The sequence below is a fragment of the Rodentibacter trehalosifermentans genome, from assembly GCF_002000545.1.
GTDB lineage: Bacteria > Pseudomonadota > Gammaproteobacteria > Enterobacterales > Pasteurellaceae > Rodentibacter > Rodentibacter trehalosifermentans.
In genome coordinates, this window is sequence record NZ_MLHL01000007.1 from 1 (window position 1) to 50780 (window position 50780).

Sequence of the window (50780 nt, forward strand, 5' to 3'; positions counted from 1 at the left end):
TAAATCTGTGGCTGTGGACACCACTGCCCCTGATGCAACCACAACAACGGTGACGGTAGAGACTGTTGCTGGTGATGATAATAAAGTTGATACAACAGAAGCTAAAGCTCCGAACCAAACCGTAACAGGTAAAGTAACCGGTGAATTTACAGCGGGTGATGCGGTTGTAGTTAAAGTCGGTACTGAGGAGATTGGCAACGGCACTGTTGATGCGAATGGTAACTTCAGTATTGTGGTTCCAACGGCGAAATTGGTGAATGCAGCCGATAAGAAAGTGACGGCAACGATCACTGCGACAGATGAAGCAGGTAATACCGGTGAAGTGGTGTCTGCTGAGAAACCATATACGGTTGATGTGGAACGCACCGCCCCAACCGTCACCATCGGTACGCAAGTAGATAAACCTTATGGCGAGGATGTGGAATACATCACGAAAGCGGAGATTACAACTTCTGGAAGCGGTGAAAGTGCGGTCGAAAAAGTGAGTGTTTCTGTGTCGATCCCTAATGATGCGAAAGCAGGGGATACTCTGACATTGACGACAAACACCGATGCGGCTCCGATTACTTATACGGTTCAATCCGGGGATATTGGGAAGACCATTACACAATCCGTGACAGCACCGGCAGATGGTGCGGAACTCACAGTGTCGGCAACCATTACAGCGGTAGATGATACAACTGCGGTGAGTGCGCCAGGAGAGGCGAAAGCAACCCGTGATACATCGGCGAACATTGAAGTGACAATCGGTGGACCGGATTACTTTGAAGAACATCCGGATAGTGAAGAACATGGCTCTTACGTCCAAGTTATTGTTTCCCCAGATAAGAAAACGATGACTGCTCATGACGGTGAGGTTATTCAGGATATGGAGACAACGCTTTATTCGGGAGAAGTGAATAAGGATGGAAACGTTCGCGTTACCTTTAAATTACCTTCTGATGCTAAAGCGGGTGATACTCTAACCTATAAAGTAGAATCAGGTGGAGAACGGGATGCTGAATATACTGACGATGGACTTGTTCTTCGTGACATTACTTCTCCGCATACTTATACGCCGCCAGCGGTGGTGAGAGAATTGACTGACACGGATATTCAGGCAGGAAAAGTGGAGGTGTATGTTCCGGCTCCGACTAAGGAAAAACAAATCATTGATGTAACGGCGAGTTTAACGGATAAACTTGGTAACAAAGGTGAAGATATTCAATCTTCCTATAGAATCCGTACTCCGATAAATGGTGGTAATGCTGAACTTGAAGGAGATCCGGCAATACTTGAATTAAGTGTTAATGCGAACACTAAAACAGAGGTCAATGGCAAAGAACTTGCCACGGCTTATGAAGGTGTGGCGGATAGTAAGCTCACTTATACCGTGAATTTAAATAAAGCGGCACAGAAAGATTATAAAGTCGCGATTAAGCTCTCAGGAGATGGCATTACGACAGATGAATATGCTGTGGACGGTACAAATGCTCAATGGTATCCAAACGGTATAACGACAACAAATGGTGCTGATATCAACCAGGATGGTTCAATTGTTGTCGTGACAATACCAAAAGGCGAAAGCTCTGCAAGTTTCATATTAACGCCAAAAGAAGATGGTGCGACAGAAGGCACTGAGGTTGTTAAGGCTGAAGTTGTATCCGCATTTAACTTTGGTGCCGCGGAAGGAAAAACCGGTGGAAACGGTAATTTCTATACGCTGGGTGATAAAGTCGTAGCAGAAGGTGCAATTGCGGAAGTCGACAATACACCGCCGACGGTGAGTATTGCTGTTGAAGGTAATATCACGGAAGACGTGCTTTATCCGGCAACGGAAGAAGACATCAACCCGAATACCGTATTAACTTACACAGTGAGCATCGCAAAAGCGAGATCGGTCGATACCGTAGTGAAAGTAGCCTTAACCGGTAAAGCGACGGCGGAGGATTATACTGTTCGTGTCTATGGTCAAGAAGTGACCGGTACTGATTACACCACTACAGTGGATGGAGAAACCATCAGCGGTAAACAAATCGAAGTTACGATTCCGGCAGGACAAACTTCAGCGAACTTTACCGTCGATCCGATTCGTGAAGAAAGTGGAGCGGATTATAACTTTGAAGGACCGGAAACCGTTGTCGGCACCGTTTTAGCAGATGATGCTAGTTACGCGATAGCCTCTCAAGGTAATAACCAAGGCAGTTACTCGGTTGGCTTGATTTTAGATTCCAACCCGGTTGCTTTACCACACTTAAATGGTGATATGTCATTGGCTTACGGTATCTCTTCTTCTTGGTTTATTCAAAACCCAACGGCAAATCTTGCGAAAACAGTGAGTACCGAAGCGGGTAAAGTGGCAAGAAGTGGGATAGCCACCGCGGATACCGGTGATGCGATCATCATGACGGACAGAGTTGATAAACTTTATATTGGCTACCATTCAAATGGCGCTGCCTCAACTTCAGAGGGCAATTTTGCGATTTCTCAGGATTCAGGTGCCGCAAGAGCTCAAACAGACGGTAGTAATGGTTATATAGCAACTATTGATATGGGCAAAGGCGATGACATACTTCAAATTCGTGGTAGACAACATGGTATTGGAGGAGTTGGTAACACTAGAATTTACTTGGGAGAAGGAAATGATCTACTAATTATCGGTGATAGATCGGGTGGAAACTCGTCAGTAGAAGATAACGGACGTATTTTTGCAGAAGCCGGTGATGACACCATCAATATTGGTTCGCATTTATATAATCATCTTTATGCCGGAAGTGGTGGTGACACTATTACTATTGGAGGGCATGCAACAGGCTTGATTGACCTAGGTAGTGGTCGAAATATGCCGGCAGAGTATTTGAGTACTTATCAAGATGGTTCAGGACGTAGCCTTGGTAATGACAATAATACTGACTTAGCAACGGATGTTAATAAATTAATCATCAAAGGGGCTGGTTTGGCAAATGGATCTGGTCATGGCTCTAAGATTTACGGTGGTGAAGGTCGCGATGAAGTGACTTTCGAAAGTGGTTCGTATGTAGGAGATATGGATCTCGGCAATGGTGATAACATTGTTACCATCAAAAATGGATATAGTCTGGGTATTGCACTTGATGGCGGTACAATTACTACAGGAACAGGCAATGATCAGATCACTATTGATGGTAATGTTGTTGGTAACAGTAAAATTGAAACCGGTGGAGGCAACGACAGCGTAACAGTTGGCGGAAACTTTAATGGTACATTCAATGGTGGGGCTGGCGATGATACTCTCAATGTGCGTGGAAACTTCAGTGGTACTTATGATGGTGGTGCCGACAGCGATACCCTTGAGGTAAATGGCAACTTCACCGGCACATTCAATGGCGGAGCCGGAACGGATACCTTAGATGTAGGTAACAACTTCAGCGGTACATTTAATGGAGAAGCCGGAAATGACACCCTTAATGTGCGTGGCAACTTCACCGGAACCTTTAACGGCGGAGAAGGCGATGACCTCATTAAGGTAGAAGGCACAACCATTAACGGCACAATTGACGGTGGAGCAGGTAAGGATACCATCCTGGTGACTGGAGCGGGAGCGACCCTAAACTTCAGTAACATCATGAATGTAGAGACTATCGACCTCAGTGGAGAGGGTGCGCAAACCTTATCAGAAGTTTGGGCAGAACAAGTGGCGAAATCGCCGGCAGCCTCTATCTACGTGAAAGGAACTGATGCGGATACCGTTAACCTTGGTATGCAAAGCGGTGATACGGACCTACGTGATAAGTTAATTTGGGGTAGCCGTACACCGTGGACGAAAGGAGATACTGTTGAACATGAAGGTGCCAACTATGTGACCTACTCATATTCACGCGGAGATGTGAGTGCGACTATGTATATCCAAGAAAATGTAAATGTTATCTAGTTTTTATTAGGTAATTTTAAATTGGTCAAAATCCCCCTTAATGAAAATTCGGGGGGATTTTTTAGTGCGGTCAATTTTATCGGTATTTTGCAAACATTATGTCGCCGTTGCTACCGGTAAATAAAAATCCGATTTGTGCATTTACTATTCAATACACGAATGTAATTCATATTTTCTTTACAAATAAAAAATAAATTCTATGAAATGTTTTTAGTTTGTAAATTTTTGTAAATATGCTTGTTATGTTGTGAATTTTTATTAAAATTCTAACCCGAATTGAGTAGGTGTGCTGACCGGTTTTTGCAGGTTTTGACCTGTGATGAAATAATGAATGACGATGAAAGAATGAGAGCCTAGTGTCTTGATATTGCACGTAATTTGTTTTCTGTCTTCTTGATAGGTGCGAATTGGTTTATTACGAATAAATGTTGCAAAAATGTTGGATTAATAGGTGCTTATTTAGCATAGTCTTTATTTTTATGTCGTTTTGATTCGTGGGAATAGTGACGGATTAAAATGATATCGTTAGTAATGTTAAATGGTAGGTTTGCCGGAAATTCAAGTTTTTTGCTACTCGTTGGTAAAAAAGTGCGGTGAAAAATTTGAATGTTTTTAACCTGTCTTACCTGTTTGAATTTAGCACATTATTTTAATTTCTTTTTAAGGATTTTTTATGACAATTATCTATTCAAGTGATGTGGTTGATCCCTCACAAATTGCCCGAGTGACGTTAACGATTGAGAAGAACGTTATTCCCGGTACTCGATTAATTATTCATCCGTATTATGGTGGGACGGGTGCAGGTGATTTAGGCAATGAAGGTACGCCTATTAACTATCGAGTGAAAAAAGAAGATTTAGGCAACAAACTGGTGTTTGGTGTGCCGGCACCGGTTCCCGGAGAGAAAATCTCAATCACTTATGATGTGAGCACTCCGCTAGGTTATAAGCAGGATGGGATTTACATTGATACGATTGCCCGAGCGGATAAAACGAAACAGCCGGGTTCAATTGTAATTGGTAACGGTGATAATCTTTTAACACCTGAAGAAATTGATGCGGAAGGTAAAGTGACTGTAACGGTGACTTTGCCTAAAGGGCTTTCAACCAGAGATTCATTAGTTGTTGAAAGCAATCAGGGTGAAGGTAAAGCGATACGGTTACCGAAAGAAGCGCTTGAAAAAGGTCAAATTGAAATCAAAGTAGATGCGCCGGAAGGTGGTGAAAATAGTGAATTGTTGGTTTCTGCCTATATTGTGGACAGATACGGTAATGGTTCTGAAGTGAAAGAGAGCGTTTATCTGTTAGATGTCAGAGATCCGGAAGCGACCGTAGAATTAAATAATATTACTGCGGACAATGTGATTAATGCACAAGAAGCACAAGATAAAATTACGATTAGCGGTAAAGTAAAAGGGGATTTCAAAGAAGGCGATCAAGTGCGTATTTTCTTTGATGAAAACACTTATGCCACCCGCTATGTGGATGCCGAGGGGAATTTCTCTGCGGATGTTGATGCTCACTATTTCCTTAATGATGCGGATAAAACCATTAAAGCGGTACTTACTACCCATAAAAATGATAAAGCCTTTACCTTTGAAGGTGAAAAAGTGTATGCGGTGGATACCACTGCACCAAATGCAGATAGCACACAATTGACATTAGACAACATCACTGCCGATAACATTATCAATGCGCAAGAAGCGCAAGGTACGATTAAGATTTCCGGTCAAGTGCGTGGTGAGTTTAACCTCTATGATCAAGTGCGCATTTTCATTGATGAAAACACTTATTACACCCGTTATGTGGATGAAAATGGTCGTTTCTCAGCGGATGTGCCGGCACATCAGTTAGTGAATGATGCTGATAAAACCATTTATGCGGTATTAACCACGACCGATGCGGCAGGTAACACCGGAACCATCCGTGCAGAGAAACAATATGCGGTGGATACCACGGCACCAAGTGCGGATAGCGCGAAAGTCACTTTCGACAATATCACTGCCGATAATATCATCAATGGCGTGGAAGCAAAACAAGCAACCATCACTGTTTCAGGACAAGTAAGCGGTGAATTTAACGCAGGTGATCAAGTGCGTATTTTTGTTGATGAAAATACTTACTACACCCGTTATGTGGATGAAAATGGTCGTTTCTCAGTGGATGTTAAAGCATCTGAATTAGTCAATGATGCGGATAAAACCCTTTATGCCGTGTTAACCACAACTGATGCGGCAGGCAATACCGGTACCATTCGTGGTGAAAAACAATATGGTGTTGATACCACCGTTGATGCGCAAGTACATATTAATCCGATTGACAATGTGAATCGATACGGTAACTATACGATTTCAGGTAAAGTAACCGGGGAATTTAATCCGGGCGATCAAGTTCGTATTTTCTTAGATGAGAATACTTACTATACCCGCCAAGTGGATGTAGAAGGGAAATTTAGCGTAGCTGTTCCGGGTAGCCTGTTAGTTAAAGATGCAGATAAAATTGTGTCAGCCGTATTAACGACAACGGATGCGGTAGGCAACAGTGCAGAAATTTCAAATGCGGTGAAATTTACTGTGGCAACCGTAAAACCGGGTTATTTCCATAGCCGAATTGATGGATCCTCTTCATCATTGAATCTTCTTGATCTTGCTAAAAAAGGTAAAACAGGTCCATCAAATCTAACAAAAGAAGAGGCGGAGAAATTTGTTTATAACAAACCAATTGATACCGTAAAACCGGTTGAACCAACAAAACCAGTTGAGCCAGTAAAACCAGTTGAGCCAGTAAAACCGGTTGAACCAGTAAAACCAGTTGAGCCGGTAAAACCTGTAGAACCAACAAAACCGGTTGAGCCAACAAAACCGGTTGAGCCGATTAAACCGGTTGCACCTCAAGGTGAAACGATTGAATTACGTGCATTAAATGGTGATTTAGGTCTTTACTATGGTGTGAGCAAATCAGGTTCTAAGAATGGTTCTGCCGATGTGAGCTTTACCGTACCGAAAGGCGTTGATGCTTACACAACAACAGATGGTGATGATAAAGTCTTTATCGGCTATCGTGCGAACGGTCAAGAATTCTTACCGGGACAAGCCGGAAGTTTCTCTAACTGGGCGGATAGTAATACCGCATATGGCACGAAGACGGATGGTAATAAGAGCATTTCTACTTTAGATACCGGTGCAGGTGATGACTATGTTCGCATCCGTGGCGATGAAAACCAACAAACCCGTGTTTATCTCGGTGAAGGTAACGACCAACTTGATATTCGCTTAAAAGTGACTTCTGCGGTGAGTACAGCCGGGGCATCAAGAGATAAAAACCAAGCCATCTCTGCGATCTTTGGTGAGGCTGGTGATGATGTGATCAATATTGGTGGTAGTATCCATAATTCTATCATTTCCGGTGGTAGCGGAAGCGATAAGATCAATATTGGCTTTGGTGAGTTGGGTGGCGGTAGCTTGGTTGGTAGCACTATTATTGATTTAGGTAGCGGTAAACCAATGCCGGCAATTTATTTGAATACTTACCAAGATGGCACCGGTCGTAGCCTTGGCAACGATAATAATGTGGATAGCGCATCAGATGTGAACCATTTACGTATTGCGGTGAATGTGGATCCGGGTGCTCAAATTTACGGTGGTAACGGTAAAGATATCGTTGAAATTGGCGGTCGCTTTAACGGTAAGATGGAATTGGGTGCAGGTGATGACTCTGTGACCTATGTTGCAGGTACCGGTAAAATCAACGGTGGTGCAGGTCACGATACCGTGAAGATCACAGGTAATAATGTTGTCTTAAAATTAAGCGACTTTACTGAGGTAGAAACGATTGATATTTCAGGTTCAGGTCGCAATACGTTACGTGTCGATTCAGAGGCTGCACGCAAAGACGGTACAACCGTATTTATTAAAGGTGACTTTAACGACAAAGTTGACTTTGGTAACATCAGTAACAACCGTAATTTGAGAGAAGGTAGCAAAGGCCGTTGGTTTAAAGTCGGCTCTACAGTAAAAGATGGTGTTCAATATGACGGTTATGAATTTAACGGTCAAGACGATACCCTCGTTTACGTTCAAGCAAATATTCAAGTTGTATAATGAATACGGCTTCTTAATGTAAAGAATCCCCTATCTTGTATGAGGTAGGGGATTAAACATTATTGATAAGGCTTGTTTTCAATTGAAAAAAAGCAAGAAAAGAGTAAGATGTGGCTCTTTTATTTTAAGAATAAACGGATGTAAATTTGCCCTCGTTTTCTATCGTGTTATATTCAACGGGCAGGAATTTAAAATCCGCTGAAATTGAGTAACTTGAACGAAAAATCTGAAAGGAATGTTATGAAATATTTACCTTTTTCTAAATATTCATTGGCACTTGCCGGTGCGTTCGTTTTATTTTCGCCAAACTTATTCGCGAAAACAACGCTAAACGATATTTTGCAATATGCCTTTGTGGCGGATCCGACTTTAGATGAGGCAAAAGCGAATATTGCCATGGCGGCAAGTCAAACCAAAGTTTCTGAGGCCGGGCATTTGCCGGTGGTGTCATTAACGGGAACATCGGTACTAAGCCAACAGCATCGCTACACAAGTGAACGCCGGTCAGGTCCCGGTGTGGCGGCGAGAGTGAACCTTTATGCGTGGGGCGGCATTGAGGCGGAAATTGAGCGTGATAAACATCGTGAAACTTATTATCAGCACACCTTGACCGAAACGCAGGAAACTATGGGGTTAGAAATTTCTCAGCTATATTTGACCGCACTTCGGGCGAAAGAAACCATTGCGGTGTATAAAGAAAGTTTGAATTGGCACGAGAAAACATTAAAAGATCTAGGGGTTGTCGCTACATATGATGAGGGGCGTTACTCGGAAGTCAATGAAGCGCTTTCCCGTAAGAATCAGGTTGAAACCACTATTCTAATGCAGGAACGTATTATGCAATCCGCATTAAACCGTTTAAGTCGATACAATGGCGGAAAAATCTTGAATGCGAAAGATTTGGTTGATCCTTTCAAAAATATCAACGTCAAAACCTTCATTAGCCGCTATAAAAATGCGGATATCACACAAAATCCGAGTTATTTGGCACAACAAGCGGAATTTAACAGCTCAAAAGCCGCAGTGAAGGCAGCAAAAGCCCGACGTTTACCGGCGATCAATTTGGAAAGTACGGCAAGTCGCCATGAGCATGAAGTGTATGTCAATATGTCATGGGATATTTATAATCCGGCAACCAAATATGAAGAGCAACAACGTTATTATTCACAAAAAGCGGCAGAGGCAAAACTGCGTGAAATTGAGCTTTCCGTACAGGAAAGATCTTTAACTTCTGAAACGGATATGGTGAGAAACCAACGATTGGCAGAAGTCGCGCGCAAGCAAATCGCTTTGCAGCGTAAAGTGGTTGAGGATAATGAGCTGCAATTTGATGTTGCGGCACGGAGTTTGATTGATTTGTTAAACTCTTATCAAGAACTTTCACGGGTACAGCTTGATGAAGTGAACGCCCGCAATGATTTTCGTGATGCGGCGATGTCTTATTTAGCCTCTCAATCCCGTATTGCAAGTTGGGTGGGAGCGGAGAAAGCCCCTACAAAATTTAAGTAGAAATAAAAAAGAATATAAGTTGTATGAAATCAATTATTGAACATTTGGCATTGGTGACCCAGTTACATGGTACGCCTATTGCCCAAGAAGCATTAACGGCGCAGGTTAATCGGGATCAGCGTTTGGATGTGAATTTACCTTCTTTAAGGGAAGTGTTGAAATCCTATGGTTTTGAAAATTCTATTTCAAAACGTGCATTGACGGATATTCCGAGTCTTGCCACACCGGTTCTCGCGATTTTAAAAGACGAAGAAGCCTTGGTGATCACGAAAATTGAAGGGGCGGGGGTAAACCGTCGCTTTCATATTCGTCAGACCGATAATGTGAAACGGGTTTTAGACTATAAAGAATTAAGCGAAATTTATTTGGGCTATTGCTGGTTTATTAAACCTAAAGTGACTTCCGATATTCGTTCCGAATTACCGGAATATCATTTGCCAAAATCTTGGTTTTGGAAAGTGATTTGGCGATTTAAGGCATACTACGGACAAGTTATTTTAGCCACTTTTATCATCAATTTTTTAGCACTGGTTAGCTCGCTTTATGTGATGAACGTATATGATCGCGTGATTCCGAATAAAACTTATGAAACCCTTTGGGCGTTGAGTATCGGTGTTATTTTAGCGATTAGTTTTGAGTTTGCCGCCAAAATGATTCGGGGACATTTAACGGATATTGCCGGTAAAAAAGCGGATCTGATAATTAGCTCGGCATTATTTAGACGGGTTATGGCATTGAGACTTATTGATAAGCCGGTCTCTTCTGGCTCTTATGCGAATAATTTACGTGATTTTGAATCTGTCCGTGAATTTATGACCAGTGCGAGTTTATTGGTGTTGGTGGATTTACCCTTCCTCTTTTTATTCGTTTTCGTTATCTATTTGGTTGGAGGAAAACTGGCAATTGTTCCCTTAATTATTATTCCAACAGTTATTTTAGTCGGAATAACCGTGCAACCTAAATTAGCGGCAAGAATTAATGAATCTATGCGTGAATCCTCGCAACGTCAAGGGTTAATTGTTGAGGCGTTAGACGGTATTGAAACATTAAAAGCCAATAATGCGACCAATTGGGTGCAGCAACGTTGGGATATGTACACGGCAAAAACCTCGGCATCACAGATTAAAGTGAAAGATTTGAGTAACTTTGTGGTGAATTTTTCTGTCGGGTTACAGCAATTAAATACGGTATTTTTGGTGCTTTTAGGGACTTATCTTATTCATAGTGAGGATGAAGCCAGCCGTATCACGATGGGGGCATTGATCGCTTCTGTGATTTTATCCGGTCGTGCATTAGCACCACTTGCGCAAATTGCCGGTTTGGCAACACGTTTTCAACAAGCACGTTTAGCATTGAAAGGCGTGGATGAGATTGTAAACCGCCCAATTGAGCGGGTTCCCGATCGTAAATACATTACTTTGAAACAAACGCAAGGCAAAATCACCTTTAATAATGTGAACTTTCAATATAACAAAGAAACGCCAAATGCTTTGTCGAAGTTGTCGGTGACGATTAATCCGGGAGAAAAAGTGGCGATTTTGGGGCGTATCGGGAGTGGTAAGAGTACATTATTAAAACTCGCAGCGGGCTTATACGAACCTCAGGCAGGGAATGTTACCCTTGATAATGTAGATTTACGCCAAATTGATCCAAACTATCTGCGTAATCAAGTGGCTCTGTTCGGTCAATCTCCCCGCCTTTTCTTAGGCACATTGCGTGAAAATTTAGATATTGCCAGAGCGGATAATTTTGCCGGTGATGTGGAATTAGTGAATGCCTTGTATCGTTTTGGTTTGGAAAACTTGGTGAACAGTCACCCAAGAGGATTGGATATGCCATTGGGAGAAAACGGACAGGGTTTATCCGGTGGTCAAAAACAATTGGTGGCACTTGCCCGTTTAACCATTAAAGATCCGAGAGTTGTGTTGTTGGATGAGCCGACGAGCGATCTTGATCAAGGCACGGAAGAAATGGTGTTACAGGCATTAGCCCGTTGGATGGGAAATCGTACTATGATTATGGTGACCCATCGTCCTCAAGTATTGAAATTGGTTAATCGTATTATTGTGATGGAAAACGGCAAAGTGGCGATTGACGGACCACGAGATGCAGTGTTGGAACATTTAAGAAAAAATGAGCAAAAACAGGCTCAGCAACCGGTACAAAAAAACCAACAGCCACCACAAGCACAACAGCCGGCAGCCGATAAGCCTGAAGGAGCAGAATAGTGAGTGAGAAAATAAAACAATCGGATTTAGCATTAATTAATGATTTGAATGCCGCATTACAGGTTGAAAAACACCATGGTATTTTTTCGGTCATTATTCTCTTTTTTATCTTCCTCGTCACTTTTGTGGTATGGGCATATTTTAGTCCGCTTGAAGAAGTGACACGCGGGCAGGGTAGCGTGATTCCGAGTAGCCGTGAGCAAATTGTGCAGAGTCTGGATCCCGGGATTATTCAAGAAATGAAAGTGAAAGAAGGGGATATTGTTGAAAAAGGGCAGGTTTTATTGACCCTTGACGATACCCGTAGTTCGGCAATATTGCGTGAAAGTGAGGCGAAAGTGCAAAACTTACGGGCTGTCGTTGCCCGCTTACAGGCTGAATCCGCAGATACGCCTCTTGAATTTGCCGATGATATTCCTGAGGATGTCATTGCACGGGAAACCGCTGCTTATAATGCTCGCCGTAAAGCGATGGTTGATGCGGTATCGGGGCTAACACAAAGTAAAGCACTTTTGGATCAAGAAATCGCCATCACTCAGCCAATGGTGAAAAAAGGTGTGGTTTCACAGGTGGAATTACTCCGTATGCGACGACAATCTTCCGATTTTGCCCAACAAATTGCCGAACGCCGTAACCGCTATTCGGCAGACGCCAATAATGAGTTGGTACAGGCTGAATCCGAGCTTGCCCAAGCCCGGGAAAATATGGCAATGCGTGCCGACCCGGTAGAACGCTCGCAAATCAAAGCGCCTTTACGCGGTGTGGTGAAAAATATCCGTATTAATACGGTCGGAGGTGTAGTACAGGCAGGGCAGGATATTCTTGAAATTGTCCCTTTAGACGATACTTTGCTGGTACAGGCTTATATCAGCCCGAAAGATGTGGCATTTATTCGCCCGGGGCAACCGGCATTAGTGAAAATCAGTGCCTATGACTATGCCATTTATGGCGGTCTTGAAGGGAAAGTGACCTTAATCAGCCCGGATACCTTGCAAGATGAACGCCGCCGTAGTGAATTAAACTTAAATGCCGATCAAGCCTATTATCGAATTTTGGTGGAAACACAGGGGACGTCAATTACCGATAGTAAAGGTCAAAAATTGGATATTACTCCGGGGATGACGGCAACGGTGGATATTAAAACCGGTGAAAAAACCATTTTCCAATATCTCATCAAACCTATCACCCGTATGAAGCAGGCATTACAAGAGCGTTGATGTAGGAAAAACGTAGAACGTTGGTTTAGAAAAGAAAAAAGTGCGGTTAAAAAATCTCTCAGATTTTTAACCGCATTTTTTATTCATTTCTTTAAATCATTTGGGAAATTTTCTATTTTTCCCTTCCTGCTATTCATTTACCAAATTCACCGCACCTTCATAGCCTAACTGCCGCCAAGCCTCATACACGGTAACTGCCACCGCATTGGATAAATTCATACTGCGGCTGTTGGCGGTCATAGGAATTCGGATTTTTTGTTCCATAGGGAGGGTATCTAAAATCGACATCGGGATACCTCGGGTTTCGGGGCCGAACATTAAGTAATCCCCCTGTTCAAAAGTCACTTGACTATGGGCGGGTAAACCTTTAGTGGTGAGAGCAAATAACCGTTTTGGTTTTTCGCTTTCCAAGAATGCCGCAAAGGTTTTATGGCGTTTGATATGGGCAAATTCATGGTAGTCTAACCCCGAACGGCGAAGGCGTTTGTCATCCCAAGTAAAGCCTAAGGGTTCAATTAAATGAAGACGAAAACCGGTGTTGGCACAAAGGCGAATAATATTACCGGTGTTTTGCGGAATTTCCGGCTCGTATAACACAATATCTAACATAATTTCTCTCAATTTTGATATAAACGATAGCTCACCATTCCGGTGGTTTTTTCTTTTAACAATGTCCAATTTTCAGGCGTGTTGAGCAACATTCCTTTTTCCGTTTCCACATAAATGAGAGCATTGGGATACAGCCAGTTATTTTCAACAAGTAGACGGATAGCCTGTTCCGCCAAACCAAAATGAAAAGGCGGGTCAAGAAACACCACATCAAAGTGCGGTTGATTTTGCCCTTGTTTTAAAAAATCCAAACAACTTTGATTGAATACCTGAGCTTGTTTTTCCGTGCATTTTAAGGTTTGCAGGTTTTTTTTCAGCTGATGAGCAACAGTGCTGTCTTTTTCTAAAAAGGTCACTTTTTCGGCTTGGCGGGAAAGGGCTTCAATCCCCAGTGAACCGCTGCCGGCAAAACCGTCTAAACATTTTGCCTTGTGAATGTAGGGCATTAACCAATTGAATAAGGTTTCTTTAACACGATCGCCTGTGGGGCGTAGCCCTTCGGCATTTAGCACGGGTAACTTTCGTCCACGCCAAAGCCCGGCGATAATACGCACTTCACCTTTTGGTGATTGTCCTTGGGATTTTTTCATAAAGAAGCGGATTTTTAGTGAAAATTCTGCTTAGTTTAGACGATTTTTTGCTAGAATGAACCACATTTTTATCGGATAGCACAGAAGAGAAGCATTTATGGCGGAAGAAAAGAAAAAAGGCGGATTTTGGTCATCATTATTTGGGCGTAATAAAAAACAAGAAACCCCGCCAATTGAACCTATCATTGACGAAGAAAAAACAGAAGAAACGACAGTCGAAACCGAAGTGATTCCCCCTTCTGTTGAAAAACTGGCAGAACCCTCTGATGAGCAGGAAAGTGCGGTCGATTTTGAGCCTGTTTTCACTGAAAAAACACAACAAGATGAGGGGGAACAAGCGGAAAGAGAAGAAAAAATCGCAGAAATTTTAACCGCACTTGAGCCATCTGAGAACATTATTGAACCTGAAAATGTGAAAGAAAATAGCACGGTTGAAGGGGACGAGATTGATGTTGATATTGTTGAAGAAGTGAAACAGGAATTTCACCCTGAAATGCAATCGGAAAGTGTTTCTGAAGGCGGGGATGAAACATTATCAGAAGCGCCGAGTGAAATTCGCGAAAAACCAAGTGAAGGTGGTTTTTTTAGTCGTTTAGTAAAAGGATTGCTCAAAACCAAACAAAACATCGGTGCGGGTTTTCGCCACTTTTTCTTAGGCAAAAAAATTGATGATGAATTGTTTGAGGAGTTGGAAGAGCAGCTTCTCATAGCGGATATTGGCGTGCCGACCACCACGAAAATCATTAAAAATCTAACGGAACACGCAAGCCGTAAGCAATTGCAAGATGCCGAATTGTTGTATCAACAGTTAAAAGTAGAAATGGCGGCAATTCTTGAACCTGTGGCTCAACCTTTAGTTATTGATAGCACGAAAAAACCTTATGTGATTTTAATGGTCGGGGTGAACGGTGTGGGGAAAACCACCACCATTGGTAAACTTGCCCGTAAATTCCAAGAGGAAGGAAAATCCGTGATGTTGGCGGCAGGTGATACCTTCCGTGCAGCGGCGGTGGAACAGTTGCAGGTATGGGGCGAGCGAAATCATATTCCGGTGGTGGCTCAAAGTACGGGCGCAGATTCCGCTTCTGTGATTTTTGATGCAATGCAATCTGCTGCGGCTCGCAATATTGATATTTTAATTGCTGATACCGCAGGGCGTTTACAAAACAAAAATAATTTAATGGACGAGTTGAAAAAAATCGTTCGCGTGATGAAAAAATATGATGAAACCGCCCCTCATGAAATTATGCTCACGCTTGATGCGGGAACGGGGCAAAATGCCATCAGCCAAGCAAAATTATTTAATGAAGCGGTGGGGTTAACCGGGATTACTCTCACAAAATTGGATGGCACAGCAAAAGGCGGGGTAATTTTCGCCATTGCCGATCAGTTTAACTTACCGATTCGCTATATTGGTGTCGGCGAAAAAATTGAAGATTTACGCGAGTTTAATGCCCAAGAATTCATTGACGCATTATTTATCCACGAAGAAGAATAAGGACAGATCGTGATTAAATTCTCTAATGTATCCAAAGCCTACCATGGAGCAACCCAACCGGCGTTGCAGGGGCTGAATTTTCATTTGCCGGTAGGGAGTATGACTTACCTTGTAGGGCATTCCGGTGCGGGAAAAAGTACCTTGCTCAAATTGATTATGGGCATGGAAAAAGCCAATGCAGGGCAAATTTGGTTTAATGGCCACGACATTACCCGCCTGTCAAAATATGAGATTCCTTTTTTGCGTCGCCAAATAGGCATGGTTCACCAAGACTATCGTTTATTGACGGATCGCACCGTGGCAGAAAATGTGGCATTACCGCTGATTATTGCCGGTATGAATCCGAAAGATGCCCACTCTCGTGCTATGGCATCGCTTGATCGTGTAGGGCTTCGCAACAAGGCACATTATTTGCCGCCACAAATTTCCGGTGGGGAACAGCAACGGGTCGATATTGCTCGTGCGATTGTGCATAAACCACAACTTTTATTAGCGGATGAACCGACGGGAAATCTTGATGATGAACTATCTTTAGGGATTTTTAATCTCTTTGAAGAGTTCAATCGTTTGGGAATGACCGTATTAATCGCCACCCACGACATTAATTTAATTCAACAAAAACCAAAACCTTGTTTAGTGCTTGAACAAGGCTATTTACGTTATTAAGGAAAAACCATGAGCCGATCAACCGATGCTTCTTTTTTTGTGAAAACGGCTTACACCTTACGTGCGGTGTGGGCGGATTTGTGGCAACGCAAATTCGGTACGTTGCTCACGATTTTGGTTATTGCCGTATCACTCACTATTCCGACCGTCAGCTATTTAATGTGGAAAAATTTACATTTAGCCACCACGCAATTTTATCCGGAAAGCGAGCTCACCATTTATTTACACAAAAATTTGACGGAAGAAGATGCGAATTTAGTGGTGGAAAAGATTCGTCAGCAGGAAGGCGTTGACTCCCTCAATTATGTGTCTCGCCAAGAAAGCTTAAAGGAATTTAAAAGCTGGTCAGGGTTTGGTGAGGAATTGGATATTCTTGATGATAACCCACTGCCGGCAGTGGTGATGGTGAAACCAACCAAAGAATTTAATGCTTCAGAAAAACGTGAAACATTGCGTACCAATCTCGATAAAATCAAAGGTGTGCAAGAAGTCCGGTTAGATAATGATTGGATGGAAAAATTGACCGCACTTTCATGGCTGGTGGCACATGTAGCGATTTTTTGCACTGTATTAATGGCAATCGCCGTTTTCTTAGTGATCGGCAACAGTATTCGTTCCGATGTGTATAGTAGCCGGGCAGACATTGATGTGATGAAATTACTTGGTGCAACCGATCATTTTATTCTTCGTCCTTACCTTTGCACCGGTATGATTTATGCCCTATTGGGTGGTTTGGTTGCCGCTATTTTTAGTAGTATGATCATTGGCTATTTCACCTCTGCAGTGAAGTATGTCACCGATATTTTCGCCGTACAATTCGCCTTAAACGGTTTATCTATCGGAGAATTGATTTTTCTCTTAGTCAGCTGTTTGATGATGGGCTATGTTGGCGCTTGGATCGCCGCAAAAAGACACATTGCCTTGATTGATAACCGAGTTTAGGTGTTGATTGAAAAGTGCGGTTGTTTTCCATTGTTTGTGTTTTGATTTTGAAACAATGTGGAAAATAACCGCACTTTTGTATTAATGGGACAGCATTTTTTTCCATTCTATCAAGGTCTTTTCAAAGGAATCCGATGAAAACAAAGCACTACCGGATACAACCCAATCGATCTCATATTTTTTCAAATGTGAAGCCAATTCAAATGTCATTGAGCCATCAATAGAGATGAGTTTTTCCTGTCGTGAGTCATTAAGTTGGTTAAATAATAGGGTTAATCTTTCGGTTATTTGATCAAAATTAGCTTTTTCCCCTGTTCTTGGATCCAATGTTAAGATTTGGATTAAATCAATATTCGGTAAATAGGGATAAAGTAATTCTAAAGGTGTATTAGGACAAATAGCCAAGCCACATAATATCGTTTTTTGCGTTTTTAACCATTGTAATGTGTTGTCCAGATCAACAATATTTTCAACTTGTAAGGTCATAATATCCGCACCGGCGGCGACACATTTTTTAGCAACGTTAAATTGATCTTTTACCATTAAATGCACATCTTTTATAAATGTGCTAGGAAACTACTGTATCGCCATACTTCCCACAGTGAAAAAAGGGGAAAATTGCCCGTCAGCAATATCAAAATGCAGGAGTCGGAGTTGGTTTTGGCTTAATACGTTGAGTGTTTTTGAAAATTTAAGCCAATCGGACGCCAATATTCCCACACTGATTGGCTGTGATTTTAACGCTGAAATCAACCGCACTTTTTCTGCGTTCATGCTTCAATTTCCTCAGGAAAAACCCATTCAAAGATTTTTTTGCTTCGGTGTGTCGTCATTAATGGCTCAAGTTCTTTCACACAACGTTGGTAATGTTCCGTTTTTCTGTGTTCTGCCAATGCTTGTTCATTTTCATAAACTTCATAAGCATAGAAGCGGGTTCGAATTTCCGGGTCACGTAAGACATCAAAGCGTAAGTTACCTTTTTCTTGGCGTGTTCCGAGATGGTTGCGTTCAAATACATCAAGAAATTCTTGTTCTTTACCTTCTTTTATATTAATTTCAACGAGCATAGCAAACATAATTTCTCCTTAGTTTCAGTGGAATAACATTCCTCCGTTGTAGCAAGGGAGGAATGTTGAGTGATTAACAGTGATGGTTTTTTTCGTGTAGATATAATTGGTATGCCTGTTCAGCATTTTCGCCACCATGAACAATCGCATTAACGGCTTTTAACATCGCGATTGGTGCATCTGATTGGAAAATATTGCGCCCCATATCTACACCGGCTGCGCCTTGGTCAATCGCTTTATAGCACATTTCTAAGGCTTCATTTTCCGGGAGTTTTTTGCCACCGGCAATCACAATCGGCACCGGACAACCGGCGGTAACACGCTCAAATCCTTTATCAACATAGTAAGTTTTAATAATATGAGCGCCCATTTCTGCTGCAATACGGGTTGCGAGTGAGAAATAACGTTGATCACGCGCCATATCTTTACCTACACCGGTTACTGCCATAATAGGCATTCCGTAGCGGGTGCCTTGATCCACCAACTGAATAATGTTTTTAATAGACTGGTGTTCATATTGAGAGCCAATATAAACTTGTGCAGCCATAGCAGAAACGTTTAATCGAAGCGCATCTTCAACGGATACGGCAACGGCCTCATTGGAGAGTTCCGTTAAAATCGAATTTGCACCGGAAGCCCGCAACGCAACGGGTTTACGAACGCTAGGGGGCACAACACTGCGTAAAATACCTCGTGTACACATTAATACATCGGTGTATTCAAATAACGGTGCAATGTTTAAATCAATGCGTTCAAGCCCGGTTGTAGGGCCTTGGAAATAGCCGTGATCAAAGGCTAACATAATTGTTTTGCCTGTTTTTGGATTAAAAATATTGGCTAAGCGGGATTGCATTCCCCAATCCAGCGCGCCTGAGCCTTTTAAATAAAACGCTTGATGAGTTTGTGGTTTGTCCAAACCAAAATCTTTACCGTCTCGAATATCATCTAAATCTGCCATTGTTATGCTCCTTAATTAGAAATTGTACTGATCAATATTGTCTTTAGTGAAGACAACACGTTGTGGTAATAGCACAATGCCGTTACCTTTTGCTTCGTATTCGTAACCCTGAACTTTATTTGGCGATACTTCAATTGTGCCAATACCTTCAACTTCTACTTTATCACCGACATTAAGCGGTTTGCCTTTCAGTAAATCGTTTGCTACGGCAATGGAAATTTTTCCTTGTTGCACGACATCCCAAAGACCAAACTGTTTAACCGTGCCTCGTTTTACATAAGGTCGCATCACGTTAGGAGTACTAAAACCAACGATAGCAACATGATTTACTTTGAGGTTTTCAGCGGCTTGTGCGGCGGCCGGTAATGCATTGGCATCTGGTGCAATAATGGCATCTAAGTCCGGATAAGCTTTTAAAATACCCTCTGCGGTTTGAAGTGATTTAATCGCATCGTTGTAACCGAATTGAGTGGTGACAATTTCCCATTCCGGATGATTTTTAGCGATTTTTGCTTTCGCTTCTTTTACCCATTGATTTTGATCAGTGACCGTTGGACTGGAATAAAAGAAGGCAACTTTGGCGTTAGGTTTGGTTATTTGGCTTGATGCCATCTCAACAAGCATAGAACCTAATTGTTCCGGTGTTCCTTGGTTAATATAGTGGCTACGGCATTCCGGTTTAGTGTCTGAATCCCAAGTCAATACTTTTACACCTCGTTTCATCGCTCGTTGTAATGTAGAGCATAAGCCATCAGGTGAAACCGCCGAAACTACAATGGCTTTATAACCTTGATTGACGAAGTTATTAATTAATTGTACTTGATTGGAAACACTCGGTTCCGTAGGACCGTCATAGGTAACATCCACCCCAAGGGTTTTTCCTATTTCAGTTGCACCTTGCCCACCGCTAGTGAAGAAGCCGACGCCGACTAATTTGGGGATAAAGGCGATGCGATCTGCTGCTTGTGCGGCAGTCGTCACAGATAAACCGAGCAATATGGAAAGTGCGGTCATTTTCATACGAGTTTTCATAACAAGTTCTCCTCTTAAGGTTGAGTGTTTAACGACTAATCTACGACTGCTTGATGTTTGGCTTTTCGGCGTATCCATTGCATCATTGCACCGTAGTGCAAGCTAACGGATTTGCCGATTAATACGATAATCAGTAAGGCACCGGATAAGGCGCTTGAAATCTCATTTGGAATCCCGATCATTTGTAAACCTTGTTGTAAATAACCGATTAATAGGGCAGCGATAGCGGTACCGATAATTGAGCCTGAGCCACCATAAATATTGGCGCCACCCAATACAACGGCGGTCAGCACCGGCATTAATAATGAGCTGCCTAAATCTGAACGGGCGGAACCAAAATAGGACACTAATAGCAGTGCGACAAAAGCGGCAACAAGTCCGATAAATGCGTAAATGAGAAAAAGTGTTTTTTGAATCGGAACTGCACTGTAACGAGAGGTTCGTTCACTCTGACCAATTAGAAAAATGCTTCTTCCAATTTTGGTTTTGTGCATAAGTAGCCAGAAAACAAACGTCATTAATATGAAGTAAAGAATAGGAGTGGGAATACCTAATAAGGTTTGATTGGCAAATTCTAATAGTGATTCAGGGAATCCACCGATACCTTCATAACCGGTTGCTCCGGCGAAACCGGATAGGAGCAATGCGCCACCGCCAAAAAGATACATGGTGCCTAGCGTGATCACCAAGGGATTAACTTTTGTATAAAGAATAAGTCCGGCATTAATAAGCCCACACAGTAGCCCCACAACAAAGGTTGCCGGGATAGCAAGGCTAAGCGGCATATCCAATTTAAATAACACGCCTAATGTTATGGAGCATAAGCCAACCGTTGAACCGAAAGAAATGTCCATTCCCCCACTGATAATAATCATTGTTAACGGAAGTGCCAGCATACCAATATAGATGAAATCACTTGTACTATATAAGAGTACGTTGAGATCAAGCATTAAGGGATTGAATAGACCGAATCCAAGAATTTCAAGTATTAATAGCAGTAGCAATGTCAATTCCCAAGCATGTTTTTTTATCGTCAACATCATCTTTCTCCTTTAATGACCGCACTTTGATAAACAAATGGGGCTAGTCGTCTTTTAAAAATCGTGCATAGCGTTGTAATTTGAGATTGTGAGCAATCATGACTCGGATTCGACCGTCAAAGACCAAGACGGCTAAAAGCACGATACCCGCAACGAAGTTATTCCAGTAAGCCGGTACTTTAAGAAGAACCAATATAGAATCAATTTGAATGAGGAAATAGGCGCCAAGCACCGCACCGATTAAGTTACCGGCACCACCTAACAAACTAATTCCGCCCAATACGCAAGCGGCTATCGCTTTCATCTCTAGCCCATTTCCGGTTGAGTTTGGCACGAATCCGATTTGAGACGTGAACACAATACCGGCGATGGCTGCCATTAAGCCATTTATCGCAAAGGCAATAATTCTGACCCGATTAATCGGTACGCCAAGTTGCATTGCACCTTGTAAATTGTCTCCCACAGCATAAAAATACCGTCCGGTTGAGCATTTTGTTAAGAAATAGTAAGTGGCTAGAATGATGAGAATTAATATCCAGCCAATAACGGAGATATTCAGAAAAATCGGGGCCGATAAGGTTTTTAGGTCTTGCGGTAAACCTTCAATCCATTTCCCACCTGTGATCAATAACATCATTCCTTTATATAAACCTAATGTTCCCAAGGTTGCCACAATAGCAGGGATTCGTAAGAGCGTAACTAATACGCCATTCAGTAATCCGGCGGTTAAACCGCAAAGTAAAGTGAGGGTAAAGGCACTTGCAAGTCCGAATCCGGCATTGAGCAGACTCCCGACAATAACTGCACTTAATCCCATTGTGGAACCGACTGATACATCAATATTTCGCGTTAAAATGACAAAGGTTGCGCCAATTGCCAGTAAAATCACGATTTGGGCTGAATTAAAAATCATCGTGAGTGTTTGCAAATGAAATCCGGCACCAACAAATCCTAATAGGGCAAACAGCAAACCGATAGCAATTAAAATGGTCAATTCGCGATTATCTTGAATGAGTTTCCACATATTTTTCTCCTTAATGCCCATTGCTACCAAATGCCATTTGCATAATGTTTTTAGTGTTAATTTGTTCTCCGCATAATGATTCGCTGATTTGTCCGTCATGCATAACCAATACGCGATCAGACATTTGTTCTATTTCCTCTAAATCTGAGGAAATAAATAAAACGGCAACATTTTGTTTTGCAATATTTTTGATTAATTGATAAATATCCGCTCTAGCGCCAACATCTACCCCACGTGTTGGTTCATCAACAATCAATAATGAAGGATTCGCCTCTAAACATTTTGCGATAAGTACTTTTTGTTGGTTTCCGCCGGAAAGTGTCCTGACAGCTTGTTGTTCATCTGAAAATTTAATTCCGATTGCGCGGTGGTAACGTTCTAAGATTGCGCTTTCTTTTGAGGTGTTTAGCCAAAACCCTGTATCGTTGTAGGTTAGCGCACACACATTCCAAGTGAGTGATGAATCAAGGTATAACCCCGAGGTTTGACGATCTTCGGGAAGATATACAATCCCTTTATGGAGCCGTTCTTTGATAGAGAGAGGATTGATTTCTTGATTTTCAAACAGAATTTGACCGCACTTTGATTGACGTAAACCATATAAGGTTTCTGCTAATTCCGTTCTTCCTGCTCCTACTACACCGGCAAGACCTAGAATTTCACCGGGATAAATATCAAAGGAAATGTTTTTAAACCCTTCTCCGGTCAAATGATGAACTTGTAGAAGTGGGCGATCTGTTGTTTTTATTCGTTGGTGCCCCGGAAGCTCAAGCCATAATTTTTGAGCTTCGCTAAGTGGTGAGTTTTTGGCTTTTGGTGTAATTGCTTTGATAACGTCATCTTTATTGATTTCATCAATCTTTCCATTAAGTGCAATATAGCCGTCACGCATAACACTGATTCTATGCGATATTTGCCAGACTTCCGGTAACTTGTGGGAAATAAAGACGATACCCACGCCTTTTGTTAGTAAGGAATTAATTTTTTTAAATAAATTATCGGTTTCAATTGGCGTGAGGGACGCGGTTGGCTCATCCAAAATAAGAATAGAGGCATCGCGCATAAGCCCTCGCATAATTTCCACTAATTGTTGATCGGCAACTTCAAGAGAACCTGCCTGCATATCAAGTTTGAGGTGTGAGTTTAGTTCTTGTAAAAGTGCGGTCAGTTTTTCAGTTGTTTTTGCATCCCGGGATAAACCAAATAAAATGTTTTCCTTCACCGTTAAATTAGGAAATAAAAGAGGTTCTTGGGGAACTAAATAAATACCGAGTTGATGCGCTTTGTGAGGGGAAAGTCGGTTTTGTTGCGAACCATGAATAATGAGTTCACCGCAGTCCTGTGGGTGAATGCCGGCGATAATTTTCATTAATGTCGATTTTCCTGCGCCATTCCCTCCTAATAACGCATGAACTTCACCTTCAAAAAGGGAAAAATTAATCTCTTTCAAGACTTCAATACCGGAAAATGATTTGCCAATGTTATGCGCTGAAAGAAGACATTTTTGAGTTTTATCACACATAATCTCACCATACTGAATTAACAAATGTAATTTAAATTAATCATTTGTTCATAACTCTATCTGAAAAGATGAGAAAAAACAGTGATCAATCTCACATAATTGAATATTTTTTGATCTTTTATGGTTTGTATTCAAGAAATGTGAGCTTGTTCACGTTTTTGTAAAAATTAAGAAAAGAACAATTGATAAAATTTTTAAACAAATGAATAATATCAGACAAAGAAGGAATGAAATATGAATGAACGAATAGACGATAACGGTGAATTTTCCCAAAACATGACGGAAGAAGAGCTGCTTGCCAGAATGGCGTGGTTTTATTATCACGATAATTTAACGCAGAGTGAGATTGGGGAAAAATTAAAGCTACCTCGCTTAAAAGTTTCCCGATTATTAGAAAAAGCCCGGCAATTAGGAATCATTAAGGTACAGATTAACTCTCGTTTTACCGGTTGTTTTGAGCTAGAAGAAGCCTTACAACAACATTTTCAATTAAAGTATATTCGTATTTTACCGGCATTAGAACAGCATGAAATTAATGAGCGTTTAGGTGTTGGAGCGGCTCAGATGTTGATGTCATTAATGAAACCAAATCAAGTTTTAGCGATTGGTTTCGGTGATACGATTATGAAGACATTAAAGTATGCAAGTGAGTTTATTACCCACAATAACATTAAATTGATCACCTTATCAGGTGGGGTGGGGCCTTATATGAAAGGGATCGGGCAATTGGACGGTTCCTGTTCTGTAAGCATTATTCCTGCTCCTTTACGTGCGTCCTCCATTAAAGCAGCAAGGTTATTTAAGCGTGAAGCCTGCGTTCGTGACATGATGCTTGCCGCGTGCAGTGCCAATACGGCAATTGTTGGTATAGGAGCAACTCGCCAAAAGGGGCAAGCGACATTGCTCCGTTCGGGCTATATCACGGAGGAAAAACAGCAAATTATCCGTAACCAGGGCGCGGTAGGGGATATTTTGGGCTATTTTATGCGTAGAGACGGAAGTTTGCAGCCTGATATGCCATTACATGAAGAACTGATTAGTGTACCGCTTGAAAATCTAAAGAAAATTTCTAATGTCGTTGGTGTTGCGGGCGGAGAAGATAAGGTGGAGGCGATTTTAAGCGCATTGCAGGGAAATTATATTAATTCATTAGTCACAGAAGAAAACACGGCTCGAATGATGTTAACGCAGTTGGTTTAGCAATAAAGGGCTTATTTTCTTCTTAATTGAAAGGAGAAAATGATGAATACACCGCAAGCAATTTATTTAATGGCATTAGATGCCGGAACGGGGAGTGTAAGAGCGGTTATTTTTGATATAGAAGGTAATCAGATTGTCGCCGCTCAACGAGAATGGACGCATTTGTCGGATCCTAATATTCCCGGCTCTATGGAATTTGATTTAAAAAATAATTGGCAATTAACTTGTGAATGTATTCGTCAAGCTTTGCAACAATCGCAAATTCAAGCTGGACAGATTGCGGCGATTTCTACTTGTTCAATGCGTGAAGGTATTGTGCTTTATGATGAACAAAAACAACCGATTTGGGCATGTGGCAATGTAGATGCGCGTGCGGTAGAAGAAGTCAAAGAGTTAAAGACGCTTTATAACAATACATTTGAATCCTATTTATATTCTATTTCCGGTCAAACTTTAGCATTAAGTGCTGTGCCTCGTTTATTATGGCTCGCTCACCATCGACCTGATATTTATCGTAAAACGAAAGCGATTTCAATGATTAGTGATTGGTTGGCATTTATGCTGAGTGGGGAGTTGGCAGTTGAACCATCCAATGCTGGTACGACAGGGATGTTGGATTTAAAAACTCGTCAGTGGTCGGCTGAGTTACTGGATATGGCAGGACTTGTATCGGATATATTAACACCGGTAAAAGAAACCGGGACATTGCTAGGTAGTGTAACGGCAGAAATAGCCCGTCAAACAGGATTAACACAGGGAACGCCTGTTATTGTTGGTGGTGGCGATGTTCAACTGGGTTGTATCGGTTTAGGTGTGACTGAGCCTGAGCAGGCGGCAGTGATCGGGGGTACGTTTTGGCAACAGGTGGTGAATTTACCACATCCTGTAACGGATCCTGAAATGAATGTTCGTATTAATCCTCATGTTATTTCACCTTTAGTTCAAGCCGAATCAATTAGTTTTTTTACCGGATTAACTATGCGTTGGTTCCGAGATGCTTTTTGCGATGAAGAAAAGCGGCTGGCTGAACGATTGGGGACGGATGCTTATGCACTTTTAGAACAAATGGCTGAAAAAGTACCGGTTGGATCTTATGATGTAATTCCTATCTTTTCTGATGCGATGCATTTCAAATCTTGGTATCACGCTGCGCCTTCTTTTATTAATCTTTCTATTGATCCTGATAAATGTAATAAAGCGGTTCTATTCCGTGCATTAGAGGAAAATGCCGCGATAGTGTCTTCATGTAATTTGGAACAAGTACAAAAATTTTCCGGTGTAAGATTAACCTCTATTGTGTTTGCCGGTGGAGGCGCAAAAGGAAAATTATGGAGCCAAATTTTATCTGATGTAACAGGTTTGACGGTTAATATTCCGGTTGTGAAAGAGGCAACAGCATTAGGTTGTGCAATTGCAGCAGGTGTGGGGGTAGGTATCTATGCTTCCTTATCTGAAGCCGGTAAAAAACTGGTGAAATTTGAGCGTCAACATCAACCGAATGCCGACAATCATAGGTTATATCAAGCCCATAAATCTCGTTGGCAGGATATCTATAAGAAACAATTACAATTAGTCGATAACGGATTAACAACATCATTATGGAAAGCTCCGGGTTTATAAAAATATATGAGAAAATAACCGCACTTTTTGTATATTTTTGAATAAATACCTTGCAATCTGTTTTGGTTTTATGTAGTATTGGCGGGCTTTCAGTTTGAGAAGCCGTTTAATGTAATCATTTATTAAACGTGCGCAACGATATGTTGCGTTAAACAATGTTTCCGATTTGGAGACTATATAACAGGTAACTTGCACCTCCTTTTCTATGTTTGAAGTTAGAATTGTGATTGGTGTTAGTTTTTTTATTAGCTAAATTTTATTGGAGCTCTGGTCTAATGCAGAACCAAAGAATCCGTATCCGCTTAAAAGCGTTCGATCATCGTTTGATCGACCAATCTACTGCGGAGATCGTAGAAACAGCTAAACGTACCGGTGCGCAAGTTCGTGGTCCGATTCCTTTACCAACCCGTAAAGAACGTTTCACCGTGTTGATCTCTCCACACGTGAACAAAGATGCTCGTGACCAATACGAAATTCGTACTCACAAACGTTTAGTCGATATCGTAGAGCCAACAGAAAAAACTGTTGATGCATTAATGCGTTTAGATTTGGCTGCCGGCGTTGACGTGCAGATCAGCCTAGGTTAATTAAGAGGTTATTACAATGATTGGTTTAATCGGTCGTAAAGTTGGTATGACCCGTATCTTCAATGAAGACGGTGTGTCAGTACCGGTTACTGTTATCGAAATTGAAGCCAACCGCGTAACTCAAGTTAAAACTCTTGAAAACGATGGCTATACTGCAGTTCAAGTTACTACAGGTTCTAAAAAAGCGAATCGTGTAACTAAGCCTGAAGCAGGTCATTTCGTGAAAGCAGGTGTTGAAGCTGGTCGCGGTTTATGGGAATTTCGTACTGAAGGTGAAGAATTCACTTTAGGTCAAGAAATCAATGTTGACATCTTTGCAGATGTTAAAAAAGTAGATGTTACCGGTACTTCTAAAGGTAAAGGTTTCCAAGGTGGTGTTAAACGTTGGAATTTCCGTACTCAAGATGCAACCCACGGTAACTCTTTATCACATCGTGTCCTTGGTTCTATTGGTCAAAACCAAACTCCGGGTCGTGTGTTTAAAGGTAAAAAAATGGCAGGACATTTAGGTGCTGAGCGTGTAACCGTTCAATCACTTGAAGTTGTTCGTGTAGATGCTGAGCGTAAATTGCTATTAGTAAAAGGTTCTGTACCTGGTGCTATCAATGGTGATGTTATCGTTAAGCCGGCAGTTAAAGCATAAGTCTAGGAGATAGAGATGGAATTACAAGTTGTAGGTGCAAATGCACTCACTGTTTCTGAAACTACCTTCGGACGTGAGTTTAACGAAGCGTTGATCCACCAAGTTGTTGTTGCTTATGCGGCAGGTGCTCGTCAAGGTACTCGTGCTCAAAAAACTCGTGCTGAAGTGTCTGGTTCAGGTAAAAAACCTTGGCGTCAAAAAGGTACAGGTCGTGCGCGTGTTGGTGATATTAAATCTCCAATTTGGCGTTCTGGTGGTACAACCTTCGCGGCAAAACCACAAGATCACAGCCAAAAAGTGAACAAAAAAATGTACCGTGGTGCAATTAAAAGCATTCTTTCTGAATTAGTTCGTCAAGACCGTTTAATGGTTGTTGAGAAGTTTGAAATTGATGCACCAAAAACTAAAGTTTTAGTACAAAAATTAAAAGATTTAGCAGTTGAAGATGCGTTAATTATCACAGCGAGTTTAGATGAAAATCTATTCTTAGCAGCACGTAACTTATATAAAGTCGACGTACGTGATGTACAAGGTATCGATCCGGTAAGCTTAATCGCTTTCGATAAAGTGATTGTTACTGTTGATGCTGTGAAACAAATTGAGGAGATCTTAGCATGAGTCAAGAACGTTTGCTGAGCGTGCTTCGCGCACCGCATATCTCTGAAAAAGCAACCAACAATGCTGAAAAATCTAACACTGTTGTACTTAAAGTTGCTTTAGATGCGAACAAAGCTGAAATTGCTGCTGCTGTTGCTCAATTATTTGAAGTAAAAGTAGATTCTGTTCGTACTGTGGTAGTTAAAGGTAAAACCAAACGCCGTGGTACTAAAATGGGTCGTCGCAGCGACTGGAAAAAAGCTTATGTAACTTTAGCCGAAGGCCAAAATTTGGACTTCGTGGACAGTGCAGAGTAATCGGAGGAAAATAGAGAATGGCTATCGTAAAATGTAAGCCGACCTCCGCTGGTCGTCGTCACGTTGTTAAAATCGTGAACCCTGAATTACACAAGGGTAAACCTTACGCACCATTACTAGATACTAAATCTAAAACCGGTGGTCGTAACAACTATGGTCGTATTACAACTCGTCACATCGGTGGCGGTCATAAACAACACTACCGTTTAATCGATTTCAAACGTAACAAGTTAGATATTCCGGCGGTTGTTGAGCGTTTAGAATATGATCCAAACCGTTCTGCTAACATTGCTTTAGTGCTTTATAAAGATGGTGAACGTCGTTATATTTTGGCACCTAAAGGTTTGTCAGTGGGCGATCAAATTCAAGCTGGTGTAAACTCTCCAATTAAAGTGGGTAACGCATTACCAATGCGTAATATTCCAGTAGGTTCAACAGTACATAACGTTGAATTAAAACCGGGTAAAGGCGGTCAAATTGCCCGTTCTGCCGGTGCCTATGTACAAATCATTGCTCGTGAAGGAAACTATGTGACTTTACGTTTACGTTCCGGCGAAATGCGTAAAGTATTAGCAGAATGTGTTGCGACAATTGGTGAAGTTGGTAACTCAGAGCATATGCTTCGCGTATTGGGTAAAGCGGGTGCGAGCCGTTGGAGAGGTATTCGTCCGACCGTTCGTGGTACTGCAATGAACCCGGTAGACCACCCACATGGTGGTGGTGAAGGTCGTAACTTTGGTAAACACCCTGTTACTCCATGGGGCGTTCAAACCAAAGGTAAGAAAACTCGTCACAACAAACGTACTGATAAATATATCGTACGTCGTCGTGGCAAATAATAGATTAAATTAAAGAGGATTAGCCATGCCACGTTCTCTCAAGAAAGGTCCTTTCCTTGACCTACACTTGTTGAAGAAGGTAGAGAAGGCGGTGGAAAGCGGGGATAAAAAGCCAATTAAAACTTGGTCCCGTCGTTCAATGATCATTCCATCAATGATCGGATTGACCATCGCAGTCCATAATGGTCGTCAGCACGTTCCTGTTTATGTATCTGATGAAATGATCGGTCATAAATTAGGTGAATTTGCACCGACTCGTACATACCGCGGTCACGCGGCAGATAAGAAAGCTAAGAAATAAGAGGTAAAGAGATGGAAACTATCGCAAAACATCGTTACGCTCGCACTTCTGCCCAAAAAGCTCGCTTAGTTGCCGATTTAATTCGTGGTAAAAAAGTTGCGCAAGCTTTAGAGATCTTAACTTTCACTAACAAAAAAGCGGCGTCTTTAGTGAAGAAAGTTTTAGAATCTGCTATCGCAAACGCAGAGCACAATGATGGTGCAGATATTGATGATCTTAAAGTTGCTAAAATCTTCGTAGATGAAGGTCCTAGCATGAAACGTGTTATGCCACGTGCTAAAGGTCGTGCAGATCGTATTTTAAAACGTACTAGCCACATCACAGTGGTTGTGTCAGATCGTTAATCAGTAGGAGAATAACAATGGGTCAAAAAGTACATCCACATGGTATTCGCCTAGGTATTGTAAAACCTTGGAGCTCTACTTGGTTCGCGAATACAAAAGACTTCGCTGACAATCTTGAAGGCGATTTCAAAGTACGTCAATTCTTAAATAAAGAATTAGCAAATGCTTCAGTTTCACGTATTACTATTGAGCGTCCGGCGAAAAGTATTCGTGTAACAATTCACACAGCTCGTCCGGGTATCGTTATCGGTAAGAAAGGCGAAGATGTTGAAAAATTACGTAACGCAGTATCTAAAATTGCTGGCGTTCCTGCTCAAATCAACATTGCTGAAGTGAAAAAACCTGAATTAGATGCGAAATTAGTTGCAGAAAGCATCGCTTCTCAATTAGAACGTCGTGTAATGTTCCGTCGTGCAATGAAACGTGCGGTACAAAGCGCAATGCGTTTAGGTGCGAAAGGTATCAAGGTTGAGGTTAGCGGTCGTTTAGGTGGCGCAGAGATCGCACGTTCAGAATGGTATCGTGAAGGTCGTGTACCTCTTCATACTCTTCGTGCGGACATCGATTATAGCACTGCAGAAGCTCATACAACTTACGGCGTAATAGGCGTAAAAGTATGGATTTTCAAAGGTGAGATTCTTGGTGGAATGGCTGCCGTTGCGCAATCAGAACAACAACCTACCGACAAGCCTAAAAGAGCACCGCGCGGTAAAGGTCGTAAGTAAGGAGAAACGCTAAATGTTGCAACCAAAACGTACAAAATTCCGTAAAGTTCACAAAGGCCGCAACCGTGGTATCGCGGGTGGTACTGAAGTTAGCTTCGGTACTTACGGTTTGAAAGCTGTTGGTCGTTGTCGTTTAACTGCCCGTCAAATTGAAGCGGCACGTCGTGCCATGTCACGTGCAGTAAAACGTCAAGGTAAAATCTGGATCCGCGTGTTCCCTGATAAACCAATCACTGAAAAACCATTAGAAGTCCGTATGGGTAAAGGTAAAGGTAACGTTGAATACTGGGTAGCCTTAATCCAACCGGGTAAAGTACTTTATGAAATGGACGGTGTGTCTGAAGAAGTGGCAAGAAACGCATTTGCATTAGCAGCTGCGAAATTGCCGGTTAAGACCACCTTCGTAACTAAGACGGTGATGTAATGAAAGCTCAAGATTTACGTACAAAAAGTGTTGAAGAGCTGAATGCTGAATTATTAAACCTTCTAGGTGAACAATTCAAGTTGCGTATGCAAACAGCCACCGGTCAGCTTCAACAAACCCATCAGGCTAAACAAGTGCGTCGTGATATTGCACGTGTAAAAACTGTATTAACCGAAAAGGCGGGTGAGTAATGACTGATAAAATTCGTAGCGTACAAGGTAAAGTTGTTAGCGACAAAATGGAAAAATCTTTTGTTGTCGCTATTGAACGTAAGGTAAAACACCCGTTATACGGTAAATTTATCCGTCGTACAACAAAATTACACGTACACGATGAGAACAACGAAGCCAAAGTTGGTGATACCGTAGAGATTCGCGAATGTCGTCCTCTATCAAAAACCAAATCTTGGACCTTAGTTCGTGTTGTTGAAAAAGCGGTTATCGCTTAATTCACAATAAAAGATAAAAGCCAATGGTTACGCCGTTGGCTTTTTTATATCCCGCTTTAAGTTGATTCTATCCTTTTATATTCATTGATATTTCTCCTTTGTTTTGAAGAATAAGCCACACAAAGTGCGGTTAAAAATGTCTGTATTTTTTAATTCGTATTTACGATCGTCTTTCCTTTTGTTAAAATCCTCCTTCAATTGATATTAATTCTCAATTATTTTTTTAAGGATTGGACAATGCCTCAACTTTTTGAATTTTTACAACAATACAGTGATTACATTATTATCGGACTTTTACTTTTGATGAGCGTATTGATGCTTGCAATGGTTATTGAACGTTTTATTTTTTTAACGAAAATCAATGTCAGTAAGTATGTCAATATCCATGCTTTAGATATCGATTTAAACAGAAATATGACCATTATTTCCACAGTAGGTGCAAATGCCCCTTATGTGGGATTACTGGGTACAGTAATCGGTATTTTGTTAACCTTTTATCAAATCGGTCAGGGGGGCGGTGATGTGGATGCTGGAGAAATTATGCTCCACCTTTCTTTAGCTTTAAAAGCGACCGCACTTGGTATCCTGGTGGCAATTCCGTCCATGGTATTTTATAACGGTTTAAATCGCAAAATTGAAGTGAACCGCTTAAAGTGGAAAGTGTTAAATTCCCAAAAAGATAAGGAATAGTCGTGAAAAAATTTGATGAAATTAATATTATTCCTTTCATTGATATTATGTTGGTGTTGTTAGCAATTGTGTTGATTACCGCATCATTTATTTCACAAGGTAAAATTCAAGTGAATGTGCCGAAAGCAAGTAGTGCAGTCGCTTTTAAATCAGATGAACTGGCAAAGCTTTTGACGGTTACTGCCAAAAGTGAATTTTATTTTAACGATAAGCCTATTTCACAAGAGGCATTGGAGGCCGAGATTAATCAATGGAATAAAGAACAAAAAGTAACGTTAAAAATTGATGCGGAAGCGAGTTTCCAAGACTTCGTCACGATTACCGATTTACTTTCCAAGAATGAAATTAAAAATATTGCGATAGTATCAATGAAAGATAAAACCGGAAATTCAAAAGCGACAATCAAGGATGCAGCGAATAAATAGGAAAACTTATGCAACAAGCTAAACGTTCATTCTTAGGTTTACTTATTTCCCTTTTTGTTCACGGATTAGTCGTAGGTATATTACTTTGGAATTGGCATAAACCGAGCGATAGTGCCAATAATCACACGGGAGAATTGGCGACGACAATTTCTATGGAAATGTTGCAAGGAATGCGTATAGTAGAACCTACTCCGGAACCTGAGCTACAAAAAGCCGAACCAGAGTTACCAAAAGAAGAGGTAGTGGCAGATCCGACTAAGAAACCAGAACCTGAAAAGAAAAAAGAGCCGGAGAAAAAAATAAAAGAAAAAATAAAGCCACCGAAAGAAAAATTGAAGAAAGAAATAAAATCTGTTGAAAAGAAACAGATCTTACCAAAAGATTTGCCTGTGGGGGAACGTAATGTCAATGCTGCATCTTCTGCAAATTCAAAAGCGACTACTACCGGTGTTGTGAATAGCCGATCTGATATGGTTGGAAGCGGCACAAATACCAACGAAATTGCAGCCTATAAAGCCGCACTTTATCGTGAAATAGAGCGCAGAAAACAATATCCGACACGAGCGAAAATGATGCGTAAGCAAGGGGTTGTTCATATTTCGTTTAATGTGGGAAATGATGGCGTGCTGAGTGGTGAAAGTGTTGTGAAATCCTCGGGGGATGAAAGTTTAGATAATGCGGCATTAAAAGCCGTGCAAAGTGCAAAATCGGTAGGGCCTAAACCGACCGGTTTTGCTGGTAAGATGTCTGTTCCAATTCGATTTAGCTTGCAATGATAAAAAGCAGAGTGTGTTCTCTGCTTTTTTTATGAAATTTTTTAGTGCCGATAACTGGTTTGCTTTATTAATGGCGGCGAAGATTACTAATCCTAGATTTTAACCGGAATGGCTTGGGTAAACTCAATAAAGAAGCGGAATCATATTGGCTTACCGGAATTGAATGTCCAATATATTCTTCAATTGCAGGTAAGTTCATCGCATATTCTTCACAGGCAAAACTAATAGAAACCCCGCTTTCGCCCGCACGGCCGGTACGCCCGATTCGATGGACATAATCTTCCCGATCATCAGGTAAATCATAATTAAATACATGAGTTACATCCGAAATATGTAAACCGCGTGCGGCAACGTCGGTTGCCACTAAAATATCTAACTGACCACTAGTAAATTGTTTTAGTAAGGAAAGACGTTTTTTCTGAGCAATATCTCCGGTGAGTAATCCTACGCGATGTCCATCTGCTGCTAAATAACCCCAAATTTCCTCACAGCGATGTTTTGTATTGGCGAACACAATACAGCGTTCAGGCCATTCTTCCTCAATTAATGTCAGCAATAACGCCATTTTGTCATTATTTGACGGATAAAATAATTCTTCTTTAATTCGATGTCCTGTTTTTTGTTCCGGCTCAATTTCAATGTACTCAGGATTATTCATATCTTCAAAGGCGAGTTCACGCACTTTATACGAAAGCGTAGCGGAAAAAAGCATTGTAAGGCGATTTTGCGGAGAGGGGCATTTACGCAGCAGATAACGAATATCGCGAATAAAACCAAGATCAAACATTCGATCCGCTTCATCCAGCACAACCACTTGAATCTGGTCCAAATGAATTATGCCTTGCTTAACATAATCGATAACACGTCCTGTTGTACCAATCAAAATATCTACGCCTTGTTCAATGACTTGTAATTGTTTGTCATACCCCTCGCCCCCATAAGCAAGTGCGGTCTTTAATCCGCTCATTTTTGATAAGGTATTGGCATCATTGTGAATTTGCACCGCAAGTTCACGGGTTGGGGCAAGAATTAAAGCTTGCGGTTGGTTATAACGAACGTGAGTTTGGGGATTTGTGAGTAAATGATGAAAGGTTGCCGTTAAAAAGGCTAGGGTTTTACCCGTGCCGGTTTGTGCTTGTCCCGCAACATCTTTTCCTTGCAACGTAATTGGCAGGGAAAGTGCTTGAATTGGTGTGCAATACTCAAAGTTTTTGCTTTGCAATGCTTTTAATACAATTGGGTGTAAAGCGAAATCCGCAAATCGTTGGCGGCTTAGATGATTTTGTTGCATAAAAATAATGTCTTTTGAAAAATTGCTCCTAGAATAGCATGAGTGGAAAAATTCCCAAAAGAATATGCACCTTTTATGCCTGATTTTCTGAGATTTAGCGAAGGGAGTTGGAGACAGTAGTATTTTTAGTCGAGAATAAAAAACCTACTTAATAAATTAAGTAGGCAATTTGGAAAGTTGGTTTACTTCTTATCAAAAGTATCCATTAACCCATACCATATTTTTTTAATTTTTTGCGTAACGTACCACGGTTGATACCAAGCATATTCGCTGCACGGGTTTGGTTACCGCGGGTGTATTGCATAACCATATCTAACATAGGGTGTTCAACTTCCGATAATACTAATTCGTAAAGATCATTCACATCTTGACCATCTAATTGTGATAAATAATTACGCAATGCTTGTTTTACAGAATCGCGTAACGGTTTATTAGTGACTTGTGATTGAGCGTTTAACACTGAAACGGTTAACGCTTCAGACGGACTACGTTGTTGTTCTAACATTTCTCTCTATCCAAAATTGAATTTAAAAACTCTTCCAACACAATAAGCTGTTCTTTCGGATCACTAATCGTGTTAAAAGTCTGTCTAAAAACGGAATCGGGTTGAATTCCCTGTAAATACCAAGCAACGTGTTTGCGTGCGATACGATAACCTTTCTGTTCACCATAGAATTGATGTAATTCTTGAATATGATGCAAAATTTGACCGCACTTTTCAGTTAAACTTGGCGTTTGAATTATCGAATCATGCTCAATGAAGCTATCCACTGCTTGAAACAGCCATGGATTACCGAGTGCGGCACGACCGATCATAATTGCATCAGCACCTGTGTAATCAAGCACTGCCTTTGCTTTTTCAGCAGAATCAATATCGCCATTTGCAATTACAGGAATTGAAATTGCGTGTTTGACTGCACGAATGTTGTCGTATTCTGCTTCACCTTCAAACAGGCATTCTCTTGTCCGCCCGTGAATGGTTAAAGCCTGAATACCGGATTGTTCGGCAATTTTACCGATTTGCACACAATTTCGATTGGATTTATCCCAACCGGTACGAATTTTCAACGTAACAGGTACATCAACGGCATTGACGACTTCCCGTAGAATATTTTCCACCAGTTCAGGAAATTGCAATAAGGCGGAGCCTGCGAGTTTGCGATTGACCTTTTTCGCGGGACATCCCATATTGATGTCAATAATTTCCGCGCCATATTCCACATTAACGGCAGCAGCTTGTGCCATTTCCAGTGGATCGGAACCGGCAATCTGTACGGCATTAATCCCTAAATCATCACTATGCGCTAAACGAAGTTTGGATTTTTCCGTATGCCAAACTTGTGGATTGGTAGACATCATTTCGGAAAATGTCAGCCCGGCACCATAATGTGCACAAAGATGACGAAAAGGCTTATCGGTAATGCCGGCCATAGGCGCAAGTAAAACGCGATTTTTTAATTGGTATGAACCGATTCGCATTTTATTTTTACCACCTAAGTTAAGCCTAAATCCAGTATTGTCGCTGTTATTGAGAAACGGGGCGACAACCGACAAGGCGTGCTATGATACGCATTTTCCCCTCGTTTGCAAGCAGAAATTTGTTCAAAAAATACGCTTTTTTGATTGACAAAAAGAAATTAACGGGTTTTTAGTTTACCCGTAATGCGGCTCCATTCTTCACGTACCGCTACAGGATCTAAACTAAAGGTTTGTGCGTAGGTGTCGCATACGGATTGAGCTTGCGTTTCCAAAATACCGGATAAACCAAGCACACCATTTTCTTTTACGAGTTGGCTAATCACCGGATAAAGTTCTTTTAACGGGCCTGCAAGAATGTTGGCGACAACCACGTCTGCTTTAAGATTTTCCGGTTTTTCATGGGATAAAAAGAGCAGAAGTCTATCTGCTACACTGTTTTGTTCTGCATTATTACGGCTGGCAAGAATGGCCTGCGGATCAATATCAATACCAATCGCACTTTTCGCCCCCAGTTTTAATGCCGCAATGGCTAAAATGCCAGAACCGCAACCAAAATCAATGACTGTTTTACCGGTTAAATCTAAACCATCCAACCATTCTAAACAGAGTGCCGTTGTCGGGTGTGTACCGGTACCGAATGCCAAACCGGGATCGAGCATAACATTCACGGCATTCTCATCGGGCACATCACGCCAACTTGGGCAAATCCATAAGCGTTTGCCAAATTGCATTGGATGGAAATTATCCATCCATTCCCGTTCCCAATCTTTATCTTCAATTTGTTCGATTTTATAGGCAGTATCTGTATCCAAATGCCCCGCTTGTTTGAGTAAATCGACAATTTCCGTCATATTGGTTTCCGCATCAAACAATGCCACTACATCGGTATTACCCCAAAGGCGGGTTTCTCCGGGTAGAGGTTCAAAAATCGGCGTATCTTGGCTATCCATAAAAGTAACGGAAACGGCACCGATTTCTTCGAGAAAATCGCTCATTTTTTCTGCTTTTTCATTTGTGCTATTTAGGCGAATTTGAATCCAAGCCATGTGTTTTCCTTAATACTGTAAAATGGGGTCATTATACCGATTTTTTCAAAAATTTCGGTAGTAAAGTCGAGCCTAAGGTGGCAAACATAATAAGGGTAATACCCAAAGTGGTAGAAAATGAGAGGGTTTCACCCAATAACACCACGGCAAATAAAATACCGAATAAAGGTTCAAGGGAAACCAAAATACCGGAAAGATTGGCATCTACGCTGTTTAATCCCTTATTCCACAGCCAGTAAGCCAGCCAGCTACAACCGATAGCGAGATAGAATAAGCCGGCGATACCGTAACCGTTTAAGTTTATTTCCCAACTTTCCGTCAGAATGAGTGTGAAAGGGAGCGTGGTGATCGTTCCTAATACAATACTGACCGCTGTGTAGGCTTGTGTAGAGACTTTTGCTACAACGGCACCTGTCCAACGTAATATACTAGCAAAAATTATGCCGGCACTTAGCACTAACAAGCAGCCGAACAGGCTGATTTCATTGATTCCTTTGTTGTTTTGCCCACCATTGATCATCACGGCAACCCCTAAAAATGCGATAGCACCGAATAACCAATGAAACCATTTAGCTTTGTCTTTAAAAAAGAAATGGCCGACAAATACTACCAATAATGGTTCAAGCCCGATCATCGTGACTGCACTAGAGGCGGAGGTGTATTTTAAGCCGATAAATTGCAATAAGAAAACTGCCGTATAGTTAAAAAACGCCAGCCACCAAAGTTGTTTACGCATTGGCTTGTCAATTTTTTTCCAACGGCGTAAAAAGAGAGGAAAGACGAAAATCATCGCAATAATCAACCGCACTTGGACGACAAGCACGGGATCCATCATCGAATAGGTGAATTTTGCTGCGATAAGCGAACTGCTCCAAAGAAGCAAGGCGATAATTTGATAGAGCATTATTCTTTGTTTATTTGTAGGGACACACTATGTGTGCCCAGTAATAGCATATTGAAAAATTTAATTTTATTCCGGACACACGCAGTGTGTTCCGACCACATAATACCAGTTTATTCCTAAAGTGCGGTGACAAAAAACAAAGTTTTTTGAACGTTGGCTTTGCCAACGGCTCCAAAGGAGTGAATAAATCACTTTAGTGATTTATGAATAATTTTTCCGCTGTTTTTTCAATACGAATCTCGCCCCATTTATTTCCCACCAAGAATGCAATTAAACCAAACGTTAGTGCTGGCACAATTTGATGGAAGCCAAGGAGTTTTATATCCAGTTGGGTGAGCAAAATATAACTGCCTAAACCAGCGATCATCGAGCTTAATGCACCGTAAGCATTGGCTTTATCCCAATAAATTCCCAACACGATCACCCATAAAAAGGTAGCTTCCAATCCGCCAAAAGCGAATAAGTTTAGCCAGATGATCATATCTGGTGGATTGAGTGCGGCAAAAATTAAAAGTGCGGTCAGAATTAGGGTAATTATTGAAGAAAGATAGCTGATTTTTTTCTCATTTTTAGCTGCATTCGGTTTAGCGGAAAGATATAAATCTTTGACAAAAATCGAGGACGATTGAATCAGTTTCGCATCAATAGTGGACATAATGGCAGACATTGGGGCGGCTAAAAAAATCCCTGCCACGATAGGTGGAAGCACCTGCAACATTAAAGTGGGAATAACCTGATCGGCAATGGTTAAATCCGGTATAATGGCGCGCCCTAATGCACCGGCTAAATGCATACCAAACATAATGAAAGCCAATACGATAGTGCCGATTAACATACCTTGATGCAAAGCTTTACTGTCTTTGAATGCCATCGCCCGCACTGCCGTGTGGGGCAATCCCACTACTCCAAAACAGACTAACACCCAAAAGGATGCCATAAATTGAAATCCGAGCATATCGTTCGGGCCGTAAGGGCTGACTAGAGCTGGATCAATTTCGGTTAATTTATTGACCGCACTTTCTACTCCTCCAAGGGCATAGATTGTACCGCCAAGTAAAATAATCGTGCCGACAATCATTACTGTACCCTGAATCGTATCGGTGAGCACCACCGCCCGAAAACCACCAATAAAGGTATAAATCCCCACGGTCAAGGCAAAAAGTAACAGCGCTTGCGTATAAGAAATCCCGATCGTGGTTTCAAGCAATCGTGCACCACCGATAAATTGCACTGTCATTGCAGCGAAGAAAGCGAGTAACAAAGCAAGGCTTGAAAGCCAGACAAGGTATTTATTTTTATAGCGATAAAGAAACAGATCATTGATGGTCAGCGCATTGGTTTCCCGTGAAAGGAGGGCAAATTTTTTGCCTAACACCCCTAAAGCAAGCCAGACTGCCGGCACTTGGATCATAGCAAGTAATACCCAACCTAAGCCATATTTATAGGCTGCCCCCGGGCCACCGACAAAGGAACTGGCACTGGCATAGGTGGAGGCGGTCGTCATTGCAAGAACAAAACCGCTCATAGAGCGGTTGCCCACATAATATTCCGTTAAAAAATCCCCTTTGGTTCGTTTCACATAAGCATAGATCGCGGCACCAAACACAAAAGCAAGATAGATGATCAAAGGAAGAATAATACCAAGATTCATTATTTATCCTCCTTTTCATTGATTTCTAGCGACATATCCTGATAGACGATTTTTATCACCCAGTAACCGATGACAATAAATAAAATAGGTAAATAAAGACAGGAAAGTTCAAACCAAAGGGGAAAACCAATAGGCCCTTGCGTTTCTTTCGGTAAGTAAGCACATAAGCACCAGCCAATTACGTATAAGACGGTGAGCCCTAATGCCCATCTTGCTTCCTTAGTCGCTTGCTTGTATCGTTGTGTGAGTGTCATAAGCAATATCTCCTTAAAATGTTTTGCTCATTTTTAGTATATGCTATCACTATATTGGTTTTTAGGAATATAGATTTTAAAACAAAAAGAGCGGTCAAAAATTTACAAGATTTTTGAACTACATTTTCTGTCTATATGATGCCCCGCTCCTATAAAATAGGAAACACCATCGATATTTGCCCTTGATGCTAAACCCCATTTTTCATTTCAGATAAATAAATTTGCCATATCATCATAATTATTTTCTTGTGCGACACAACCTGTCACGACAACGGATTACACGCCTGTTACACTCACTTTGTTTTTAAGCACAGTCTAAGGAGCAATGATGTTAGGTGCAATTATCATTAGGAGGAAAAAATGAAAGAATCAAAACAAGTCAAGAAGTTGTTTAAAGCGATTGATAAATCCATCGCCGCACTTAAACAAGAGCAACAAATGCCGCACTATATCGCAGCTCGTACGTCAGGTGAAATCTTCCATGATAAGTTCATTCCGGAAGATGAACGCATTGATTTATCGTTGCTATGGTTGGAACGTGCCGAACAGATTTATGCTGAACAACAAAGGTTTTCAATTAACAAGGTAAAAAATAGCTTACCTTTAATCATTTAATGAGGAGAGGCTAATTATGTCAGTAACACTTTATCGAAAACTCAGAAAAAGCACGCCATGGATTGATGTGCTGACAACTCGACGACGTGGTTCTAAAGTCCTGCCATTGACAGATGAAGAACTACTCAGACTGTGTAGATTCGTAGATGATGAGGGAAATGTTGTATATGATTTAACCGAACAGTATCGCCGATATAAACGAAGAACAAAAAATAAATTGGATAAAGATTGAGGTTATAAAATACCCATTAGGAAAGGGCGATGTCAAGTAGCTGCATCGCCCTTTATTTTCCCTTCCCCGCAAATTTCCGTATAATACCCGCCCATAAAAATCATTCAAAATTAACCGCACTTTCAAGGATTCTAAATGACGCAACCCCGCTTTGTTCACCTTCGCACACACAGTGATTTTTCGATGATTGATGGCATCGCCAAGGTAAAACCTTTGGTGAAAGCCTGTGCGGCAAATAATATGGTGGCGATGGCGTTGACGGATTTCACCAATTTTTGTGGGGTGGTGCGCTTTTATGGCGAGGCACTTTCTTCGGGCATTAAACCGATTATCGGGGCGGATGTGCGGGTGCGTAGCGAGCTGTGTGGCGATGAATTATTTGAGCTGACCTTACTGGCAAAAAATAATACCGGTTATAAAAATATCACGCTACTTCTGTCGAAAGCCTATCAACGGGGTTATGACGATTTACCTTATATCGATCAAGACTGGCTTATTGAGCACCGTGAAGGGGTGATTATTTTATCCGGTGGCACCAAAGGCGATGTGGGGAAAAAATTGCTAAAAGAAAATGCGGCTGAAATACAAAGTGCGGTCAATTTTTATCAAGAATTTTTCCCTGATCATTTCTATTTGGCGTTAACCCGAACCGGCAAGCCTGATGAAGAACGCTATATTAAAGCGGCTTGTGCCTTAGCTGAAGCACAACATCTGCCCTTAGTTGCCACTAATGATGTGGTCTTTTTAAAATCAGAGGATGCAGAAGCCCATGAAATTCGCGTGGCGATTCACGATGGCTACACCTTAGACGATCCCAAACGCCCTAAACTTTACACCGCACAACAGTATTTCCGCACCGAAGAAGAAATGTGTGCGCTTTTTGCCGATATTCCTTCCGCCCTTGAAAACACCCTACTGATTGCACAGCGTTGTAGTGTCACCTTGCGCCTTGGGCAATATTTCTTACCGCAGTTCCCAACGGGGGAACTGAGTACGGAAGAGTATTTGGTGATGAAATCGAAAGCGGGCTTGGAAGAACGTTTGGCGTTTCTATTTCCCGATGAAAAAGTGCGCGCAGAAAAACGGGCAGAATATGATGAACGCTTGCAAGTTGAACTCGATGTGATTAACCAAATGGGCTTCCCCGGTTATTTCTTGATCGTGATGGAGTTTATTCAATGGTCGAAAGATAATAATATTCCCGTAGGGCCGGGACGAGGCTCCGGTGCCGGTTCACTGGTGGCCTATGCGTTAAAAATCACCGATCTCGATCCGCTGGAATTTGATTTGCTTTTTGAGCGTTTCCTCAACCCTGAACGTGTATCTATGCCCGATTTTGACGTGGATTTCTGTATGGACGGGCGAGACCGTGTAATTGAGCATGTGGCGGAAACCTACGGACGGGGTGCGGTATCGCAAATTATCACCTTTGGTACCATGGCGGCAAAAGCGGTGATTCGTGATGTGGGTCGGGTATTAGGTCATCCCTATGGTTTTGTGGATCGCATTTCTAAATTAATTCCCCCGGATCCGGGCATGACCCTTGCTAAAGCCTTTGAGGCTGAGCCGCAACTACAAGTGGCTTATGACAGCGATGAGGAAGTGCAAGCGCTGATTGATATGGCACGCAAACTGGAAGGGGTGACCCGAAACGCCGGTAAGCACGCCGGTGGTGTGGTGATTTCCCCCACACTGATTACCGATTTCTCGCCACTTTATTGCGACAGTGAAGGGCTTCACCCGGTAACCCATTTTGATAAAAATGATGTGGAATATGCCGGGCTGGTCAAATTTGACTTTTTGGGATTACGCACACTCACCATCATCAAATGGGCATTAGATATGGTAAACGCCTGCATGGCACGGGAAGGCAAACCCTTGGTGGATATTGCCTCTATTCCGCTCGATGATCCCCAATCTTTTGAATTGCTTAAACGGGCCGAAACCACCGCCGTCTTCCAATTGGAATCACGGGGTATGAAAGATTTGATTAAACGCCTACAACCGGACTGTTTTGAAGATATCATCGCCTTGGTGGCACTCTTCCGCCCCGGCCCATTGCAATCCGGTATGGTGGATAACTTTATCGACCGTAAACACGGGCGTGAAGAAGTCTCTTATCCCGATGCGAATTATCAGCACGAAAGCCTAAAACCCATTTTAGAACCCACCTACGGCATCATTTTGTATCAAGAGCAAGTCATGCAAATTGCGCAGGTGCTCGCCGGTTATACGTTAGGTGGGGCGGATTTATTACGCCGTGCAATGGGTAAGAAAAAACCGGAAGAAATGGCAAAACAGCGTTCCGTCTTTGAGGCAGGGGCAATTAAAAATGGCGTTGACGGTGAACTTTCTATGAAGATTTTTGACTTGGTAGAAAAATTTGCCGGCTATGGTTTTAATAAATCCCACTCCGCAGCCTATGCCTTGGTTTCTTATCAAACCCTTTGGTTGAAAACCCATTTCCCGGCAGAATTTATGGCAGCGGTGATGACCTCGGAAATGGATAATACGGATAAAATTGTCGGTTTATACGATGAATGTTTGCGTATGGGATTAAAGGTTACCCCACCGGATATTAATGTGGGCAAACACCATTTTAGCGTGAATGAAAACGGTGAAATTGTCTATGGTATCGGTGCCATTAAAGGCGTGGGTGAAGGTCCGATTGAAGCCTTAGTCAAAGCGCGTAACGAGGGGGGATTTTTTAAAGATTTATTTGATCTCTGTGCTCGAGTCGATTTAAAAAAAATCAACCGCCGCACCTTTGAAAGCCTGATTATGTCCGGGGCATTTGACAAGCTCGGGCCACATCGTGCAGCACTTTCTAAAAATTTAGAAGATGCCTTAAAAGCCTCCGATCAACACGCAAAAGATGAAGCCATAGGGCAATCGGATATGTTCGGTGTATTAACCGAAACCCATGAGGAAGTGGAAAATGCCTACGCCCATACCCCTCCTTATACGGAAAAACAAATTTTAGATGGCGAGCGTGAAACCTTAGGGCTTTATTTAAGCAGTCATCCTGTCAGTCGTTATTTAAAGGAGCTTTCTCATTACAGCTCAACACGATTAAAAGAGCTGACACCCAACCGCCGAGGGCAAATCAGCACTGCCGCCGGATTAATTGTGTCATCACGCATTGCGATCACCAAAAAGGGAAATAGGCTGGGTATTGCTACATTAGATGATCGCTCCGGGCGTTTGGATATCACCTTATTTGGCGAAAGTTTAGAACAATTTGGCGAAAAACTACAAAAAGATACGGTCGTGGTGGTCTCCGGTCAAGTCAGTACGGATGATTTTTCCGGCGGTTTAAAAATGACCGTAAGGGAAATGATGACCTTAGATGAAGCCCGTTCCCGCTATGCGAAATCCCTTGCTATTAGCTTATCTGATGAACAAATTAATCCGATTTTCATTAAACAGCTAAAAGAAAAGCTGACACCGGTAAGCGGTGGCACATTACCGATCAATGTTTATTATCAAAGCGCAAAAGGGAGAGCATTGCTGCGCCTTGGTATCCAGTGGTCTATTACCCCTACTGATGAAATTTTAACAGAATTAGTCAATATGCTAGGCGAAAATGCGGTTGAATTGGAATTTGGCTAATCCCCCATTCGCCTCGCCGAATTAACGACACAGGCCCCTTACTGTGCTACAATCACAAGGCAAATCACAGTTTAAAAATAAGAGAAATTATGACCGCACTTAATGTATTAATTTACCCGGACGACCATTTAAAAGTGGTTTGTGAGCCGGTTTTAGAAGTCAATGATGAGATTCGTCACATTGTCGATGATATGTTCGATACTATGTATCAACAAGAAGGCATTGGTTTGGCGGCACCACAAGTGGATATTTTACAACGCATTATCACCATCGATATTGAGGGCGACAAACAAAACCAATTGGTTTTAATTAACCCAGAAATTTTGTCCTCAGAAGGTGAAACCGGCATTGAGGAAGGCTGTTTATCCATTCCCGGTTTTCGTGCTTTAGTGCCACGCAAAGAAAAACTGACCGTGAAGGCATTAGACCGCAACGGCAAGGAATTCACCCTCAATGCGGACGGTTTACTGGCAATTTGTATTCAGCACGAAATTGATCACCTTAACGGTATTTTATTTGTGGATTACCTTTCACCACTTAAACGCCAACGAATCAAAGAAAAATTGATTAAATATAAAAAACAAATGGCGAAGCAGTAATTAAACGGACTTATAGGGAATACCGAGGCTAACAAGTTACCCTCACTTAAACATAAGCCTACCCTGTTAGGGTAGAATATTTATCTCAGCGTTCCTTAAAAGCTCCCCTAAGGGGAAGTTTATGCGTAACCATGGGGAACTTACCCATGGCGAAAAATGCGGTTAATTTTGACCGCATTTTATTTTCTCATACGACTTGGAACATTATTTGACATAACGTAGAACATCATGAAACCACTCAATATTATCTTTGCCGGCACGCCCGATTTTGCCGCACAGCATTTGCAGGCGTTACTCCATTCCCCCCATAACGTGGTGGCGGTTTATACGCAACCTGATAAACCGGCAGGACGAGGCAAAAAATTGCAAGCCAGTCCGGTGAAACAGTTGGCATTACAACATAATATTCCCGTTTACCAACCAAAATCTTTACGCAATACCGAGGCCCAAGCCGAATTGCAAGTCTTGAATGCCGATGTGATGGTAGTTGTCGCTTATGGCTTAATTCTTCCCAAAGCGGTTTTAGAAGCGCCACGTTTGGGCTGCTTAAACGTACATGGTTCAATTTTACCCCGTTGGCGTGGCGCCGCCCCTATTCAGCGTGCAATTTGGGCAGGCGATAAGCAAACCGGTGTCACCATTATGCAAATGGATGAAGGCTTAGACACCGGTGAGATGCTACACAAAGTCTATTGTGAAATTTTGCCTACAGAAACCTCAGCCAGTCTTTATGATAAATTGGCAGCACTTGCCCCAGCTGCACTCATTGAGGTGCTAAACCAACTGGAAAGCGGAAAATTTATCCCAGAAAAACAAGAGGATAGCCAAAGTAACTATGCCGATAAACTGTCCAAAGAGGAAGCCAAATTAGATTGGTCGCTTTCGAGTGCTCAACTGGATCGGAACATCCGAGCCTTCAATCCTTGGCCAATGGCGTACTTCAGCACAGAAGATAAAGAAGGAAATTTACAAACCTTAAAAGTCTATCAAGCCGAAGTTTTACCTCATCAAGATAAACCGGTAGGAACAATTTTGCGTGCCGATAAAAACGGTATTCAAATTGCCACGGCTGAAGGTGTGCTAAATATTCTGCAACTACAACCGGCAGGGAAAAAAACTATGTCGGTTCAAGATTTGCTCAACGGACGTGCCGACTGGTTTCCTATCGGTAAGGTGTTAGCTTAATGAAAAACAAGCCTTCACAGCCCAAAGCGGCAAACCATAAAGCAATGAAAAAAACAGCAAAAAAATCCACCGCACTTTCCTCTAGAGCGGTGGCAGCACAGGTCATTTTACAGGTCCTTGATGAAGGAAAATCTCTTTCAAGCTTAATTCCCGATGTGCAAGCCTGCCTAAAAACACAAGATTTACCGCTGCTCCAAGAAATTTGTTTTGGCGTGTGCCGTGTATTGCCCCGTTTAGAACAGATTATCCAACAGCTTGTCGATAAACCCCTTAAAGGCAAAACCCGTATTGTTCATTGCCTCTTACTTGTTGGCTTGTATCAGTTGCTTTATATGCGAATTCCACCGCATGCTGCCGTAGATGAAGTGGTAAATGCCACAAAAGCTTTGAAATCCGACAGTTTCCGTGGGCTCGTCAATGGGGTATTACGCCGTTTTTTGCGTGAACAGGAAAGCATTTTGGCACAAGTGGATAAACACTGGCAAACCTTGCATCCCGAATGGTTGGTGAACAAATTGAAAAAAGCCTATCCCAATTGGCGTGATATCATTCATGCAAATAACCAAAAACCGCCAATGTGGCTACGGGTTAATACACAAAAAAATAGCCGGGAAACTTACCGCACTTTATTAGAAGAATCAGCGATTTCAGCAGACACCGCCTTTCATCCTCAAGCGTTACGTTTAACCTCACCAATTGCAGTAGAAAAACTCCCCCATTTTTCACAAGGGGCGGTAACGGTGCAGGATCTCAGTGCACAATGGGCGGCCATTTTGCTGGAACCGCAAAATGATGAATGGATTTTAGATGCCTGTGCAGCGCCGGGGGGGAAAACCACTCATATTTTAGAACTCGCGCCACAAGCAAAAGTGATTGCATTGGATATAGAGGCCCATCGTTTAAAACGAGTGGAAGAAAATCTAACACGCTTGAACCAACAGGCAAGGGTAGTTTGTGGCGATGCCACACAGCCCGATGAATGGCTTGCCAAAATCGGACAAAGTGCGGTGCAGTTTGACCGCATTTTATTAGATGCGCCCTGTTCTGCCACCGGTGTTATTCGCCGTCATCCCGATATAAAATGGCTACGCCAAGAAACGGATATTGCGCCACTTGTTGTCTTACAAGAACGTATTTTAAAAGCCCTTTGGGCGAAATTAAAACCAAACGGTATTTTATTGTATGCCACCTGTTCCGTTTTACCGGAAGAAAATAGTGAACAAATTCGCCGCTTTTTATTCACCCAACCCGATGCGCAATTACTCCCCCTCCCCTTTAGAGATGAACAAAATAATGATAAAAGTGCGGTCGGTTTTCAGTTTATTGCGCAAGAAAAGGGTGGCGATGGGTTCTATTATGCTAAGTTGCGTAAACGCGCCTAATTTAAAAGAGGGCAATCATGTTTCCTAACATTGATGTGATTATCCCCTGCTATAATGCAGAAAAAACACTCACTCGTGCGATAGAATCGGTGTTAAACCAAACTTGCCTGGGGAAAATTTGGCTAATTGATGATGCCTCAACAGATAACACCTTTGCATTAGCTCAAAAATGGGCAAAGGCATATCCCGATCGTGTGATGGTAGAAAAAATGCCGCTCAATAGCGACGTTGCCAAAACACGAAATTGGGGGGCATTACAATCTACCAACGAATTTATCGCTTTTTTAGATGCCGATGATGCCTATGAACCGGGTGCCTTGGAAGTAGCCGCCGCGACCTTTCATTTTCAACCGGATACCGCTGTAGTACGTTTGGCTTTAAAACCCATCGGGTTAGCAAATCGTTATGCAGATCACCCTCATTTTGATTTTGCTTGGCAGCATATGCGAATGACCTGCGGTGGAAATGTCGTCTTTCGTCGGGCTTTTTTCTTAGCTTGTGGCGGCTTTCCTCAAGATGCATTATTCCGTACGTTGGGCGGTGAAGACGGTGCACTGGGCATTGCCACAACAAGAATAGGAAAAGTGGCGACACTATTCAATGAGGTAGGGGTGTTACATTATTGTCGAGAGGGCATGCACGCCGAGCGCTTATTGGATTCAATTTTGTTTCAAAAAGCATATGAAGGGATAACGGAAGAAAAAATAGCCGAAGCTAATGCGGTAACCGATGAAATTTGTCGCCAAATGGAAGCCTTAAAGTGCGGTCTAAATTCACCGCAAATTGGTATTTGCCCCCTGATCTTAACAAGGAGTGATGAATGAAAATAATGATTCTTGGAGCCGGACAAGTGGGAAGCACGCTGGCAGAGAACCTTGTGAGTGAGGATAATGACATAACCCTAGTGGACAATGAATCGCCACGTCTCCAAGCCTTGCAGGAAAAGCACGATCTGAGGGTAGTTCAGGGATCGCCTGCTTCGCCAAAGGTATTGCGTGATGCAGGTGCGGCGGATGCAGATTTAATGGTCGCAGTCACTTCATCGGATGAAATTAATATGGTGGCGTGTCAAATGGGGTATACCTTATTCAACACTCCAACACGCATTGCCCGTATCCGTAATTCGGAATATTTGCGTGAAAAAGATAAGTTGTTTAATGATGAAAACATCCCTATTGATCATCTTATTTCACCGGAAAATTTGGTGACCGATGAAATTACCCGCCTCATTGCCTACCCGGGGGCATTACAAGTGGCGTATTTTGCTAAAAATCGTATTAGTGTGGTGGTGGTAAAAGCCTATTATGGGGGGGCTTTGGTTGGGCACGCCTTATCCGCTTTTAGGGAGCATATGCCACATATTGATTGCCGTATTGTGTCTATTTTGCGTAACGATAAAACCATTCGCCCTCAAGGTTCGACGATTGTTGAAGCCGGCGATGAAATCACCTTTATTTGTGCAACAGAGCATATTAAGGCGGTTATTAGTGAATTACAACGCCTTGAAAAACCTTATAAACGGGTGATGATTGTGGGTGGCGGTAATATTGCTTCCGGTGTGGCAAAACAATTGGAAGATCATTGCATTGTAAAACTGATTGAACGAAATGCAGAGCGTGCCCAAACTTTAGCGGAAAAACTCTCAAAAACCTTGGTTTTTCATGGGGATGCATCGGATCAAAATTTATTGTTTGAAGAACATATAGAAAATGTGGATGTATTTCTTTCTTTAAGCAGTGATGATGAAGCCAATATTATGTCTGCGCTGTTAGCAAAACGCTTAGGGGCAAAAAAAGCGATGGTGCTGATTCAACGTATGGCATATATCAATCTTATTCAAGGCGGTACCATTGATATTGCCGTTTCTCCTCAACAAGCCACTATTTCCGCTTTGCTGGGATATGTGAGAAAAGGTGATGTGAAAAATGTTGCGAGTTTACATCATGGCATTGCGGAAGCCATTGAGATCATCGCACATGGTGACGTGAGTTCTTCTAATATTGTTGGTCGGCGAATACGGGATATCCGTTTACCGGCAGGTTGTATTATTGGGGCAATTTTACGCAATAACGAGGTGATTATCGGGCATAAAAATGTTGAAATTCAAGAGGCTGATCACGTGGTGGTCTATCTAAGCGATAAAAAAGCGGTTTCTGAAATTGAAAAATTGTTCCAACCAAGTGCATTCTTTATTTAAGTGTTTACTTTTTAGCTAAAGCTCATATAGAATACAGCCCCATTTATTCATTTATCAAAAGGAAAATTTATGAGCTTTATAAAAGAATTTCGCGAATTTGCGATGCGTGGTAATGTTGTCGATATGGCAGTGGGTGTCATCATCGGTGGGGCATTTGGTAAAATTGTCAGCTCACTTGTCGGTGATGTAGTCATGCCGGTACTTGGCGTATTAACCGGTGGTGTCGATTTCAAAGATTTGAAATTCGTGTTAGAGCCGGCAAACGGTGATATTCTGGCAGTGACATTAAATTACGGTATGTTTATTCAAAATGTCTTTGATTTCGTGATTATTGCCTTTGCAATTTTCTTAATGGTAAAAGGCATTAATAAGCTGAAAAAACCGGTTGAAAAAGCCGCAGCAGAACCTTCCAATGAAGAAAAACTACTGACCGAGATTCGTGATTTATTGAAAAAATAACTGATAGAAGAGCAGACTTAATCAGATTTTAAAAAGGGTTAAAACCTT

The 50780-nt window shown here is 41.9% G+C and carries 47 protein-coding genes and 2 pseudogenes; 33 read left to right on the top strand and 16 right to left on the bottom strand.

What is annotated here, in order from left to right:
* The 5 genes and pseudogenes from BKK52_RS13480 to BKK52_RS01590 form a co-directional block, all read left to right on the top strand.
* Positions 1 to 3889: pseudogene (locus BKK52_RS13480) on the top strand (calcium-binding protein); the annotation flags it as partial.
* A gap of 673 nt (positions 3890 to 4562) precedes the next feature.
* Positions 4563 to 7988: an Ig-like domain-containing protein gene (locus tag BKK52_RS01575; protein WP_077421495.1), complete on the top strand. Its 3426-nt coding sequence runs from the start codon at positions 4563 to 4565 to the stop codon at positions 7986 to 7988.
* Positions 7989 to 8228: 240 nt separating this feature from the next.
* Positions 8229 to 9497: a TolC family protein gene (locus BKK52_RS01580; protein ID WP_077421494.1), complete on the top strand. Its 1269-nt coding sequence runs from the start codon at positions 8229 to 8231 to the stop codon at positions 9495 to 9497.
* A gap of 23 nt (positions 9498 to 9520) precedes the next feature.
* Positions 9521 to 11725, top strand: a complete 2205-nt coding sequence (locus BKK52_RS01585) for a type I secretion system permease/ATPase (protein WP_077421493.1) — start codon at positions 9521 to 9523, stop codon at positions 11723 to 11725.
* Positions 11725 to 12942 carry an HlyD family type I secretion periplasmic adaptor subunit gene (locus tag BKK52_RS01590; RefSeq protein WP_207551806.1) on the top strand — a complete coding sequence of 406 codons (1218 nt, stop codon included), beginning with the start codon at positions 11725 to 11727 and terminating at the stop codon, positions 12940 to 12942. The genes BKK52_RS01585 and BKK52_RS01590 overlap by 1 nt, the downstream gene beginning before the upstream one ends.
* 129 nt (positions 12943 to 13071) lie before the next feature.
* Here BKK52_RS01590 and trmL read toward each other — a convergent pair whose 3' ends face one another.
* Both trmL and rsmD read right to left on the bottom strand, forming a co-directional pair.
* Positions 13072 to 13551: a tRNA (uridine(34)/cytosine(34)/5-carboxymethylaminomethyluridine(34)-2'-O)-methyltransferase TrmL gene (gene trmL / locus BKK52_RS01595; protein ID WP_077477688.1), complete on the bottom strand. Its 480-nt coding sequence runs from the start codon at positions 13549 to 13551 to the stop codon at positions 13072 to 13074.
* An 8-nt stretch (positions 13552 to 13559) separates the two neighbouring features.
* Positions 13560 to 14141 (bottom strand): 16S rRNA (guanine(966)-N(2))-methyltransferase RsmD, encoded by a 582-nt coding sequence (gene rsmD / locus BKK52_RS01600; RefSeq protein WP_077421490.1) that lies wholly within the window; start codon positions 14139 to 14141, stop codon positions 13560 to 13562.
* Positions 14142 to 14238: 97 nt separating this feature from the next.
* Between rsmD and ftsY the strand changes: the two genes are divergently transcribed.
* Genes ftsY through ftsX form a run of 3 tightly spaced genes read left to right on the top strand, consistent with a single transcriptional unit; the run spans position 14239 to position 17247 of the window.
* Complete coding sequence (ftsY, locus tag BKK52_RS01605; protein ID WP_077477689.1) at positions 14239 to 15639, top strand: signal recognition particle-docking protein FtsY; 1401 nt, start codon at positions 14239 to 14241, stop codon at positions 15637 to 15639.
* 9 nt (positions 15640 to 15648) lie between these two features.
* Entirely contained in the window at positions 15649 to 16305 is a 657-nt protein-coding gene (ftsE, locus tag BKK52_RS01610; protein WP_077436036.1) for a cell division ATP-binding protein FtsE, read from the top strand.
* Between the two features lie 9 nt (positions 16306 to 16314).
* Positions 16315 to 17247: a permease-like cell division protein FtsX gene (ftsX, locus tag BKK52_RS01615; RefSeq protein WP_077477691.1), complete on the top strand. Its 933-nt coding sequence runs from the start codon at positions 16315 to 16317 to the stop codon at positions 17245 to 17247.
* A gap of 81 nt (positions 17248 to 17328) precedes the next feature.
* Here ftsX and BKK52_RS01620 read toward each other — a convergent pair.
* From BKK52_RS01620 to lsrA, 7 genes and pseudogenes are all read right to left on the bottom strand, one after another.
* A pseudogene (locus BKK52_RS01620) lies at positions 17329 to 18021 on the bottom strand (ribulose phosphate epimerase).
* On the bottom strand, positions 18018 to 18323 hold the full coding sequence (gene lsrG, locus BKK52_RS01625; RefSeq protein ID WP_077473790.1) for a (4S)-4-hydroxy-5-phosphonooxypentane-2,3-dione isomerase: 306 nt from the start codon (positions 18321 to 18323) through the stop codon (positions 18018 to 18020). Before lsrG ends, BKK52_RS01620 begins: the two are co-directional and overlap by 4 nt.
* Positions 18324 to 18387: 64 nt before the next feature.
* Positions 18388 to 19272, bottom strand: coding sequence for a 3-hydroxy-5-phosphonooxypentane-2,4-dione thiolase (gene lsrF / locus BKK52_RS01630; RefSeq protein WP_077473789.1), 885 nt, complete (start codon positions 19270 to 19272; stop codon positions 18388 to 18390).
* Between the two features lie 15 nt (positions 19273 to 19287).
* A complete protein-coding gene (gene lsrB / locus BKK52_RS01635; protein WP_077477693.1) occupies positions 19288 to 20304 on the bottom strand; it encodes an autoinducer 2 ABC transporter substrate-binding protein LsrB in 1017 nt (338 codons plus the stop codon).
* A gap of 35 nt (positions 20305 to 20339) precedes the next feature.
* Positions 20340 to 21344, bottom strand: coding sequence for an autoinducer 2 ABC transporter permease LsrD (gene lsrD / locus BKK52_RS01640; protein WP_077473788.1), 1005 nt, complete (start codon positions 21342 to 21344; stop codon positions 20340 to 20342).
* 43 nt (positions 21345 to 21387) lie between these two features.
* Positions 21388 to 22368, bottom strand: coding sequence for an autoinducer 2 ABC transporter permease LsrC (gene lsrC, locus BKK52_RS01645; protein WP_077473787.1), 981 nt, complete (start codon positions 22366 to 22368; stop codon positions 21388 to 21390).
* A gap of 10 nt (positions 22369 to 22378) precedes the next feature.
* Positions 22379 to 23890 (bottom strand): autoinducer 2 ABC transporter ATP-binding protein LsrA, encoded by a 1512-nt coding sequence (lsrA, locus tag BKK52_RS01650; RefSeq protein ID WP_077473786.1) that lies wholly within the window; start codon positions 23888 to 23890, stop codon positions 22379 to 22381.
* A gap of 234 nt (positions 23891 to 24124) precedes the next feature.
* Here lsrA and lsrR point away from each other — a divergent pair, with 234 nt between their 5' ends.
* The 16 genes from lsrR (at position 24125) to BKK52_RS01730 (ending at position 33826) form a co-directional block, all read left to right on the top strand.
* The gene (lsrR, locus tag BKK52_RS01655; RefSeq protein WP_077477695.1) at positions 24125 to 25090 is read left to right on the top strand and encodes a transcriptional regulator LsrR; all 966 of its coding nucleotides are present in this window, start codon (positions 24125 to 24127) and stop codon (positions 25088 to 25090) included.
* Positions 25091 to 25159: 69 nt separating this feature from the next.
* Positions 25160 to 26710 carry an autoinducer-2 kinase gene (gene lsrK, locus BKK52_RS01660; protein WP_423227662.1) on the top strand — a complete coding sequence of 517 codons (1551 nt, stop codon included), beginning with the start codon at positions 25160 to 25162 and terminating at the stop codon, positions 26708 to 26710.
* Between the two features lie 275 nt (positions 26711 to 26985).
* The gene (gene rpsJ / locus BKK52_RS01665) at positions 26986 to 27297 is read left to right on the top strand and encodes a 30S ribosomal protein S10 (protein ID WP_001181005.1); all 312 of its coding nucleotides are present in this window, start codon (positions 26986 to 26988) and stop codon (positions 27295 to 27297) included.
* A gap of 16 nt (positions 27298 to 27313) precedes the next feature.
* Positions 27314 to 27940, top strand: coding sequence for a 50S ribosomal protein L3 (rplC, locus tag BKK52_RS01670; RefSeq protein WP_077421871.1), 627 nt, complete (start codon positions 27314 to 27316; stop codon positions 27938 to 27940).
* Between the two features lie 15 nt (positions 27941 to 27955).
* Entirely contained in the window at positions 27956 to 28558 is a 603-nt protein-coding gene (gene rplD / locus BKK52_RS01675; RefSeq protein WP_077436054.1) for a 50S ribosomal protein L4, read from the top strand.
* Positions 28555 to 28854: a 50S ribosomal protein L23 gene (gene rplW, locus BKK52_RS01680; RefSeq protein ID WP_018356228.1), complete on the top strand. Its 300-nt coding sequence runs from the start codon at positions 28555 to 28557 to the stop codon at positions 28852 to 28854. The genes rplD and rplW overlap by 4 nt, the downstream gene beginning before the upstream one ends.
* A gap of 17 nt (positions 28855 to 28871) precedes the next feature.
* Positions 28872 to 29693 carry a 50S ribosomal protein L2 gene (gene rplB, locus BKK52_RS01685; RefSeq protein WP_077421875.1) on the top strand — a complete coding sequence of 274 codons (822 nt, stop codon included), beginning with the start codon at positions 28872 to 28874 and terminating at the stop codon, positions 29691 to 29693.
* Positions 29694 to 29718: 25 nt separating this feature from the next.
* Positions 29719 to 29994: a 30S ribosomal protein S19 gene (rpsS, locus tag BKK52_RS01690; protein WP_005539416.1), complete on the top strand. Its 276-nt coding sequence runs from the start codon at positions 29719 to 29721 to the stop codon at positions 29992 to 29994.
* A gap of 11 nt (positions 29995 to 30005) precedes the next feature.
* Positions 30006 to 30338: a 50S ribosomal protein L22 gene (gene rplV / locus BKK52_RS01695; RefSeq protein WP_018356230.1), complete on the top strand. Its 333-nt coding sequence runs from the start codon at positions 30006 to 30008 to the stop codon at positions 30336 to 30338.
* A gap of 17 nt (positions 30339 to 30355) precedes the next feature.
* A complete protein-coding gene (gene rpsC, locus BKK52_RS01700) occupies positions 30356 to 31063 on the top strand; it encodes a 30S ribosomal protein S3 (protein WP_077421877.1) in 708 nt (235 codons plus the stop codon).
* 13 nt (positions 31064 to 31076) lie between these two features.
* Positions 31077 to 31487, top strand: coding sequence for a 50S ribosomal protein L16 (gene rplP / locus BKK52_RS01705; RefSeq protein ID WP_005625890.1), 411 nt, complete (start codon positions 31077 to 31079; stop codon positions 31485 to 31487).
* The gene (gene rpmC / locus BKK52_RS01710) at positions 31487 to 31678 is read left to right on the top strand and encodes a 50S ribosomal protein L29 (RefSeq protein WP_018356233.1); all 192 of its coding nucleotides are present in this window, start codon (positions 31487 to 31489) and stop codon (positions 31676 to 31678) included. Before rplP ends, rpmC begins: the two co-directional genes overlap by 1 nt.
* Positions 31678 to 31935 carry a 30S ribosomal protein S17 gene (gene rpsQ / locus BKK52_RS01715; RefSeq protein ID WP_005625886.1) on the top strand — a complete coding sequence of 86 codons (258 nt, stop codon included), beginning with the start codon at positions 31678 to 31680 and terminating at the stop codon, positions 31933 to 31935. The genes rpmC and rpsQ overlap by 1 nt, the downstream gene beginning before the upstream one ends.
* Positions 31936 to 32172: 237 nt before the next feature.
* Positions 32173 to 32625 carry a TonB-system energizer ExbB gene (exbB, locus tag BKK52_RS01720; RefSeq protein ID WP_077421879.1) on the top strand — a complete coding sequence of 151 codons (453 nt, stop codon included), beginning with the start codon at positions 32173 to 32175 and terminating at the stop codon, positions 32623 to 32625.
* 2 nt (positions 32626 to 32627) lie between these two features.
* Positions 32628 to 33050 (top strand): TonB system transport protein ExbD, encoded by a 423-nt coding sequence (gene exbD, locus BKK52_RS01725; protein ID WP_077421881.1) that lies wholly within the window; start codon positions 32628 to 32630, stop codon positions 33048 to 33050.
* Positions 33051 to 33058: 8 nt separating this feature from the next.
* The gene (locus BKK52_RS01730; RefSeq protein ID WP_077421883.1) at positions 33059 to 33826 is read left to right on the top strand and encodes a TonB family protein; all 768 of its coding nucleotides are present in this window, start codon (positions 33059 to 33061) and stop codon (positions 33824 to 33826) included.
* 67 nt (positions 33827 to 33893) lie between these two features.
* On the opposite strand, the gene rhlB is transcribed toward BKK52_RS01730, so the two are convergent.
* The 7 genes from rhlB to BKK52_RS01765 all read right to left on the bottom strand — a co-directional run bounded on the left by rhlB (position 33894) and on the right by BKK52_RS01765 (position 40451).
* Complete coding sequence (gene rhlB, locus BKK52_RS01735; protein WP_077473783.1) at positions 33894 to 35117, bottom strand: ATP-dependent RNA helicase RhlB; 1224 nt, start codon at positions 35115 to 35117, stop codon at positions 33894 to 33896.
* Between the two features lie 205 nt (positions 35118 to 35322).
* The gene (gene fis / locus BKK52_RS01740; RefSeq protein ID WP_077414529.1) at positions 35323 to 35622 is read right to left on the bottom strand and encodes a DNA-binding transcriptional regulator Fis; all 300 of its coding nucleotides are present in this window, start codon (positions 35620 to 35622) and stop codon (positions 35323 to 35325) included.
* The gene (gene dusB / locus BKK52_RS01745) at positions 35616 to 36596 is read right to left on the bottom strand and encodes a tRNA dihydrouridine synthase DusB (RefSeq protein WP_077477698.1); all 981 of its coding nucleotides are present in this window, start codon (positions 36594 to 36596) and stop codon (positions 35616 to 35618) included. Before dusB ends, fis begins: the two co-directional genes overlap by 7 nt.
* 158 nt (positions 36597 to 36754) lie before the next feature.
* Positions 36755 to 37642: a 50S ribosomal protein L11 methyltransferase gene (gene prmA, locus BKK52_RS01750; protein WP_077421887.1), complete on the bottom strand. Its 888-nt coding sequence runs from the start codon at positions 37640 to 37642 to the stop codon at positions 36755 to 36757.
* Positions 37643 to 37673: 31 nt separating this feature from the next.
* The gene (locus BKK52_RS01755; protein ID WP_077421888.1) at positions 37674 to 38546 is read right to left on the bottom strand and encodes a DMT family transporter; all 873 of its coding nucleotides are present in this window, start codon (positions 38544 to 38546) and stop codon (positions 37674 to 37676) included.
* Between the two features lie 193 nt (positions 38547 to 38739).
* Positions 38740 to 40197: a sodium/pantothenate symporter gene (panF, locus tag BKK52_RS01760; protein ID WP_077477700.1), complete on the bottom strand. Its 1458-nt coding sequence runs from the start codon at positions 40195 to 40197 to the stop codon at positions 38740 to 38742.
* Entirely contained in the window at positions 40197 to 40451 is a 255-nt protein-coding gene (locus tag BKK52_RS01765; RefSeq protein ID WP_077421280.1) for a YhdT family protein, read from the bottom strand. The genes panF and BKK52_RS01765 overlap by 1 nt, the downstream gene beginning before the upstream one ends.
* Positions 40452 to 40811: 360 nt before the next feature.
* Here BKK52_RS01765 and BKK52_RS01770 point away from each other — a divergent pair, with 360 nt between their 5' ends.
* The 9 genes from BKK52_RS01770 to mscL all read left to right on the top strand — a co-directional run bounded on the left by BKK52_RS01770 (position 40812) and on the right by mscL (position 50732).
* Positions 40812 to 41066 carry a hypothetical protein gene (locus tag BKK52_RS01770; protein ID WP_077421279.1) on the top strand — a complete coding sequence of 85 codons (255 nt, stop codon included), beginning with the start codon at positions 40812 to 40814 and terminating at the stop codon, positions 41064 to 41066.
* A gap of 16 nt (positions 41067 to 41082) precedes the next feature.
* A complete protein-coding gene (locus BKK52_RS01775; RefSeq protein WP_077477702.1) occupies positions 41083 to 41298 on the top strand; it encodes a hypothetical protein in 216 nt (71 codons plus the stop codon).
* 135 nt (positions 41299 to 41433) lie between these two features.
* The gene (dnaE, locus tag BKK52_RS01780) at positions 41434 to 44910 is read left to right on the top strand and encodes a DNA polymerase III subunit alpha (RefSeq protein ID WP_077477704.1); all 3477 of its coding nucleotides are present in this window, start codon (positions 41434 to 41436) and stop codon (positions 44908 to 44910) included.
* Between the two features lie 89 nt (positions 44911 to 44999).
* Positions 45000 to 45509, top strand: a complete 510-nt coding sequence (gene def / locus BKK52_RS01785; protein WP_077421276.1) for a peptide deformylase — start codon at positions 45000 to 45002, stop codon at positions 45507 to 45509.
* Between the two features lie 228 nt (positions 45510 to 45737).
* Complete coding sequence (gene fmt, locus BKK52_RS01790) at positions 45738 to 46694, top strand: methionyl-tRNA formyltransferase (RefSeq protein ID WP_077421275.1); 957 nt, start codon at positions 45738 to 45740, stop codon at positions 46692 to 46694.
* Between the two features lie 44 nt (positions 46695 to 46738).
* Positions 46739 to 48076, top strand: coding sequence for a 16S rRNA (cytosine(967)-C(5))-methyltransferase RsmB (rsmB, locus tag BKK52_RS01795; protein ID WP_425272077.1), 1338 nt, complete (start codon positions 46739 to 46741; stop codon positions 48074 to 48076).
* A gap of 17 nt (positions 48077 to 48093) precedes the next feature.
* A complete protein-coding gene (locus BKK52_RS01800) occupies positions 48094 to 48900 on the top strand; it encodes a glycosyltransferase family A protein (RefSeq protein ID WP_077477707.1) in 807 nt (268 codons plus the stop codon).
* Entirely contained in the window at positions 48897 to 50273 is a 1377-nt protein-coding gene (gene trkA, locus BKK52_RS01805) for a Trk system potassium transporter TrkA (protein WP_077421272.1), read from the top strand. The genes BKK52_RS01800 and trkA overlap by 4 nt, the downstream gene beginning before the upstream one ends.
* A gap of 69 nt (positions 50274 to 50342) precedes the next feature.
* Positions 50343 to 50732: a large-conductance mechanosensitive channel protein MscL gene (mscL, locus tag BKK52_RS01810; protein ID WP_077421271.1), complete on the top strand. Its 390-nt coding sequence runs from the start codon at positions 50343 to 50345 to the stop codon at positions 50730 to 50732.
* Positions 50733 to 50780: the final 48 nt, after the last annotated feature.

Coding starts and splice junctions, on each gene's coding strand:
- BKK52_RS01575 (WP_077421495.1), top strand. CDS start 4,563: ATGACAATTATCTATTCAAGTGATGTGGTTGATCCCTCACAAATTGCC.
- BKK52_RS01580 (WP_077421494.1), top strand. CDS start 8,229: ATGAAATATTTACCTTTTTCTAAATATTCATTGGCACTTGCCGGTGCG.
- BKK52_RS01585 (WP_077421493.1), top strand. CDS start 9,521: ATGAAATCAATTATTGAACATTTGGCATTGGTGACCCAGTTACATGGT.
- trmL (WP_077477688.1), bottom strand. CDS start 13,551: ATGTTAGATATTGTGTTATACGAGCCGGAAATTCCGCAAAACACCGGT.
- rsmD (WP_077421490.1), bottom strand. CDS start 14,141: ATGAAAAAATCCCAAGGACAATCACCAAAAGGTGAAGTGCGTATTATC.
- ftsY (WP_077477689.1), top strand. CDS start 14,239: ATGGCGGAAGAAAAGAAAAAAGGCGGATTTTGGTCATCATTATTTGGG.
- ftsX (WP_077477691.1), top strand. CDS start 16,315: ATGAGCCGATCAACCGATGCTTCTTTTTTTGTGAAAACGGCTTACACC.
- lsrG (WP_077473790.1), bottom strand. CDS start 18,323: ATGTTTGCTATGCTCGTTGAAATTAATATAAAAGAAGGTAAAGAACAA.
- lsrF (WP_077473789.1), bottom strand. CDS start 19,272: ATGGCAGATTTAGATGATATTCGAGACGGTAAAGATTTTGGTTTGGAC.
- lsrB (WP_077477693.1), bottom strand. CDS start 20,304: ATGAAAACTCGTATGAAAATGACCGCACTTTCCATATTGCTCGGTTTA.
- lsrD (WP_077473788.1), bottom strand. CDS start 21,344: ATGTTGACGATAAAAAAACATGCTTGGGAATTGACATTGCTACTGCTA.
- lsrC (WP_077473787.1), bottom strand. CDS start 22,368: ATGTGGAAACTCATTCAAGATAATCGCGAATTGACCATTTTAATTGCT.
- lsrA (WP_077473786.1), bottom strand. CDS start 23,890: ATGTGTGATAAAACTCAAAAATGTCTTCTTTCAGCGCATAACATTGGC.
- lsrR (WP_077477695.1), top strand. CDS start 24,125: ATGAATGAACGAATAGACGATAACGGTGAATTTTCCCAAAACATGACG.
- lsrK (WP_423227662.1), top strand. CDS start 25,160: ATGGCATTAGATGCCGGAACGGGGAGTGTAAGAGCGGTTATTTTTGAT.
- rpsJ (WP_001181005.1), top strand. CDS start 26,986: ATGCAGAACCAAAGAATCCGTATCCGCTTAAAAGCGTTCGATCATCGT.
- rplC (WP_077421871.1), top strand. CDS start 27,314: ATGATTGGTTTAATCGGTCGTAAAGTTGGTATGACCCGTATCTTCAAT.
- rplD (WP_077436054.1), top strand. CDS start 27,956: ATGGAATTACAAGTTGTAGGTGCAAATGCACTCACTGTTTCTGAAACT.
- rplW (WP_018356228.1), top strand. CDS start 28,555: ATGAGTCAAGAACGTTTGCTGAGCGTGCTTCGCGCACCGCATATCTCT.
- rplB (WP_077421875.1), top strand. CDS start 28,872: ATGGCTATCGTAAAATGTAAGCCGACCTCCGCTGGTCGTCGTCACGTT.
- rpsS (WP_005539416.1), top strand. CDS start 29,719: ATGCCACGTTCTCTCAAGAAAGGTCCTTTCCTTGACCTACACTTGTTG.
- rplV (WP_018356230.1), top strand. CDS start 30,006: ATGGAAACTATCGCAAAACATCGTTACGCTCGCACTTCTGCCCAAAAA.
- rpsC (WP_077421877.1), top strand. CDS start 30,356: ATGGGTCAAAAAGTACATCCACATGGTATTCGCCTAGGTATTGTAAAA.
- rplP (WP_005625890.1), top strand. CDS start 31,077: ATGTTGCAACCAAAACGTACAAAATTCCGTAAAGTTCACAAAGGCCGC.
- rpmC (WP_018356233.1), top strand. CDS start 31,487: ATGAAAGCTCAAGATTTACGTACAAAAAGTGTTGAAGAGCTGAATGCT.
- rpsQ (WP_005625886.1), top strand. CDS start 31,678: ATGACTGATAAAATTCGTAGCGTACAAGGTAAAGTTGTTAGCGACAAA.
- exbB (WP_077421879.1), top strand. CDS start 32,173: ATGCCTCAACTTTTTGAATTTTTACAACAATACAGTGATTACATTATT.
- BKK52_RS01730 (WP_077421883.1), top strand. CDS start 33,059: ATGCAACAAGCTAAACGTTCATTCTTAGGTTTACTTATTTCCCTTTTT.
- rhlB (WP_077473783.1), bottom strand. CDS start 35,117: ATGCAACAAAATCATCTAAGCCGCCAACGATTTGCGGATTTCGCTTTA.
- fis (WP_077414529.1), bottom strand. CDS start 35,622: ATGTTAGAACAACAACGTAGTCCGTCTGAAGCGTTAACCGTTTCAGTG.
- dusB (WP_077477698.1), bottom strand. CDS start 36,596: ATGCGAATCGGTTCATACCAATTAAAAAATCGCGTTTTACTTGCGCCT.
- prmA (WP_077421887.1), bottom strand. CDS start 37,642: ATGGCTTGGATTCAAATTCGCCTAAATAGCACAAATGAAAAAGCAGAA.
- BKK52_RS01755 (WP_077421888.1), bottom strand. CDS start 38,546: ATGCTCTATCAAATTATCGCCTTGCTTCTTTGGAGCAGTTCGCTTATC.
- panF (WP_077477700.1), bottom strand. CDS start 40,197: ATGAATCTTGGTATTATTCTTCCTTTGATCATCTATCTTGCTTTTGTG.
- BKK52_RS01765 (WP_077421280.1), bottom strand. CDS start 40,451: ATGACACTCACACAACGATACAAGCAAGCGACTAAGGAAGCAAGATGG.
- BKK52_RS01770 (WP_077421279.1), top strand. CDS start 40,812: ATGAAAGAATCAAAACAAGTCAAGAAGTTGTTTAAAGCGATTGATAAA.
- BKK52_RS01775 (WP_077477702.1), top strand. CDS start 41,083: ATGTCAGTAACACTTTATCGAAAACTCAGAAAAAGCACGCCATGGATT.
- dnaE (WP_077477704.1), top strand. CDS start 41,434: ATGACGCAACCCCGCTTTGTTCACCTTCGCACACACAGTGATTTTTCG.
- def (WP_077421276.1), top strand. CDS start 45,000: ATGACCGCACTTAATGTATTAATTTACCCGGACGACCATTTAAAAGTG.
- fmt (WP_077421275.1), top strand. CDS start 45,738: ATGAAACCACTCAATATTATCTTTGCCGGCACGCCCGATTTTGCCGCA.
- rsmB (WP_425272077.1), top strand. CDS start 46,739: ATGAAAAAAACAGCAAAAAAATCCACCGCACTTTCCTCTAGAGCGGTG.
- BKK52_RS01800 (WP_077477707.1), top strand. CDS start 48,094: ATGTTTCCTAACATTGATGTGATTATCCCCTGCTATAATGCAGAAAAA.
- trkA (WP_077421272.1), top strand. CDS start 48,897: ATGAAAATAATGATTCTTGGAGCCGGACAAGTGGGAAGCACGCTGGCA.
- mscL (WP_077421271.1), top strand. CDS start 50,343: ATGAGCTTTATAAAAGAATTTCGCGAATTTGCGATGCGTGGTAATGTT.